This is a genomic window from Cohnella sp. SGD-V74, from assembly GCF_003001675.1.
Lineage (GTDB): Bacteria > Bacillota > Bacilli > Paenibacillales > Paenibacillaceae > Cohnella.
The window spans coordinates 1-57,671 of the sequence record NZ_PVYW01000018.1 but is presented as its reverse complement, the minus strand read 5'-3'; the positions used below and the strand labels follow the sequence as shown (position 1 = coordinate 57,671).

Annotated in this window: 57 protein-coding genes and 5 pseudogenes (1 of these 62 running past the window's edge); 48 read left to right on the top strand and 14 right to left on the bottom strand. The window is 42.9% G+C overall.

What is annotated here, in order from left to right; translation table 11 throughout:
• Nucleotides 1-251, top strand: the final stretch of a protein-coding gene (locus tag B0G52_RS24615) for an urease accessory protein UreH domain-containing protein (protein WP_094048194.1). Its footprint begins 496 nt before the window's first position; only the last 251 of its 747 coding nucleotides appear in the window; the start codon falls outside the window, past its left edge; it ends in the stop codon at nt 249-251.
• Between the two features lie 50 nt (nt 252-301).
• Entirely contained in the window at nt 302-2,422 is a 2,121-nt protein-coding gene (locus B0G52_RS24610; RefSeq protein ID WP_369827126.1) for a copper-translocating P-type ATPase, read from the top strand.
• 106 nt (nt 2,423-2,528) lie between these two features.
• Here the strand turns inward: B0G52_RS24610 and B0G52_RS24605 are convergent, their stop codons facing one another.
• Both B0G52_RS24605 and B0G52_RS24600 read right to left on the bottom strand, forming a co-directional pair.
• Entirely contained in the window at nt 2,529-2,771 is a 243-nt protein-coding gene (locus B0G52_RS24605) for an SHOCT domain-containing protein (protein WP_094048191.1), read from the bottom strand.
• 96 nt (nt 2,772-2,867) lie between these two features.
• Nucleotides 2,868-3,497 carry a TraX family protein gene (locus B0G52_RS24600; protein ID WP_158223850.1) on the bottom strand — a complete coding sequence of 210 codons (630 nt, stop codon included), beginning with the start codon at nt 3,495-3,497 and terminating at the stop codon, nt 2,868-2,870.
• An 87-nt stretch (nt 3,498-3,584) separates the two neighbouring features.
• Between B0G52_RS24600 and B0G52_RS24595 the strand changes: the two genes are divergently transcribed.
• On the top strand, nt 3,585-3,755 hold the full coding sequence (locus tag B0G52_RS24595) for a DUF2933 domain-containing protein (RefSeq protein WP_094048187.1): 171 nt from the start codon (nt 3,585-3,587) through the stop codon (nt 3,753-3,755).
• A 63-nt stretch (nt 3,756-3,818) separates the two neighbouring features.
• Here B0G52_RS24595 and B0G52_RS24590 read toward each other — a convergent pair whose 3' ends face one another.
• Nucleotides 3,819-4,313 (bottom strand): C40 family peptidase, encoded by a 495-nt coding sequence (locus tag B0G52_RS24590; protein ID WP_369827131.1) that lies wholly within the window; start codon nt 4,311-4,313, stop codon nt 3,819-3,821.
• Nucleotides 4,314-4,629: 316 nt separating this feature from the next.
• Here B0G52_RS24590 and asnB point away from each other — a divergent pair, with 316 nt between their 5' ends.
• Nucleotides 4,630-6,534 (top strand): asparagine synthase (glutamine-hydrolyzing), encoded by a 1,905-nt coding sequence (gene asnB, locus B0G52_RS24585; protein ID WP_094048183.1) that lies wholly within the window; start codon nt 4,630-4,632, stop codon nt 6,532-6,534.
• Here the strand turns inward: asnB and B0G52_RS24580 are convergent.
• Both B0G52_RS24580 and B0G52_RS24575 read right to left on the bottom strand, forming a co-directional pair.
• Nucleotides 6,510-7,949, bottom strand: coding sequence for a sensor histidine kinase (locus B0G52_RS24580; RefSeq protein ID WP_094048181.1), 1,440 nt, complete (start codon nt 7,947-7,949; stop codon nt 6,510-6,512). The two genes, asnB and B0G52_RS24580, sit on opposite strands and share 25 nt — an antisense overlap.
• Nucleotides 7,936-8,676 (bottom strand): response regulator transcription factor, encoded by a 741-nt coding sequence (locus B0G52_RS24575; RefSeq protein ID WP_094048179.1) that lies wholly within the window; start codon nt 8,674-8,676, stop codon nt 7,936-7,938. The genes B0G52_RS24580 and B0G52_RS24575 overlap by 14 nt, the downstream gene beginning before the upstream one ends.
• A 91-nt stretch (nt 8,677-8,767) precedes the next feature.
• Between B0G52_RS24575 and B0G52_RS24570 the strand changes: the two genes are divergently transcribed.
• The 3 genes from B0G52_RS24570 to B0G52_RS24560 all read left to right on the top strand — a co-directional run bounded on the left by B0G52_RS24570 (nt 8,768) and on the right by B0G52_RS24560 (nt 13,703).
• Complete coding sequence (locus tag B0G52_RS24570) at nt 8,768-10,069, top strand: D-alanyl-D-alanine carboxypeptidase family protein (RefSeq protein WP_094048177.1); 1,302 nt, start codon at nt 8,768-8,770, stop codon at nt 10,067-10,069.
• Between the two features lie 111 nt (nt 10,070-10,180).
• Nucleotides 10,181-11,425 (top strand): multicopper oxidase family protein, encoded by a 1,245-nt coding sequence (locus B0G52_RS24565; RefSeq protein ID WP_094048175.1) that lies wholly within the window; start codon nt 10,181-10,183, stop codon nt 11,423-11,425.
• Nucleotides 11,426-11,468: 43 nt separating this feature from the next.
• A complete protein-coding gene (locus tag B0G52_RS24560) occupies nt 11,469-13,703 on the top strand; it encodes a spermidine synthase family protein (RefSeq protein ID WP_143762629.1) in 2,235 nt (744 codons plus the stop codon).
• A 562-nt stretch (nt 13,704-14,265) separates the two neighbouring features.
• On the opposite strand, the gene B0G52_RS36705 is transcribed toward B0G52_RS24560, so the two are convergent.
• Both B0G52_RS36705 and B0G52_RS36700 read right to left on the bottom strand, forming a co-directional pair.
• Complete coding sequence (locus B0G52_RS36705) at nt 14,266-14,502, bottom strand: methyl-accepting chemotaxis protein (protein WP_198960719.1); 237 nt, start codon at nt 14,500-14,502, stop codon at nt 14,266-14,268.
• Entirely contained in the window at nt 14,483-14,554 is a 72-nt protein-coding gene (locus tag B0G52_RS36700) for a hypothetical protein (RefSeq protein ID WP_369827130.1), read from the bottom strand. The genes B0G52_RS36705 and B0G52_RS36700 overlap by 20 nt, the downstream gene beginning before the upstream one ends.
• Before the next feature lie 287 nt (nt 14,555-14,841).
• On the opposite strand from B0G52_RS36700, the gene B0G52_RS24550 reads away from it, so the two are divergent.
• From B0G52_RS24550 to B0G52_RS24530, 5 genes are all read left to right on the top strand, one after another.
• Nucleotides 14,842-15,279 carry a rhodanese-like domain-containing protein gene (locus tag B0G52_RS24550; protein WP_094048168.1) on the top strand — a complete coding sequence of 146 codons (438 nt, stop codon included), beginning with the start codon at nt 14,842-14,844 and terminating at the stop codon, nt 15,277-15,279.
• An 83-nt stretch (nt 15,280-15,362) separates the two neighbouring features.
• Complete coding sequence (locus B0G52_RS24545; protein WP_094048166.1) at nt 15,363-15,764, top strand: D-alanyl-D-alanine carboxypeptidase family protein; 402 nt, start codon at nt 15,363-15,365, stop codon at nt 15,762-15,764.
• Between the two features lie 158 nt (nt 15,765-15,922).
• Entirely contained in the window at nt 15,923-17,119 is a 1,197-nt protein-coding gene (locus B0G52_RS24540; protein ID WP_094048164.1) for a murein hydrolase activator EnvC family protein, read from the top strand.
• Between the two features lie 93 nt (nt 17,120-17,212).
• Complete coding sequence (locus B0G52_RS24535) at nt 17,213-17,449, top strand: spore germination protein (RefSeq protein ID WP_094048162.1); 237 nt, start codon at nt 17,213-17,215, stop codon at nt 17,447-17,449.
• 39 nt (nt 17,450-17,488) lie between these two features.
• A complete protein-coding gene (locus B0G52_RS24530; RefSeq protein WP_233163015.1) occupies nt 17,489-17,857 on the top strand; it encodes a DUF1259 domain-containing protein in 369 nt (122 codons plus the stop codon).
• A gap of 84 nt (nt 17,858-17,941) precedes the next feature.
• Here the strand turns inward: B0G52_RS24530 and B0G52_RS24525 are convergent, their stop codons facing one another.
• Nucleotides 17,942-18,496, bottom strand: coding sequence for a YdhK family protein (locus tag B0G52_RS24525; protein WP_094048158.1), 555 nt, complete (start codon nt 18,494-18,496; stop codon nt 17,942-17,944).
• A 215-nt stretch (nt 18,497-18,711) separates the two neighbouring features.
• On the opposite strand from B0G52_RS24525, the pseudogene B0G52_RS24520 reads away from it, so the two are divergent.
• The 16 genes and pseudogenes from B0G52_RS24520 to B0G52_RS24440 all read left to right on the top strand — a co-directional run bounded on the left by B0G52_RS24520 (nt 18,712) and on the right by B0G52_RS24440 (nt 36,677).
• A pseudogene (locus B0G52_RS24520) lies at nt 18,712-19,034 on the top strand (metal-sensitive transcriptional regulator).
• 33 nt (nt 19,035-19,067) lie between these two features.
• On the top strand, nt 19,068-19,268 hold the full coding sequence (locus B0G52_RS24515; protein WP_094048156.1) for a cation transporter: 201 nt from the start codon (nt 19,068-19,070) through the stop codon (nt 19,266-19,268).
• Between the two features lie 30 nt (nt 19,269-19,298).
• Nucleotides 19,299-21,728: a heavy metal translocating P-type ATPase gene (locus tag B0G52_RS24510; RefSeq protein ID WP_094048154.1), complete on the top strand. Its 2,430-nt coding sequence runs from the start codon at nt 19,299-19,301 to the stop codon at nt 21,726-21,728.
• Nucleotides 21,729-21,763: 35 nt separating this feature from the next.
• A complete protein-coding gene (locus B0G52_RS24505) occupies nt 21,764-22,381 on the top strand; it encodes an NAD(P)/FAD-dependent oxidoreductase (protein ID WP_094048152.1) in 618 nt (205 codons plus the stop codon).
• Nucleotides 22,382-22,570: 189 nt separating this feature from the next.
• On the top strand, nt 22,571-22,936 hold the full coding sequence (locus B0G52_RS24500; protein WP_094048150.1) for an MBL fold metallo-hydrolase: 366 nt from the start codon (nt 22,571-22,573) through the stop codon (nt 22,934-22,936).
• A 1,334-nt stretch (nt 22,937-24,270) separates the two neighbouring features.
• Nucleotides 24,271-24,807 (top strand): redoxin domain-containing protein, encoded by a 537-nt coding sequence (locus tag B0G52_RS24490; protein WP_094048146.1) that lies wholly within the window; start codon nt 24,271-24,273, stop codon nt 24,805-24,807.
• A gap of 237 nt (nt 24,808-25,044) precedes the next feature.
• Entirely contained in the window at nt 25,045-25,401 is a 357-nt protein-coding gene (locus tag B0G52_RS24485) for an ArsR/SmtB family transcription factor (protein ID WP_094048144.1), read from the top strand.
• Nucleotides 25,398-27,881 carry a heavy metal translocating P-type ATPase gene (locus tag B0G52_RS24480; protein ID WP_094048142.1) on the top strand — a complete coding sequence of 828 codons (2,484 nt, stop codon included), beginning with the start codon at nt 25,398-25,400 and terminating at the stop codon, nt 27,879-27,881. The genes B0G52_RS24485 and B0G52_RS24480 overlap by 4 nt, the downstream gene beginning before the upstream one ends.
• Before the next feature lie 27 nt (nt 27,882-27,908).
• Nucleotides 27,909-28,976: a flavin-containing monooxygenase gene (locus B0G52_RS24475; protein ID WP_094048140.1), complete on the top strand. Its 1,068-nt coding sequence runs from the start codon at nt 27,909-27,911 to the stop codon at nt 28,974-28,976.
• Between the two features lie 237 nt (nt 28,977-29,213).
• Nucleotides 29,214-30,260, top strand: a complete 1,047-nt coding sequence (locus B0G52_RS24470; RefSeq protein WP_094048138.1) for a multicopper oxidase domain-containing protein — start codon at nt 29,214-29,216, stop codon at nt 30,258-30,260.
• A gap of 14 nt (nt 30,261-30,274) precedes the next feature.
• The gene (locus tag B0G52_RS24465) at nt 30,275-31,468 is read left to right on the top strand and encodes a ZIP family metal transporter (protein WP_094048136.1); all 1,194 of its coding nucleotides are present in this window, start codon (nt 30,275-30,277) and stop codon (nt 31,466-31,468) included.
• A 24-nt stretch (nt 31,469-31,492) separates the two neighbouring features.
• Nucleotides 31,493-31,678: a twin-arginine translocase TatA/TatE family subunit gene (gene tatA / locus B0G52_RS24460; protein ID WP_094048134.1), complete on the top strand. Its 186-nt coding sequence runs from the start codon at nt 31,493-31,495 to the stop codon at nt 31,676-31,678.
• A gap of 168 nt (nt 31,679-31,846) precedes the next feature.
• Nucleotides 31,847-32,017, top strand: coding sequence for a hypothetical protein (locus tag B0G52_RS36295; RefSeq protein WP_233163013.1), 171 nt, complete (start codon nt 31,847-31,849; stop codon nt 32,015-32,017).
• A gap of 844 nt (nt 32,018-32,861) precedes the next feature.
• A complete protein-coding gene (locus tag B0G52_RS24450) occupies nt 32,862-34,751 on the top strand; it encodes a copper resistance CopC/CopD family protein (RefSeq protein WP_094048130.1) in 1,890 nt (629 codons plus the stop codon).
• Nucleotides 34,752-35,069: 318 nt separating this feature from the next.
• Nucleotides 35,070-35,984, top strand: a complete 915-nt coding sequence (locus B0G52_RS24445) for a cation diffusion facilitator family transporter (protein WP_094048128.1) — start codon at nt 35,070-35,072, stop codon at nt 35,982-35,984.
• A 363-nt stretch (nt 35,985-36,347) separates the two neighbouring features.
• The gene (locus tag B0G52_RS24440; RefSeq protein ID WP_094048126.1) at nt 36,348-36,677 is read left to right on the top strand and encodes a four-helix bundle copper-binding protein; all 330 of its coding nucleotides are present in this window, start codon (nt 36,348-36,350) and stop codon (nt 36,675-36,677) included.
• A gap of 507 nt (nt 36,678-37,184) precedes the next feature.
• Here the strand turns inward: B0G52_RS24440 and B0G52_RS36695 are convergent.
• From B0G52_RS36695 to B0G52_RS24425, 3 genes are all read right to left on the bottom strand, one after another.
• Nucleotides 37,185-37,499 carry a class I SAM-dependent methyltransferase gene (locus B0G52_RS36695; RefSeq protein WP_369827122.1) on the bottom strand — a complete coding sequence of 105 codons (315 nt, stop codon included), beginning with the start codon at nt 37,497-37,499 and terminating at the stop codon, nt 37,185-37,187.
• Nucleotides 37,500-37,663: 164 nt separating this feature from the next.
• A complete protein-coding gene (locus tag B0G52_RS24430) occupies nt 37,664-39,793 on the bottom strand; it encodes a heavy metal translocating P-type ATPase (protein ID WP_094048124.1) in 2,130 nt (709 codons plus the stop codon).
• Nucleotides 39,777-40,160, bottom strand: a complete 384-nt coding sequence (locus B0G52_RS24425; RefSeq protein WP_094048122.1) for an ArsR/SmtB family transcription factor — start codon at nt 40,158-40,160, stop codon at nt 39,777-39,779. Before B0G52_RS24425 ends, B0G52_RS24430 begins: the two co-directional genes overlap by 17 nt.
• A 206-nt stretch (nt 40,161-40,366) precedes the next feature.
• On the opposite strand from B0G52_RS24425, the gene B0G52_RS24420 reads away from it, so the two are divergent.
• From B0G52_RS24420 to B0G52_RS24360, 15 genes and pseudogenes are all read left to right on the top strand, one after another.
• The gene (locus B0G52_RS24420; RefSeq protein ID WP_094048120.1) at nt 40,367-40,609 is read left to right on the top strand and encodes an SHOCT domain-containing protein; all 243 of its coding nucleotides are present in this window, start codon (nt 40,367-40,369) and stop codon (nt 40,607-40,609) included.
• A gap of 188 nt (nt 40,610-40,797) precedes the next feature.
• Nucleotides 40,798-41,040, top strand: a pseudogene (locus tag B0G52_RS24415) (ArsI/CadI family heavy metal resistance metalloenzyme); the annotation flags it as partial.
• A gap of 76 nt (nt 41,041-41,116) precedes the next feature.
• Nucleotides 41,117-41,479 (top strand): protein-tyrosine phosphatase family protein, encoded by a 363-nt coding sequence (locus B0G52_RS35675; protein ID WP_483296163.1) that lies wholly within the window; start codon nt 41,117-41,119, stop codon nt 41,477-41,479.
• Nucleotides 41,373-41,952, top strand: a pseudogene (locus tag B0G52_RS24410) (NAD(P)-binding domain-containing protein); the annotation flags it as partial. The gene B0G52_RS35675 and the pseudogene B0G52_RS24410, both read left to right, overlap by 107 nt.
• A gap of 467 nt (nt 41,953-42,419) precedes the next feature.
• On the top strand, nt 42,420-42,578 hold the full coding sequence (locus tag B0G52_RS36690; RefSeq protein WP_143762649.1) for a hypothetical protein: 159 nt from the start codon (nt 42,420-42,422) through the stop codon (nt 42,576-42,578).
• Between the two features lie 448 nt (nt 42,579-43,026).
• On the top strand, nt 43,027-43,509 hold the full coding sequence (locus tag B0G52_RS35350) for a hypothetical protein (RefSeq protein ID WP_143762627.1): 483 nt from the start codon (nt 43,027-43,029) through the stop codon (nt 43,507-43,509).
• A gap of 14 nt (nt 43,510-43,523) precedes the next feature.
• Nucleotides 43,524-43,988 carry a signal peptidase II gene (gene lspA, locus B0G52_RS24400; RefSeq protein WP_369827121.1) on the top strand — a complete coding sequence of 155 codons (465 nt, stop codon included), beginning with the start codon at nt 43,524-43,526 and terminating at the stop codon, nt 43,986-43,988.
• Nucleotides 43,981-44,511, top strand: a complete 531-nt coding sequence (locus tag B0G52_RS24395; RefSeq protein ID WP_094048116.1) for a redoxin domain-containing protein — start codon at nt 43,981-43,983, stop codon at nt 44,509-44,511. Before lspA ends, B0G52_RS24395 begins: the two co-directional genes overlap by 8 nt.
• Before the next feature lie 26 nt (nt 44,512-44,537).
• Nucleotides 44,538-45,242: a DsbA family protein gene (locus B0G52_RS24390; protein ID WP_094048114.1), complete on the top strand. Its 705-nt coding sequence runs from the start codon at nt 44,538-44,540 to the stop codon at nt 45,240-45,242.
• A 2-nt stretch (nt 45,243-45,244) separates the two neighbouring features.
• On the top strand, nt 45,245-45,676 hold the full coding sequence (locus B0G52_RS24385; protein ID WP_094048112.1) for a disulfide oxidoreductase: 432 nt from the start codon (nt 45,245-45,247) through the stop codon (nt 45,674-45,676).
• A 731-nt stretch (nt 45,677-46,407) separates the two neighbouring features.
• A complete protein-coding gene (locus B0G52_RS24380) occupies nt 46,408-46,833 on the top strand; it encodes a BlaI/MecI/CopY family transcriptional regulator (protein WP_094048110.1) in 426 nt (141 codons plus the stop codon).
• Nucleotides 46,834-46,850: 17 nt separating this feature from the next.
• Nucleotides 46,851-47,702, top strand: coding sequence for a M56 family metallopeptidase (locus B0G52_RS24375; protein WP_158223848.1), 852 nt, complete (start codon nt 46,851-46,853; stop codon nt 47,700-47,702).
• Nucleotides 47,703-47,794: 92 nt separating this feature from the next.
• Nucleotides 47,795-48,277, top strand: a complete 483-nt coding sequence (locus B0G52_RS24370) for a hypothetical protein (protein WP_143762626.1) — start codon at nt 47,795-47,797, stop codon at nt 48,275-48,277.
• A gap of 150 nt (nt 48,278-48,427) precedes the next feature.
• On the top strand, nt 48,428-48,898 hold the full coding sequence (locus B0G52_RS24365) for a C40 family peptidase (RefSeq protein ID WP_094048104.1): 471 nt from the start codon (nt 48,428-48,430) through the stop codon (nt 48,896-48,898).
• Between the two features lie 116 nt (nt 48,899-49,014).
• Entirely contained in the window at nt 49,015-50,421 is a 1,407-nt protein-coding gene (locus B0G52_RS24360) for a M23 family metallopeptidase (RefSeq protein WP_158223847.1), read from the top strand.
• Between the two features lie 230 nt (nt 50,422-50,651).
• Here B0G52_RS24360 and B0G52_RS24355 read toward each other — a convergent pair whose 3' ends face one another.
• The gene (locus tag B0G52_RS24355; RefSeq protein WP_143762625.1) at nt 50,652-51,911 is read right to left on the bottom strand and encodes an Nramp family divalent metal transporter; all 1,260 of its coding nucleotides are present in this window, start codon (nt 51,909-51,911) and stop codon (nt 50,652-50,654) included.
• A 276-nt stretch (nt 51,912-52,187) separates the two neighbouring features.
• Here B0G52_RS24355 and B0G52_RS24350 point away from each other — a divergent pair, with 276 nt between their 5' ends.
• From B0G52_RS24350 to qoxD, 5 genes are all read left to right on the top strand, one after another.
• Nucleotides 52,188-52,916 (top strand): response regulator transcription factor, encoded by a 729-nt coding sequence (locus B0G52_RS24350; protein WP_094048098.1) that lies wholly within the window; start codon nt 52,188-52,190, stop codon nt 52,914-52,916.
• A 120-nt stretch (nt 52,917-53,036) separates the two neighbouring features.
• On the top strand, nt 53,037-53,996 hold the full coding sequence (gene qoxA / locus B0G52_RS24345; protein ID WP_094048096.1) for a cytochrome aa3 quinol oxidase subunit II: 960 nt from the start codon (nt 53,037-53,039) through the stop codon (nt 53,994-53,996).
• Nucleotides 53,997-54,013: 17 nt separating this feature from the next.
• On the top strand, nt 54,014-55,975 hold the full coding sequence (gene qoxB / locus B0G52_RS24340) for a cytochrome aa3 quinol oxidase subunit I (protein WP_094048094.1): 1,962 nt from the start codon (nt 54,014-54,016) through the stop codon (nt 55,973-55,975).
• 4 nt (nt 55,976-55,979) lie between these two features.
• On the top strand, nt 55,980-56,594 hold the full coding sequence (gene qoxC / locus B0G52_RS24335) for a cytochrome aa3 quinol oxidase subunit III (RefSeq protein ID WP_094048092.1): 615 nt from the start codon (nt 55,980-55,982) through the stop codon (nt 56,592-56,594).
• Complete coding sequence (gene qoxD, locus B0G52_RS24330) at nt 56,591-56,890, top strand: cytochrome aa3 quinol oxidase subunit IV (protein ID WP_369827120.1); 300 nt, start codon at nt 56,591-56,593, stop codon at nt 56,888-56,890. Before qoxC ends, qoxD begins: the two co-directional genes overlap by 4 nt.
• Nucleotides 56,891-56,933: 43 nt before the next feature.
• On the opposite strand, the pseudogene B0G52_RS36840 reads toward qoxD, so the two are convergent.
• Nucleotides 56,934-57,040, bottom strand: a pseudogene (locus tag B0G52_RS36840) (transposase); the annotation flags it as partial.
• Nucleotides 57,041-57,455: 415 nt separating this feature from the next.
• Nucleotides 57,456-57,671: pseudogene (locus tag B0G52_RS35670) on the bottom strand (IS110 family RNA-guided transposase); the annotation flags it as partial.

The window sequence follows — 57,671 nt, the reverse complement described above, 5'->3', positions numbered from 1 at the left end:
TGGTTTTGCTGTTTTTCGGCTGGTTGATGCCCGTTGCGATTCAGTCCTCCTATGGGATGATCTTGCCTTCGGTTTTTGCGATTGGCACTGCTTTCCCGCTTTTGCTCTTTTTCGCGATTGTGATTGGTTTAGGATTAGACCGATCACTGTTTAAGCATGCGAAGAAATGGGGTAATGTGATTTACAAGCTTTCCGGGCTTCTTCTCATCGTTCTTGGCATCAGCGATACGGTCACGTATTGGGAATTATAAATCGTTCATTAGATTGCGCTTCGTGGAGTAGATGCATAAATTTCTTTTGAATGAGAAAGCTTCCTACAAAGAGCCGAAGGAGAGTTGAGTTCGTGATAAAACATGACCATCAGGAACATCAAAAACAGCAAAACCTATTCGTTCATTCCTCTTCAAAACCAATGGGCCACCACGATCACCATAAAACGAGCGCACACGAAGGGCATGAATCCCATGGAGTAGACAAACATGCCGGTCATCATGTGGAAGATTTTCGTAACCGTTTTATTATTTGCGTAGTATTCACCGTTCCCATCCTCTTGCTCTCGCCGATGATCCAGATGTTTATGGGCGTGAACTGGCGGTTCCCTTATGATTCTGTGATCCTGTTCCTGCTCTCTTCTTTCGTCTTTTTTTACGGGGGAGTCCCGTTTCTTACGGGGGCTTACCGTGAACTCAAACAAAAATTGCCGGGCATGATGACCCTGATTGCACTTGCGATCGTTGTTGCTTACGGCTATAGTTCGCTGATAGTGCTCGGTATCACGGAAGTCGATTTTTTCTGGGAGCTGGCGACGCTCATCGATATTATGCTTCTGGGCCATTGGCTAGAAATGAGATCGATTATGGGCGCCTCAAATGCGCTCGAGAAGTTGGTCCAATTAATCCCCTCCGAGGCTCATCTGATCACCGCAAGCGGCGATACGAAGGACGTTGCGGTGAGCACGTTGAAACCGGAACATATGATCTTGATCAAGCCGGGCGAGCGGATTCCGGTCGATGGCCTCATCCAATCCGGTCAATCCTCGGTGGACGAGGCTATGTTAACCGGAGAATCGGTTCCCGTGGTCAAACAACCCGGGGATCGTGTAATCGGCGGTGCGATGAATGGAGAAGGCGCACTCCGCGTAACCGTCCAGAACGCCGGAGAAACCGGTTACTTGTCCCAAGTTATCCAACTGGTCAAGGAAGCCCAAGAATCAAAATCCAAAGCGCAGAACCTTTCCGATAAGGCAGCGAAATGGCTGTTCTATGTTGCCCTGGCAGCGGGGTTAGTCACACTGGCGACGTGGTTGATTTTGGGTTATAGCTTCGATTTCGCCATGCAACGAATGGTTACCGTCATGATTATCGCATGCCCGCACGCCTTAGGTCTTGCTGTGCCGTTGGTGGTCTCCACATCCACTGCCATTGCTGCCGAAAAGGGCTTATTGATTCGCAACCGTACCCCTTTTGAAGAAGCACGACAATTAAACGCGGTTGTATTTGATAAAACGGGAACGTTAACGAAAGGGAAATTTGGCATCACCGATATTATGCTTGAGAAAAGTCAATACGATGAAGCATCCTTACTTTCACTTGTAGGCGCGTTGGAATCCCAATCCGAACACCCTATCTCCAAGGGGATCATGGATGAAGTAAAAAAGCGTGGACTCAATATCGAGCAACCAGAATCTTTTCAGGCACTCACGGGAAAAGGGCTTCAGGGAACGGTTGATGGAAAAAACATTCAAGTGGTGAGCCCTGGATATATGAAAGAAAACGATATCGGCTACCCGCATGAAGCGTATCAGCAGCTTACAGAACAAGGGAAGACGGTTGTTTTTGCCGTCGTAGACGGGCGATATGCCGGGATGCTAGCTCTGGCGGACCAGGTTAGAGAAAGCGGTAAGGTGGCGATTGAGAAATTAAGAGCACTTGGGGTCGAATCTATGATGCTGACCGGAGATAACCATCAAGTAGCCAAACTAGTCGGAGGCAAGCTAGGGTTAAATGAAATTTATGCCGAAGTGCTTCCGCACGAGAAAGCAAGTAAAATCGCCGAAATTCAGAATAAAGGTTATCGAGTAGCGATGACGGGGGATGGAGTGAACGATGCGCCGGCTTTGGCTAAAGCCGATCTTGGAGTCGCCGTGGGTGCCGGAACGGATGTGGCGATCGAGACTGCGGATGTCGTTCTCGTCCGAAGCGATCCGGAAGATGTTGTTTCCATTCTTGCACTATCACGCAGAACCTATGCCAAGATGGTTCAAAATTTATGGTGGGCAACCGGATATAATATCGTGGCCATTCCGTTAGCGGCAGGTGTGTTGTACGGGATGGGCATCTTGCTAAGTCCTGCATTAGGAGCAGTTCTGATGTCGTTAAGCACAATCGTAGTGGCTGTGAATGCAAAATTGTTAAAGATATAGGGTTGTACTGCGAGGTAAATAACCCTCAAGGAGCCTCCTGCTTGGGAAATGTAACCGCGTATTCGCGAAGTTTGAACTAATGAAAAGTGAAAGAATTTTTTTCTGATCACTTCACGTCACTGATAACTTTTCGCATTCGAAAATATTCATCATCATTAATTTCACCTCTGACGTACCGTTCTCTCAGCATAATCAAGGGACGATCCACTACACGACACTTCTTCATCAGTAATCGAACAACAACGTAAATGGTTGCTCCAACAAGCAGAATAACGATGATCGCACCGATGAACATCATGGTGCACATCATGACCATCATCGAACGATCCATAATCATGCCATCCATCATTTATGGACACCTCCCTAGCTTAGGATTCTAAAATCTTGAACGTTTATTCGTTCTTATGTCATTTGCGAATCCATTGAGATAGACAAGGAGACATGATTATAAAAATTGAAGTCGTTGAATAACCCAAAGGACAAGTAAATGCGCAGGGTAGAATGTACGGTAAATCCATTTATTTAGGGTCTTCCGAGGCCGAACCGACATCGTCATCCAGATAAGGATCGTACCGAAAATACTGAACAGTTGAACCCAATAGCCTAAGCCGTAAATCAAAAAAAATAGTCCATTGAGCAGTAGATGGAAGCCGATCATTTCCCACCTACCTTCCACATAGCGGAAAATGAATATTATCAAGACGCCATAAATCCCGTAATCCATCGGTATGATAAGGGAGGTGCTCAACACAACAACGGTAGTCAGAACTTTAAGATCTTCAGAAACTAAGTCAACTGCCCATAAAGCTAAAAGCGAGTAAAGTAATGTAAAAATAACGTTTAATTCGAACTTCTCCAGAGCCAGGGTAAAGGGGGCCTGAGAGATAAGGGCAAGCACGAACAACCTTAGCATATAGGTTCGCCGGTTCCTCGTAAGCAAGTAACCTTTTACCAGGAAACAAGCGTATAGGGGAAAAGCGATGCGTCCAATGAGGCGAAAGATCGTTTGATCTTGGAAAAACATCAGGCCTATATGGTCGATCAGCATCGTCATCATGGCCAGCCCTTGTAACATTGTTGCCACCCCGGTATCACTCGAAATTCTTTGTAATCTTATCATCATTCTACTACAATGTGTAGTCATAAAGCGAGGTGAACCAATGTGGAGTGGACATGGCTGATTGTATTAATCTGTCCGATCATGATGCTATTTATGATGAAAGGCATGCACGGGAAACATCAAAAGAACACAAAATCGGAGGACAATGAACTTAAAGAACTGCGTCAGCAAGTAAAAGAACTAAATCTAAAAGTAGACGAGCGAAAAGGGTAAATCCAAGTAATACAGAGAAGGGAGTTTGCGAAGATTGCGCAAACTCCTCTTTGATTTTAAGGTTTAGATGACACGACGTGCAGTTACGAAGTTCCTTTCCCAAGAGCTACCCTTAAAGTTGGAAATGGTGACGCCGACCCCTACTTTGTAGGTGTGAATGACCTTTCCATTCCCCATGTAGATACCAACGTGATTAATGATTCCATCTCTGTTCGTATCCGAGAAAACCAAATCGCCAGCTCGAATCTGACTTTTCGGCACATAAGAACCTACTTTTGCTTGCTGTCTAGAAGTACGTGGGAGCTTGATGCCATTTTTCTTGAACACGTATTGTGTAAAGGAAGAACAATCAAACACGTCTGTTCGCCCTGCAGGTGCGCCAAATTGATAGCGAACGCCCATATATTTTTTCCCTGTTGAAATCACGTTATCTGCAACCGACGACTTGCTTACTGTAGCCGCTGAAACGGGCTGAGCAGACGTCAGCAAAACTGCCGAAAATGCGATAGATAGACTGAGCGTAATGCCGACAAACGATTTAACGATTCTGTTTTTCATGTTGTTCATCTTGAACCTCCAGTTTAATTGAGTTAATGGGGTGGTGGTGTATGGCCTGCTAACAACATAACAGATTTAAAAATTCCATGATTTATCAATGATAGAGAAAACCCAGTAGCCATGCGCAATTTTCGCAATCATTTAAAATTGGTGAGAGTTTGTTCATTTTATAACTACGATTCGTAGTAGTTTCTAATCCATCGTGAAGAATCCGTGAAGAAAAGCAAGTAGAGTTGTCATATTTCCATCACAAAACTTATTGAAAGCCTCATTAGAATGGTAGAAGAGATAAAAGGAGAGGTAGGAGAAATCTAGGATGTGTGGTTTAGTTGCCGTGTATAATTACAATCGTGTTCCCGTAAATGCGGAAATGCTTCAGAACATGACGAATATGATTTCTCATCGAGGGCCGGATGATGAAGGTTTGCAAATTGATGGACATGTTGGTTTGGGATTTCGGAGATTGAGCATTCTGGATTTGAATAAGGGCGCTCAACCCATGGTCAATGACAATGGAAGCATCCGCCTTGTTTTTAACGGGGAAATCTACAACTACCGCGAGCTTCGTTCCTGGCTAAGAGGAAAGGGACATGAATTTCGTACCGATTCGGATACGGAAGTCCTCTTACGCTTGTATGAAGAAACTGGGCAAGAATGTGTGAAACATTTGAGGGGCATGTTTGGATTTGTCGTCTGGGACAATAGATTAGAAGAAGTTTTTGCTGCCCGGGATCCGTTTGGGATTAAACCGATCTATTACTGTGAAACGCCTTATGGGTATATGGTCGCTTCAGAGATCAAGTCCTTACTGGCTTCAGGCAAAGTCGACCGGGAAGTGGACGGGCAATCGTTTTATGACTATCTTACTTTTCAATACGTACCGGAGCCGGCGACCATGTTTAGGTCCATTTGCAAGCTAATGGCTGGGCATACGTTAACCATTAAACGCGGGATATTGACGACGAGATCTTACTACGAGGTGAAGTTTATTCCCGAACAAACCCGATCATTTGACGACATGGCTGAAGAAGCGCGAGCCGTGCTTGAAGGTTCCGTCTACTTGCACCGCAACAGCGATGTAGCCAGAGGCGCCTTTCTTTCCGGGGGGATCGATTCGAGCAGTTTGGTGGGCATGCTCCAACGATGGGAACCGACAAAAACATTTTCCGTTGGCTTTGAATCGGAAGGATACAGCGAATTAGCATTGGCGAGAAAAACCGCTTCCTACCTCGGGACTGACCATCATGAAATCATGGTCAATGCCCACTCTTATCTCAGTTCGCTGCCTAAAATCATTTGGCACATGGACGAACCCGTCGCAGACCCTTCAACCGCAGGCATCTTTTTTGTTTCACAATTGGCGAGTCGACACGTGAAAGTCGTGTTCTCAGGTGAGGGGGCGGATGAGTTTTTTGGCGGATACAACATTTACCGGGAGCCTCTTTCGTTACGGTTGTTCGAGCAAATGCCAATGGGCATGCGAAATTTGATGGGGAAAGTAGCGCGGTTCATGCCAACCGGCATGAAAGGCAAAAGTTATTTCGAACGGGGGAGTCGGCCGCTGCAAGAGCGGTTTTATGGAAATGCCAAAATCTTCGAAGAAGCGGAGAAAGGAAATGTATTGAACTTACTTGCGCATCAAGTTGTAGATTATTCCGCTGCACAGGATATCACTTACCCTTTATACGAGAAAGCCAAGTCTTATGACGATGTTTCGAAAATGCAATACATCGACATTCACACTTGGCTGAGGGGAAATATTCTGATGAAAGCGGATAAAATGTCCATGGCGCATTCATTGGAGTTGAGGGTACCTTTTGTGGATCCCGTTGTGTTTAAATTCGCAAGCACCATTCCGACTAAATTCAAAGTTTCTCATTATGGAACAACCAAACGGTTATTGCGCGAAGCGATGAAAGACTTCATCCCGCCTGAAGTCAAAACACGCAAAAAACTGGGCTTTCCCGTTCCGATACGCGTTTGGCTTAAAAACGAGTGGTACGGTTGGGCCAGAGAGGTGCTGCACGCTTCCCCGGATGTCCCTTGGATCAATAAAAAATATGCACTGCAACTGTTGAGTGATCATCGAGAGGGTAAAGTGGATGCGAGCCGAAAGCTGTGGACGATACTTATCTTTATCCTTTGGCACCAGATGTACATCGAACAGTTCATCTCCTCCCCGTCATTAAAAGGCGGCTATTTACAGTCGGCATCCGTTTGAATCTCTTCTGTGGTGTCTTGGAATATTGGAATGCGGATAAAGAAGGTTGTCCCTTTGCCTTCCGTACTCTCTACCTGTATGATTCCCTGATGCAACGTGACGATTTCCTTGCAGATAGACAGGCCGATCCCTGTTCCGCCCGTTGCGCGGGAGCGTGACCGATCAACACGATAAAGCCTGTCCCATATATGAGGGAGATCTTCAGCGGGTATGCCGATCCCGGTATCCGAGATGATTAAGACACCGAAAGTTTCTTCCTTTAAGGTGGAAACGGTGATGGAGCCGCCTATTAGCGTATATTTACGTGCATTATCCAGCACATTGATGACGACCTGCTGCAACCGCTTGGCATCGCCATGAACATAAAGCGGGGTCAAGGAAGGGTTATAGTTTAATGCAATGCCGGATTTCTCGATGGAATCCGCCATCATGCCTAAGGCATTTTGCATCACCTTGTCCAACGATGTCTTACTCAATTCAAAGGAATAAGTTCCTTCTTCAAGTTTGGCAAGCTCGAATAAATCCTCGATCAGATGCTGAAGTTGATTGCTTTGATCATAAATGAGCGTTAAGTATTTCTTTCGGCTTTCCTCCGACCCTTCAAGATTATGGATGAGAACTTCCGAGTAGCCTTTCATATACGTGATCGGTGTCCGTAGTTCATGGGAAATATCAGCCAAAAATTGTTTGCGTTGCTGTTTATAAAATTCGATGTTTTGCGACATGCGATTGATGGCATGTGATAGTTGGGCAATTTCGTCGTTTCCAACGGCCGAAATCGCCGTTACTTGCTTCCCCTGAGAGATTTGTTGCGTGATTTTGATCATCCGAAGAAGCGGTTGCACAACCTGACGTGTAACCAGCAAAATCATCGCGGCCCCTAGAAATAAAACAATGAAAGCAACGCCAAAAAATGTGTTTTTCAAGGTTTGAGCTGCAGATCTGATCGGATCGGTCGGGCTAAACATCAATACTCTGCCTAAGGGTTGTCCTATTGCTGCAATAGAGGCTTCGGTCACAAAAAAAGGTTCGCTCTTCCAATTTGACTTTAAGACAGGACCCCCATGATCCAGCGAACCATGTTCCTTGATTTGTTGAAGTTCTTGAGGAGGCAGATCCGTGAAGCCTTCGGATTGGCCTCGAATGTTTCCGGTTTGATCCAAGATGAGCAAAAGATGATCCGTTCCGCTCTCGACAAGAAGAAGATGCTGAATAGTCGGTTGATCGAAGTGATCGCTTAATACTTCGGCATAACGCTGGGTACGTTGAATTTGCTCGTTGAGGACATCATCTGTATAAAAGCGAATAAAAAGCATGTAAAGTACGGCTTGGATCGAAATAATAAGCACCATGAACAACAAGATAAAAATCACACCGAGCTTGACGGCAATACTGTTGGGTCTAAGTATCTTCATGACAAATAAATCCCGTTCCCCATATGGTTTTGATGACTTGTTGGCCGGGGATGCCGGCTTGAGTCAACTTATCTCTTAAATTTTTGATATGCGTATCAACGGTTCGGTCATCGTTAATCGAACGGTTTTTCCATAACAGTTCAAGAATATCTTCGCGTTGAAAGATTCTCCCTTTATTCGATAAGAACAGCTTAAGAATGGCATATTCTTTTGGCGTGAGAAGGAGTTCGCGATCCCGATAAAAAACTTGATGGTTTTGCATATTGAGGTGCAGCGCCTCATACGACAACACCGCTTTGCGATTTGGATACTCCGGCGTCTCATTCCTTAGTTTGAGATTCCCTCTTCTAAAGAGGGAATGAATACGTGCCATCAATTCCGCTCGGTCGAAAGGTTTAGTCAAATAATCATCGGCCCCAATCTTGAGTCCGACAACTTTGTCAATGGTTTCATCTCGGGCGGTTAACATGATGATCGGGACGGTCGACACTTGGCGAATCCATTTGCACACGTCTAATCCATCCATTTTCGGCATCATGAGATCAAGCAGTACTAAGTCATAGGAGTTCGCTTCTAAACGTCTAATGGCTTCTTCACCATCAATTGCCGAATCCGTCGCAAAACCTTCTGCAGTCAAATAGAGCTGCAACAATTCACGCATCGGCTCCTCGTCGTCTACGATCAAGATCTTCTTGTTTGTAGGATAAGAAAAAAAATCTACGGTCATTTCGAAGAACCTCCTCTAATACGTATTGTAACCGAAGATTTCAAAGAAACGGTGAAGAAAAGCAGTCGCAAATTTAACTAGGAGTGAATACATGATGTTGCAGAAAAGATGGAGTTATCTCTTCCTCGCGTGGTGTACCGTATTTACGTTATTCCCTCTCGCGGCGATGGCAGAAGAAAACGAACAAGTTGGAAAAGTACCCCTGGAACTTATGCTGGAAGCCAAGTCGGCTATTTTGCTTGATGTGAGCACGGGTCAGATTCTCTATCAATCCAATGCCGATATCGCTTATCCACCCGCCAGTATGTCCAAAATGATGACAGAATTTATCGTGATGGAAGAAATAAAAAGCGGAAGATTAAGCTGGGAAGATACCGTCGTCGTGTCTCAAAATGCACAGGATACGGTGGGGTCTAAAGTGTTTTTAGCCGCCGGAGACATTCATACCGTTAAAGAACTTTTTATCGCCATGGCAGTAGGTTCGGCAAATGATGCAACGGTAGCGTTGGCTGAACAAATCGCCGGAACGGAAGAAGCGTTTGCGATCAGAATGAATGAAACGGCTAAAAAACTCCAACTGGATAAAGCCCACTTTATTAACGCAACGGGTTTAGGCCGAGTCGATATGAAGGAAGGGCCGCAATCGATTGAAGGCGAAACGGTCATGTCCGCTCGCGACGCAGCTTTATTGGCCCTTGCCATACAAAGGGAACATCCCGACTTTTTGGACATCTCCAGCTTGTCTTCGTATCAATTCAGGGAACGGGATGAAAAACCGATCATTAATTACAATTGGATGCTTGAAGGCAATAAAGAAGTTCCGGCGTTAAAGAGCTTTGCGTATGAAGGGTTGGATGGCATGAAGACAGGGTTCACCGATGAAGCCGGCTATTGTTTTACCGGAACGGCCGAACGTGAAGGTACTCGGCTGATCAGCGTCGTGATGGGCACAGCCTCGGAATCCCAACGTTTTACGGAAACGAAAAAATTGTTGGATTACGGGTTCGGACGCTTTGAATCAAAAATGGTGCTGCCGGCAAAATCCAAGCTTAAAGGTTTCGAGACGGCGAAAGTCTATAAGGGAAAACAAAAAACAATCGATATCGTGACGAATACGGATATGCGGTTTATGGTGGCAAAAGGTGAAGAACTGCAATTGGAGATTCAAGCGGAGATCGTGGATAAGAGCCAGCTCGTCGCGCCGATCAAACAAGGGACCGTTTTGGGTACTGCGACGATCACCTATTCGTTGAACGGTCAACCGTATATCCGTACCGTGGATTTAATCGCCAACGAAGACGTCGAAAAGTCAGGTTGGTTTCGCTTACTCCTGCAAGCGATCGGCAACTTTTTCTCATCCCTGTTCAAGTCCATTGTGGGTTTATTCTCCTGATTTCATGCAAGCTGTAGGGTGGGCACGGAAATGAAATGGATTTTGTTGGCATAACTTCATCAGTATCTATCCATACTACCGTCCATACGACAGTAGAAGGAGGATATAGCGATGAAGCCTGTCTGGATTACAATTTCAACGTTTTTTGCTTTATTGATCTTGGTTAGCTGCAGCTCCGTAAACCAAGGCTCTGCAATTGAATCATCAAAAGTCAAACAACAACAATTCCATGATCGGGAATATGTGAGGCCGTTGGCCGAGTCGGAAAGCAAAGACAGCTCTGATTCGATTTTGACAACCAAGAAATTAAGAAGCTTATCTGCTTTATCTGAAACCGACTCGATCCAACCTACAGGGCAACTACGGGAATTTAAGCTCGAAGCCAAAATTTCGAAATGGGAGCTCGTTTCAGGCGTGAAGGCAGATGCCTATACGTTTAACGCCACCGTACCAGGTCCAATCATTCGAGCGAAAGAGGGAGACACGATTCGGGTCATCCTTAAAAACAGTCTGCCGGAAGAGACCTCAATTCACTGGCATGGGCTGCATGTACCGAACAAGATGGATGGCGTGCCTTCCTTCACGCAACACGCGATTAAGCCCGGAGAAACATTTGCGTATGAGTTTGTCGCCAATCATGCAGGGACGTACATGTATCATTCACACTTTAACAGCATCCAACAAATCGACAAAGGGTTGTACGGACTGCTGATAATCGATCCACAGAATGAAAAGCTAAAACACGATCGAGAATACACCTTTATGTTTGGCGGATGGAATGTTGCGAAAGAAGCAGGCGGGCAAGGGAAAGAGGAAATGCCAAACATGAGCGATGACGACATGGCTGGAATGTCCAAAGGACAAAATATGCCTTTTAAGAAAAAAGGGAACATCAAAACCATGATGGACAAAGGGCTTCAAACCAAAAGCAGCCCAAATCATCCGCATGCCCAAATGGAAATGCCCTCTAAACCTACTGACGATAAGACTGGAAGTACGGTAATGGGCATGGATTATAATTATTGGACCATTAACGGAAAATCGTTTCCGGATACGCAGCCCATTGAAGTCAAAAATGGCGAGCTTGTTCGTTTTCGTCTAGCCAATATCAGCAATGGCGTACATCCCATGCATTTGCACGGTCACGATTTTCGGGTTATTGCAAAAGACGGACATCCCTTGACTAACCCTCAGATTATGAATACCGTCACCGTCAATCCGGGAGAAACGTACGACATTGATTTCATTGCCGACAATCCTGGCGAATGGGTATTTCATTGTCATGAATTACATCACACGACCAATGCGGATGTAGAGCCAGGCGGCTTGATGGCGCTCGTGAAGTACTTAAAATAAGCATTATCCCTAACCGAAGCCTCTTGGGCTTCGGTTAGTTGGAATGAGCATGAAAGAAGGGATGGATGAGATGGGAGCCTCCATTCGGAAAGATATGAGCTTAACCTTTGGAGCAGCATACGCCCTCATCGTATATGAGGTTTGTTTATCCCGCTTTTTTTCAGCGTTATTTGAAAATCATGCGGTATTTATAGCAATTACCTTAGCGACGCTCGGTATTGGGATAGGCGGCTATTTGTCGAGCCGAACACCAGGAGACTTGTATAGACTGCGCAGCGAATGGCTGGGAGGCTTTTCGCTCGTGCTGGTCGTAGTCGTTTTGATCATGTATGGTATGCCGTATTTCGGTATTTGGTATTATTCGGCTATGGCCATTCTGCCTTTTCTTGTTGGCGGGATGCTTATTTCCTGTGTGATGCAGAATCGACATCTGGAAGTCAGCGTACTTTATTTTTCGGATTTGGCAGGTGCAGGTCTTGGCGCTGTGAGTGCCATCCCACTGATGAACTTAACCAGCCCTTTACAAACCATCTTTCTATTGTCCGCGAGCTTATTTGCCATGAGCTTATTTACACGTGCAAATAAATCGTCATTCCGTAAAAGCGCGGTTTATTTCTTGCTCCTGTTTTTCCTCCTGTATAACGCAATTCTTCCAATAACCGAACAGTTGCCCTTTCGATCTTATCGAACGAGTCCGAGCAACGTCTTTATGGCAGAGAAAAATATCCGAATCGTATTCTCCGATTGGAATGCCTTCTCAAAGACGGACGTATATGATGCCGGAGATGGCCAATTGCTATACATCACGATTGACGGCGGAGCGATGTCTCCCATTTCGAAATACTCAGGCGACTTGAATCTCGTTGATTATTTAAAAAATACGACAAGCTATTTAGCTTTTCAGCTCTTTTCCAAAGAACGGGCCTTGATTATTGGCGCAGGCGGAGGACAAGAAGTGCTGGCTGCCCAATTGGCTGGATTTCAAAAGATTGAAGCCGTCGACATTAATTCCGGGAGTTTTAATGCAGTTAAGGAGTTGTCCGCTTTTTCCGGAGATGTATTTCATCAACCTAACGTACGTGCAGTCATTTCTGATGGTCGAAGTTATATTCGACAATCGAGGCAACAATACGATGTCATTTACTTATCTCTTGTGAAGAAGAAGTCCGAAAATGGATTTGGCATTGCGTTATCAGAAAATTATTTGTTTACCCAGGAAGCCATCACTGCTTATTTGGCGAAATTAAACCCGGGCGGAAAGCTTGCTTTTCTGCTTCACAATGAGAAAGAGTTAGCAAAAGTAAAGAAGGCAACCGAAAACGCGCTTCTTTCTCAAGGAATACCATCAACGCAAATGCAAAACCATTTGGCCGTCATTGGCACTTATCAACATTTGGGGCATGTCGTATGGGGGATGGGAGGAAGTCTGATTACGCGTCCGCTGGTACTGATTGGTACAGAGCCATTTACGACATCAGATGCGCATCGATTAAAGGATGAGGCAAAACACATTCAGCAAATCCCGGTTCATATCCCGTATGTTCAGGACCGCTATCGTTTACTGACAAATACGTTGGAAGAACACCAATTGAATAAAATCTCAAGCCGAGACGATAAACCATATTTCTATCTCATGTCATCCGGAGTTCCGCAAGCTTTTGTATGGCTTCTCCTTGCAATCCTCTCGATGGTTACGATGATCGTACGGAAAACAAACTACGCCCATGGTCGTGCCGTTTATTTTTCAGGAATTGCGATCGGGTTTATCCTCATCGAAACGACGCTAATACAACGATTGATTTTGACTTTAGGCCACCCTACTTATGCTTTTGTACTGGTATTGGGCATTTTGCTGGTTTCTGGCGGAATCGGCAGCTTCGTTTCTGGAAAATGGCGAAAGGGGACCACTCGAAGATTTCATTCGCTCATCTGCATAGCGATTTATGCCCTTGGCGTAAATTCGGCAATCACCTGGTACAATGATCAATTGATTAGTTTGCCCATGCCAGTTCGACTTATTGTTGTAGGGATCCTTTTAGTGCCATTAGGTTTCTTTATGGGCATGCCTTTTCCTATTGGATTAAGCCGAATTCCACCTCGTATCATTGCCATAAGCTGGGCGATTAATGGACTCATGACCGTAGTCGGTTCATTGTTGACGGTCATGATTTCAATGACGATCGGTTTTTCTGCAACGTTGGCGATCGGTGCGGCTATTTATGGGCTGTTGTATGGGATTCAACCTCAACTAGGCATGCAAAATCCTGAAACAGGGTGACCAACCCGTATTCTTGAGAAAGACATCCTTTCCCTTAAACAGAAAAAGACTCGAATACCTATTTCGTATTCAAGTCCCATCATAACCTTTATTCTTGGATTATTGTTCCATATCCATTGTACTGTGATCCATTGTACTCATGCTGCCGTCGGAATTGCTCGGAGTGGGGGGAGTGTTACTCTTACTGCATCCAGCCGCCACCACTAAGGATAAACATAAAACAATAAGCACAATGAATCGATTTGATCTCATGAATAATTACACCTCCAGTGATTGTAAGATGACTCGATAAAATACTACATCACGTAGTTAATAATGGCAAGCTCTCAATTTCTTAAAATGTGAGACAGAGTCCGATAAGCCCTTGGCCATATTATTTAGTGTCTCAGCAGAGTTCAGCATGTCTTTCAAAGAGGCAAGTTGATGTTCCGAAGCTTGCATGACGATTCTGCAGTGCGTATTGAAATGGGCTGCAGATTGAGCCAGATCCTCCATGGTAAACGTAATCTGGTCGACAGCGGTAGAAAGCTGTTCCGATATGGCCGAGACTTCATGGATTTGCTCAGCTACTTGCCCAATAGATTGTAAAATGCGATGCTTCAGTGACCATATGCTTGCCGGATTGCACCTCTGTCGTGTTCTTATCTATGGCTTGCTTAGCTAAAAACGTATTTGCTTGTATGCTTTGAACGATGATATGAATTTGTCGGGCAGAGTCCTCTGATTCTGCAGCTAATTTTCTTACTTCCTTGGCAACAACCGTGAACCCTTGTCCCGATTCACCTGCATGAGGCTTCAATTGCAGCGTTGATCGCTAAGAGTTTCGTTTGAGACGTGATTTGCGTAATCAAGTTCAAGATCCTTTGAATATCATTGGAATGCTGTATTGATACATAGAGGCAATTGACATTAAGACAATTAAAAAAATCCTAATCCCATTTTCAACCGTATACTCATCTTGAATGAATCCCTCTCCCTAAATACGTATTATTGTTTGTGGACTTGATTGTGAGGAAACATTGTGTGGATATTGTGAAGACCACTTGTGTAAAGTCACTATCCTGTTGACCCAACTCCTCATTAACACTACAATACGTAGTAGTAAGGTGTGACATTTTCATGTTGGAGGTCGGGGAACATGATGAAAAAATATGTATTGGGTATTTTATTAGGTCTTAATATTGTCATTGTAGCAATTATCTTGGTATGGAGTTTGAAAGATATGAAAGAAGAAAAATCGTTGCAATTGGTCGATACCCTAAAACTGACAGCCATGATAAAGTCGCAAGAAAATATGGTTATTATCGATTTGCGGGAACCTGATCTATATGGAACGGGTAGAGTACCAGGTTCGATTAACATTCCGTTTGAACAGATTGAAAACCGATTTCAAGAACTTCCGAAAAACAAAAAAATCGTTTTTGTGTGTCATACCGGTCGAATGGGAACGGAGAGCGGTAATCTTTTGTTAAGCAACGATTATTCTCAAGTTTTTAATTTGGAAGGCGGAATGGCGAAATGGTCAGGGGAATTAGAAAATAATCGTTCACTTGAAACAGCTCTCATCGGAGAATAAAACCTGAAAGAGTCCTTCAAGATCAAATCCTTCCGGAAAAAGATAATGAAACCCCTCCATAAAAGTTAGGGGATGCTCAAGTCGTGGCCGATCCCGAAAGCATTACTGTACTCATGAACAAGACATTAATTTTGCCGAAGAATTATAGACCGAAGGAATTGGATTATCCGAATATTCCAAGCAAGATGAAATTTATTTGGCAGGGGTTTCTACGTGTCGTTTTTAAGCAACCCAATCAGCCGTTTTTATATCATTTCGTCAAGCAGGATGGAATAGAAAAGGTGCCAACCTTTAGTGCACTTCCAGGTTCAAGTGCGCATGAGACAGGTTTAGCGATTGATATCTCTGGAATTGATGGAAAGAGCGCCGCTTTGGATTGCTTTGCAGGGAATAAAGCAGCGAAATCGCTTGATCTGCATGCAAACGAATACGTATTTATTATCCGATACCCGTGGGAGCCGACGTCTCCGAGGAAATGGCTTTAAGTGAGAATACTTTTGAAGAATATTTACTGGGCATCTGATATATCTCGAATTAAATGTATTGAATGTGGTCTTGCTTACTAATGTAACCTTAGTTTTCTATGAATATTCTATGTGCACCTAGGGAAGGTAGAACTACATGACGTTCGGAGGTAGTCTTGTTGGCCAAAAAAAGATTTTTCATCGCGCTATTTTTCACTCTCTTCATTGTGACAGGATCAATCAGCTATGCCGTTGTAGGAAATGCGGATACGGAATTAGAACGGATTAATAACGAGCTTCGTAAGCTTGAGCAGCAGATCGAGCGGGAGAAGATGGAGACCCAGGAATCCGAACAAGAACTGAAAGCGGTTAATCAGGAAATTAAAACGACGGAACAAGAACTGAAACAAGTCATGAACAAAATGGAGAAGACAGGGAAGGAAATAGAAAAATTCGAACGAGAAAAAGAGAACTTGACGCTTCAACTTGAGCAGCTTTCTGTCAAGTTAGAAGCCACGCAATTTCGAATTAATCAACGGAGGGAGTTTATAGACGCACGCATCAGATCTATGTATACAGAGGGTCAAGTCTCGTATTTGAACGTTCTTCTGAGCTCAAATAGCATTTCCGATTTTCTCGGTCGAATGGATAACTTGGTTATGCTTGTAAAACAGGATCAAAGAATCGTTGAACAAAACAAGTCTGATCAAGATCAGGTGGGGCAACAAAAAGCGGAAATCGATAGTAAGTTAGCTCAGGCTATAACTTTGATTCGAAATACAGAACAATTGAAGTCGGATCTTAAGAAACAGGAGAACGAGAAGTCTATCATGATCTCGAGTTTAAGCGAGAGAAGCGAGGCGATCGCCGATATTTCCGAAGAGCAAGAAGAGACGCTCATTCGTTTGGCCAGCCAGCAGGCGAAACTGTTAAAACAAAGAGAAGAGGCATCCCAATCTAAGAAAGCGTTCGGAACGGGAGGGAATTTCGTCTGGCCGTTCGATAGAAAATACCCGATTACCTCCAATTACGGCTACCGAACACATCCTATCACTGGGGAAAAGGAATCGTTCCATAAGGGTATCGACATTGGCGCGCCTGGAGGTACCTCTATTCTTGCTGCCGGTTCAGGAAGTGTCATCATTGCCCAATGGATGAGCGGGTATGGCAATACCGTCATCATCGATCACGGGAAGGGGATATGGACGTTGTACGCTCATATTCGGATGAATGGAATCAAAGTCGAGAAGGGCGAACAGGTCAAGCAAGGACAAAAGATCGCTGAAGTTGGATCCACAGGGAATTCCACCGGAAACCATCTTCATTTCGAAGTACGTGAAAATGAAGAAGCTCAAGATCCTGTTAGTTATTTGTAGGTTGTCGGTCTCGCGAATTCGAGCATGCTTCTAGGCACGAATAGGCAACTTCCGGCATAAAATAGGCGGGAAAACAAGGAAAGGGTGAGAATTTTGCCAGCAATTGTAGGAACCTTCAAAATAGTAAGCATGGGCGGAAGTTCAATATTAATTAATGGTGACTCCATACAACTTGCACCGCAAAGTACAACCAAAACATTTGCTGGATCAGGATCTTTTTTAACAGGTGATCTAGCAAGAGCAAACAATGCGATTAGTGCAACAAATACAAATGATCCTGATTTCAGTGATTCTGATCAAAATACGGCGGGGAATGCAGGAGTAATCTAAACACAACGAATGAGATAGCATATCATGGAGGCGTTTTATTTGACGAATGTAGAAACTCTTTGTAAAAGAGGAGGAGAATGGTCAGTGAAACGCGGGGTATGTATGGTTGAAAAATCTCGACCTCAATTACAAGTGAAGATTGCCGGCAGACCTAGCCACTCAGAATTAGCGGGTCATTCTATGTGGTCTTTTGAAAACTTAGACGAACATGCCCAAGCATTAAATCTTGGAGAGACAACCTTGCTTGAAGATGAGGTTTATCCCTTTACGTGGAATTTACAAAAAGATGGGATTGTAATTAGTGCACTTCATAACCACTGGATAATGGATAGACCACGGCTCATGTATGCACATTATATGTCAATTGAAAACCCGATTGCATTTGCCAATAAAGTCGCAAATGCTTAATCAACTACTCAAATGATAATAAGATTTCATAAAGTTCATTTCAGTATGCAAGCTCAGAAAACGATGCTTGCATACTGAACATAATTACTTAACGGAAAGTTCACTTTCAGTTATCCATTTATGATTTTTCACAACTTCGCCACCTGTAGTTGGCGTGTAATCAACCATATAGACTGTTGTTTTTTCCGCCGAATCGATTGTTGCTTTGGCTCCCATCATTCCCTTCATGTGTTCCGCATTTAAGACGACTTCACTACCTGCTTCAAATGGCTTGTCACCCGCATCTTTGATATCCTTCTGGATTACCCATTTATGGTTAGTAACTTTGGGTCCACCCGTCGTTGGTGTATACGACACCGCATATACGGTCGTATCATACGCTCCGACAATTTTAGCTGTGGCACCGTTCATCCCTTCCATGTGATCAGCATGGATGATGGCTTGAGTTCCAACCTTAAACGTCGGGTTTGAAGCTTCTTTTAACCCCTTAGGAACTTCGCCTGAAGCGGAATGATCCATGTCTGCATGATTTGCCGGTTGGCTAGAAGTCGGCGTGTTATCTGGCGCCGATTGATTTGCACATCCGCTTAAAACAATCATTAACACGACGAACCCAGTCATCACAAATTGTTTTCTCATTACAAATTCTCCTTTATTTCGTTATTCAAGCTTCATCAAGAGTATACCCATTCTGACAATCAGAGACACAAAAGCAATTAGACAGCCCATAACGGCTGTCTTTCATATTAAACAGGAGCAGAACAATTCACGGCCGTTATAGGGAAAGGGGATAAATTTAAAAATTGTATTGACACAATATAGGTTAGGGGGGTATAGTAATGATCAAGGAGGTGATGACATTGTGCTTTATTGAAACGAACATCTATGATGCGTGCTGCTCGTCCAATGACGGCCGAAGAAGTCACCATTCATTCGCCTGTAAAGTCGGATTTGACCATTCGCTTAAATCGAATTGAAGGACAAGTTCGCGGTGTGAAAGGCCTGATTGATAAAGATACTTACTGCGATCAGGTGTTAAACCAAATCGCCGCCATCCAAGCTGCACTAAACAGCCTGCGGAAAGTTCTTCTAAGTGGACATATTAAAGAGTGTGTGGTGGATCGCATCCGAAGTTGTAGATGAGCTGCTGCAGACTATTCAAAAGCTGATGAAATAATTACCAATAAACAGTCAAAGGAGAAATAAATCCATGAAAAATGTAACGTTGAAAGTTGAAGGTATGTCTTGCGGACACTGCGTCAATTCGATTGAAGGGGCTTTGAAAACAATCGGGGCAAGCGGAAAAGTCGATCTCTCGGGAGGAACGGTAGTTGTTGCTTACGATGAAAGCCAATTGACGCTCTCTGCCATTAAGGAAGCTATTGAAGAACAAGGATACGACGTGGTGTAACGAAATCGGAAATGAAACGAGGTATTCGTGATGGAAACAGCTAGGCTGGAAAAGGAGCAAACGTCCCTGCAATTAACCGGTATGACATGCGCCGCTTGCGCAAACCGGATTGAGAAAGGACTGAGTAAACTCGAAGGCGTGACGGAAGCGAACGTGAACTTTGCCCTGGAACGGGCGACGGTTACGTACGATCCGAAAAAAGTAAATATCACGCAAATGGAACAAAGCATTCAGAAACTTGGCTACGGTACGGCCAAAGAAGTCGTCGATTTCAAACTGGAAGGCATGACCTGCGCGGCATGCGCGAATAAGATTGAGAAAGGCCTTGGCAAATTATCCGGCGTCACGAATGCTTCCGTTAACTTCGCGATGGAAACCGCACGGGTCGAATATAACGCAGCCGACGTATCTATCGCCGATATGCAACAGCGCGTGGAAAAGCTGGGCTATAAGGCCATACCGAAAAAAGACGAAGCCAATCCTTCGGAGCATCGAGAGAAAGCCATTTCAGAGCAAAAGCGAAAATTGCTCATCTCCGTCGTTCTTTCGCTGCCGCTTCTTTGGTCTATGGTCAGCCACTTTTCGTTTTTATCCTGGATCTGGATGCCGGAACTCTTCATGAATCCATGGTTCCAGTTGGCGCTGGCAACACCGGTTCAATTTTACATTGGAAAACAGTTCTATGTGGGTGCGTTCAAAGCTTTGCGCAATAAAAGCGCCAATATGGACGTACTCGTCTCGCTCGGAACGTCGGCCGCATATTTCTACAGCTTGTACTTAACCATTGAATGGGCCTCGATGGGCAGTATGGCTCACCACGGTCCTGCCATGTATTACGAGACGAGTGCAGTCCTTATTACACTCGTTATTCTCGGGAAGCTGTTCGAATCGCTGGCAAAAGGCCGAACATCCGAAGCGATCAAATCGTTGATGGGGCTGCAAGCGAAAACGGCACTGGTGGTTCGCGATGGGCAGGAAATGACGATCCCGGTCGAAGACGTTCTGGCGGGTGATATCGTATTGGTTAAACCCGGCGAAAAGATTCCGGTAGATGGGGAGGTACTGGACGGAAGCTCGTCAGTTGATGAGTCGATGCTAACGGGAGAAAGCCTCCCGGTTGAGAAAAAAGCTGGTGACCATGTTATTGGCGCAACGATCAACAAGAATGGCAAATTAAAAGTGAAAGCGACAAAAGTCGGCAAGGAAACTGCCCTTGCTCAAATTATCAAAGTCGTGGAGGAAGCACAAGGCTCGAAAGCGCCAATCCAACGGGTAGCAGATGTCATTTCCGGGATTTTCGTGCCGATAGTCGTTGGTATCGCGGTTGCAGCGTTTCTTGTGTGGTATTTCTGGGTTACGCCCGGAGATTTCGCGAATGCGTTGGAAAAGGGAATTGCGATTCTCGTTATCGCTTGCCCTTGTGCACTCGGGCTCGCAACGCCAACCTCCATTATGGCGGGATCGGGCCGTGCCGCTGAGCTTGGCGTGCTTTTCAAGGGCGGCGAGCATCTCGAAGCCACGCATAAGATCGATGCCATTATTCTTGATAAAACTGGTACCATAACGAAAGGTAAGCCGGAACTTACGGATGTTGTCGCACAACAAATGGCTGAAGGTGCATTTCTTCGCTTGGTTGGTGCAGCTGAGAAGGGCTCCGAGCATCCGCTTGCGGAAGCGATTGTTACCGGAATTATAGCTAAGGGTATCGATCTTCCGGCAACTGAACAATTCGAGGCGATTCCAGGGTTCGGAATTCGGGCGGTTGTTGAAGGAAGAGAAGTCCTAGCCGGAACGCGCAAGTTAATGGCGAAATATGAGGTTTCTACCGAGCAGGCTTTTGACCGCATGACTCGGTTGGAGGAAGATGGGAAAACAGCAATGCTGATCGCAATCGACCGCAAGTATGCAGGTCTAATCGCGGTGGCCGATACGATTAAAGAAACGTCGAAAGAAGCTGTAGCCCGGCTTAAACAGATGGGTATCGAAGTCATTATGATTACGGGGGATAACGAACGTACTGCTCAAGCGATTGCCAAACAAGTCGGCATCGATCATGTCCGTGCCGAAGTACTTCCGGAAGGCAAAGCCGATGAAGTGAAGAAACTGCAAGCACAAGGCAAAAAAGTGGCAATGGTCGGGGATGGCATTAATGACGCTCCAGCGTTAGCCATGGCGGATATCGGTATGGCCATCGGGACCGGAACTGATGTCGCGATGGAAGCAGCCGACGTAACACTAATGCGAGGCGATTTGAACAGTATCCCGGATTCGATCTACATGAGCCGTAAAACCATGAGCAATATCCGGCAAAACCTGTTTTGGGCGCTCGGCTACAATACGCTCGGCATCCCGATTGCAGCTATTGGATTGTTAGCTCCATGGGTCGCCGGGGCTGCGATGGCCTTAAGTTCGGTTTCGGTCGTACTGAACGCACTCCGTCTTCAGCGGATGAAAGTATAACGATACAAACAAATACAATCGGGAGAGTGGGAAGAGTGTCTGTGCAGAAGTTTGCCATTACACCTGGTTTTGAAGTTGGGGGAACCGTATTTCGCTCGGAACAACTGGAGATTTTAGGCCGAATAGTGGGCGAAGATGCAAAAATCGAATTGACAACGTTCAAACAATTGTATGTCGCAATGGATGAAACTCGATTGGAAGAAGTACAGAATGAACTACGAGGCGTTGGTTTGCAGATTCATCCTGCCGGATTTTACACGAAGAGCCTGATTGCTTGCAATTTTTGCAAAGGTGCCGTGGAAGCCGGACTGGATATCGCGAAAGAACTCGATGCGGCTATCGCCGGTCATGAGGTACCCAACCCCCTAAAAATTGGTTATGCAGGTTGCGCGCTTGGGACAAGCGAACCGTTACTCAAAGATATTGGTGTAGTTAAAATGAGGGATACATTCGATATTTACGTCGGAGGGGAAGCCAAAGGCTTAAAGGCTGGATTAGCTCAACTGTTAGTATCTGGTATAACAGCAGAACAACTGATTCCGATCATTAAACGACTTATTACGCTCTTTCAGGAGCAAGGCAAGAAGAAAGAAAACTACCGTAGATTTGTTGAAAGAATGACAATAGAAACATTTCGGGATAGCATTGCCTAACATTAGTTTAGATTAAACGGGATTGCACGAAAATTAATATATATAAAAACAGCCTACCTTAAAAAGGATTGGCTGTTTTCATTGTGGTCGACCTTTTGCCAGATACATGACTTAACATTAAATGACTTGTCATTTATATTGCTGATGTAGCCTGTCATTTCATTTACTTTGAAATTCAAAGATGTAGTCATGAAAATTCATGCGATTGAAGTTGGGCGTGTGCATGTTTGTAATGAACATATAGAAGGTTCCAATAACCGTTTATGGGTATTTAAATCGAAATCTTGGGCAAGGACAATACCCATTTATGCGTATCTTATCGAACATCCAAATGGATTAATTTTATTTGATACGGGGGAAAACCCCCGCTGCAACGAACCTACTTATTTTCCATGGTGGGCACTAAAAACAGTGAAATTTGAGGTGCATCAGGAGGATGCAGTTGATAAAAAGTTGCATGCAATCGGATTCCGAGCAGAAGAAATAAAGTACGTTATTCTAAGCCATCTACATAGCGATCACATTGGCGGAGTGCATTTTTTTCAAGAATGCTAGGTTCTTCGTTACAAATCGGGAATGGAAAGACGCTCATCGATTCGGAGCTTCCTTTTTCGGAGGCTATCATAAAAAGCATTTTGAATATCCAAACTTTTCATACGAACTGATTGATTTTACCCTAATGAGAGAAGCTGGAGCATTCCAAATCGGATACGACCTTTTTCGGGATCGAACTTTGATTTTGGTTCCGACTCCCGGTCATACAAGAGGCCATCAATCGCTTCTTATTTATGGCAATCAGCCGGTCTGTATCGCAGGGGATGCGGTGTTTAGTCAACATCATTTAACCGAAGGTATTGTAGACGGTATTGCCTCGCATCATAAATTGTCGATACAATCGATAAATAAATTGCGGGAATGGTCCAGAATGCACGACGCCCCTGTTTTGGGAGCACACGATCCGCATGCAAAATTAATTTTGGAAGAAAGGAAATTTATATGAAAGAGATCGAAGCCATTCGATATATGATATTTGCTATGGAGAGAGAAGGGGCTCGACAATTTCAAGACATTATTAAGACGACTGGAGTCACAGGATCACAAGCTGAGGCAATCCGCGTCATAGATGATTATGGCCCTCTTTCGCTTAAAGAGCTAGGGTCTCTATTATTATGTGAAGGCGGGGCCCTTCGAGACTGGTCGATAACCTTGTGAGAGAAGGGCTAATCCTTCGTTCAGCCTCTGAGGCCGATCGCAGAGCCGTTATTCTTTCATTAAGTGCAATAGGAAAGCATAAAGCAGTAGAAATTAAACATGCCGAAGAACTCATGTATCAAAACCTATCTAAGCAAATCCCGAACCAATTTATACATGAGCTTTATGAGTTATTTAAGCTGATTCTGGAACGGCATCCTATTGGCGAAAGATTAAAGAAACGCAACTTGTTGTAATCGGAGCTAAAAATATGATAAAGAATCGGGACTAGCGAATGCTACTCCCGATCTTAAAATATCCTCTTTGGTGCTGTCAGCAACACAAGTACATAACCAAGTGTCATTATATCGCCATATAGTACTACATATTGTAGTTATAAAAGAGTGTAGAATTATTGGTGAGAATATGAATCTAAATTCGTAAATAGATATTTCATTCCGGGAATTATTCTGAGTGACTCCCAAGTGGAGGTTCTCAAATGAACAAACAAGGGTTCGCATTTTAGTTGTTGAGGATAATGAATATATCCGTCGGCTTTGCGCCTCTATTTGACATATGAAGGATACACAGTCGAGGAAGCAGAAGATGGAGAGATCGCTAGCCGCTTCGATTATAACTGTATGGGGAATCGGATAAAAGCTTGAAGTTTTAGATTAAACTCGGTTTTGGAAGGAGACATGAATTTGAGCAAAAGGTCAACGAAAAAAATATGGCAGTATTTGATTCTACTAAGTGTGCTGATTATTGGCGGAATAGCTATTTTTAAATCATTTGAGCCAACGAGTGTCGTTCTTAAGAAAGGTGATACGCCTCCTGATTTTTCACTTCTAGGATTAGACGATAAAGTGTATAAATTGTCTGACTACAAAGGGAAGGCCGTTGTTATTAATTTTTGGGGAACATTTTGTCCGCCTTGCGTAAAGGAAATGCCTGAGTTCCAGCGTCAATCGGATAAATGGAAAGATGAACAATTTAAGATATTGGCAATTAATTTAAGCGAAGATAGTATTTCAGTCAGCAATTTTGTTGACCGATTAAATCTAGACTTTACGATTTTGAGAGATCAAAATCGTAAAGTTGAACGTCTATATAAACTTAAATCCTATCCAACGACTTTGTTTGTAAAACCTAATGGCAAGATTATGGATATATTTGTTGGCGGTATGACCGAAGAAGACATAGATGAACGCATACGAGAGCTATTAGGTAAATAATAAAATAATCTTTTGATGTTCAATTATTTTTTCTGGTGTTGTTCGTGCTGGAATCAACTTCAACTCGCGTTTCAATAGCGGGTTTTTCTGTTTTTGCGGAATAACACTTGTTAAAGATAAATAACCGATTGCCGCTTGTTGAATGATGGCTTGGATTAAGTTTGACACATTCATTAGTCGATGCTAATATGATGACACATTAACATCGACTAATGTATATGCAAGGGGGATAACCACATGCAACCTGTCAATAAAGAGGTCAAAGCCAAATTTCTACGTGGTTTTAGCGATAAAACAAGGCTGCAAATCCTTGAATGTATCAAAGGTAAAGAAAAAACGGTATCGCAAATCGTCGATGATCTTAAAGGCAATCAATCTAACATCTCACAGCATTTAGCTTGTCTTAAGGGCTGCGGCATCATCATCGGCAGACAAGAAGGGAAATATATGTATTACAGCTTAAGAAACGAACAAATCGTCGAATTGTTAAACGTCATGGATACCGTCTTTAATCAGGTCGAACTAGAAGTGGCGGCTTGCGAGAAAAACGACGAATTAGATTGTTGCTTCAAAAATGGGGAGAACGCCGAATGAACGAAAAAGAAGCGAATCCATCCTCTTGTTGTTCGGAAAATAAAGATGTCCCGGCGAAAAAACCGTCATTCAAGAAGAACCTAACCTTACTTAACCAAACGACATCTACCTGCGAAGACGACTGTTGCAAAAATGAGTCGACTTCCGAGATCAAACATGAAGTCGTCACAAAGGATCACGAGCAAAAAGGCGAGTATCTCGTTCACGGGATGGACTGTTCCGCTTGCGCCGTTACGCTTGAGAGAGCGTTAAGCCAACTAAACGGCGTATCCCGCGTTCAAGTCAATTACAGCACCGGCAAAATGCAAGTCGCGATAGCGGAAGCTTCGGCCTTTGATCTCCTGCCGGATACCGCCCAAAAATTAGGTTACTCCTTACAAGCGATTGATCGAGGGAATAAAGCGCGTACCTATCGGATCGAGGGCATGGATTGCGGCTCTTGCGCGTTAACGATCGAGAACCATTTCAAGAATCGGTCCGACGTCTCTAGCGTGAGCGTTAATTTTGCCTCTGGAAAGATGACCATCGAACACGATACCCCTGTCGACGAAATTATAAAAGAAGTTTCCAAAGCAGGATACAAAGCTACGTTGATCTCAAATAGGCGCCAGGCCGAAGAGAAGAAAAAAGACAAATCTACGAACTCCGTTGTCTTGTCCGGCGCGTTGCTGCTGCTGGGTTTTCTCGGATCTTTTTCCGATGTTTCGGACTGGATCATCACTTCGCTCTACGCGCTATCCATCGTAATCGGGGGATATAAGCCCGCGAGAAGCGCCTACTACGCGATCAAAAGCCGATCTTTGGATATGAACGTGCTCATGACGGCAGCCGTTATCGGCGCAGCGGCCATCGGCGAATGGTTCGAAGGGGCGACAGTAGTCTGGCTCTTTGCGTTAGGCAACGCGCTACAAACGAGGTCCATCGAGAAAACACGCAATTCGATTCGCGGTTTAATCGACCTTGCGCCTCCGGAAGCGAACGTGAAGCAGGGCAATTCGTTGATCCGAAAGCCAGTTGGAGAGATTTCCGTTGGAGAGTTCATCGTCGTCAAACCGGGAGACAAAATCCCCCTTGACGGCCGGGTCGTTCAAGGACATTCAAGCGTGAATCAGGCCCCGATTACCGGCGAATCCGTTCCGGTAGACAAGGAAGTCGGAGATGACGTTTATGCGGGCACGATTAATGAGCATGGCGTTCTAGAAATCTCCGTGACCAAGCTGTCCGAGGATACGACGCTTTCCAAAATCATTCACCTAGTGGAAGAAGCACAAGAGAAAAAAGCACCGACGGAAGCTTTCGTAGATCGATTTGCAAGGATTTATACGCCAATTGTATTCGTTCTAGCGCTTGCCGTCATGGTGATCCCGCCGATCTTCGGCGCCGGAACGTGGGCGGAATGGTTTTACAAAGGGCTGGAATTGCTTGTCGTCGCCTGCCCGTGCGCGTTAGTCATCTCCACGCCCGTCGCGATCGTATCGGCTATCGGAAACGCGGCTAAGAATGGAATCCTCATTAAAGGAGGAGCCTTCCTTGAAGTTGCTGGAACCATTTCCGCCATTGCGTTTGACAAAACAGGTACGTTAACGGAAGGGAAACCGAGAGTTTCCCGGATGATGGCGCTTGAGAATGAAGAAGGAGATTTACTCTCCATTGCATGCGCGCTGGAAAAATACTCGACTCATCCGATCGCAAAAGCCATCGTCGAATATGCCGAAGAAAGAGGGGTTACCTCTCTTCCCGCCGATCGGTTCAAAAATCTGGTCGGCCAGGGTGTAGCGGGATGGATCGGCGACAAGGAATACATCGCCGGTAATCTGAAGCTGTTTCAAGAACTAAAAGTTCCGTATGAAACCTTGGAACCGCAAATTCGAACTCTTCAGCAAGAAGGAAATACGGTCGTTATCGTCGGGACCAGAGATCGAATATTGGGAGTCATCGCAGTCGCGGATTCGATCCGCAAGGTTTCGGTCAATGCCGTTCGTGAGCTCCATGAAGTCGGATTGAAGCAAATCGTTATGTTAACCGGCGACAACGAAGGAACGGCGAAAAAAATCGCTTTGCACACCGGCGTGGACCGTTATTTTGCCGAATTGATGCCGGAGGACAAAGCATCCGCGATCAAGCAGCTTCAGGAGGAAGGACATAAGGTGGCGATGGTCGGCGACGGAATCAATGATGCGCCCGCTCTGGCCACGGCCGATCTTGGGATCGCCATGGGAGGCGCAGGTACGGATACCGCCATGGAGACGGCAGACATCGTGCTCATGGCCGACAACCTGGAAAAGCTGCCGCATACCGTTGAATTAAGCCGGAAAGCCCTTAAAATCATCAAGCAAAACATTTGGTTCTCCCTGATCGTGAAAGCGGCCGCTCTGATCTTGATTTTCCCAGACGTACTTACGTTATGGATCGCCGTCATGAGCGACACGGGGGCTGCCTTGATTGTGATTTTGAACAGTATGAGGCTCATGTCAAAGTAGACTAGCACAAGGATAGGAGAGCTTCGAATGCCTCAATATGACGTCATTGTGATCGGCGCAGGACAAGCAGGACTTGCCGTGGGATACTATTTATTGAAAACGGGGAAATCTTTCGTTCTACTAGACAAAGGTTCGGAAGTAGGGCACATATGGAAGAGCCGATATGACAGTTTGGTGCTCTTTACTCCCCGATTCTATAGTTCTTTGCCTGGAATGCCATTAGATGGAGATCCGAACGGATATGCGTCGAAAGACGAAATCGCGCGTTATTTGAAAGCTTACGCGAACCATTTCGAACTTCCGATACAGTTGGATGTTGAGGTGACCGCGCTTAAGAAATCGGGGAATGACTTTGAGCTTGAAACGAACCAAGGGCTATATAAGGCGACCAACGTAATCGTAGCGATTGGTCCGTTTCAAAAACCTTTGATTCCTCGACTGGCGGAGCAAGCGAATCCGAACATCGTTCAAGTTCACACCGCTTTTTATCGTAATCCGTCTTCGCTGCAGGATGGCCCTGTTTTAGTCGTCGGTGCCGGGAACTCCGGGGCGCAAATTGCCGTTGAGCTCGCCAAAGAAAGGGAAGTCTATCTTTCGGTCGGCCATCGAATGAAGTTTATGCCGCTGCATTTGATGAAAAAAAGCATTTTCTGGTGGTTTGCGAAGATCGGAATTCTTAAAGCCGATAATTTATCCGCAATTGGCAAGCGGTTGAGCAGACAACCTGATCCGATATTTGGATTTGAATTAAAAGAAGCCATAAGCAATGGGACAGTTCGATTAAAACCGCGAACGGTGCGAATTGTTCGCGATGTCATACTCTTTTCAGACCAAACATCATTAAAAGTCGATAATATCGTTTGGGCCACTGGTTTTTATCCGGATTACGGGTGGATACAAATCCCTCATAGTCTGAACGAGGAGGGGAAACCCCTTCATCAAAGAGGAGTAAGTACGATTGCCGGACTATATTTTGTCGGAATGCCCTGGCAGCATCGGCGTGGCTCCGCCTTGATCGGCGGAGTCGGTCAAGATGCCGAATATGTTGTACAGCAAATGCAATCCATTCAAATCACTTCTTCTTCGCCCGCGTAAATCGCGGGTTTTCTTTATTTTTCCTCTGCAAAAGCCCAAACCTCCGCCTCAATCAAACCTCCAGCGAAATAAAAATTTCTTATTTACAATTTCTTAAGAAAATCATATATTAGGCATGAAGATATTTTGCGTGTGGCAAACATTTTGTCTTAAAACCATAAATATTTGATTTAAACACTTTTTTTTCATGATAGAAATATAATTTCCTTTGGGAAAGAAAAATCGGAGGGTGATGGGATGGTATTCGATCCGAAAAGACCGGTATCACGGAGAGAAGTACTGAAGTGGGGAGCGATTGGAACGTTAAGCGTGATTGGGGGATCCTTGTTAAACCCGAGTTCATGGTTTGGCAAAACCGTTAAAGCCATGGATAAACATGAACTTCATTCCGCGCTGCAGAATCAGAAGCACCAGACCATGACCCATGGTTACGATCCCGGAACGAAGATGACCAACGGGCTGCAAGCGGCGATTAAGTCGCTGACCGAATTCAATTACGGCAAAACCAGTACCGGATCCGACGGACGTACGGTCAGGGAATACGAGCTTGTGGCCATGGACACCGAATTAGAAATCGCGGAAGGAATCAAATTCCCGGGATGGGCCTACAACGATTCGATTCCCGGCCCCACGATTCGATGCATGGAGGGTGATATTGTCCGAATAAAATTTTGGAACGGTTCGACGCATCCGCATTCCATTCATTTTCACGGCATTCATCCGACGGGAATGGATGGAATCGAGCCCGTACAATCCGGCACGGAGTTTATATACGAGTTCGAGGCCAAACCGGCAGGCATGCACGTCTACCATTGCCATATTCCGCCGCTTGCCAAGCACATTCACAAAGGTTTGTACGGAAATTTCATCGTTGACCCTAAGAAAGCAAGAAAACCCGCTCGCGAATTCAATATGGTGATGAACGGATTCGATTTGGACCTTGACGGAGCAAACGAAGTTTACACCGTTAACGGCTATGCATTCGCCTTTCAAGCCTGGCCAATCGAAGTTAAGGTGGGGGAGTTGGTTCGAATATATCTAAGCAATTTGACCGAATTCGATCTCCTCAATTCTTTTCATCTCCATGCGAACTTCTTTCATTATTACGAGGTCGGGGCGGATCCTGAAGCAAGGCCCGTGTATACGGATACGATCATGCAATGCCAAGGCCAAAGGGGAATATTGGAAGTGGTGTTCCCCGGACCTGGGAAGTATATGTTCCACGCACATCAGAGCGAATTCGCGGAGCTCGGGTGGATGGGCTTTTTTGAAGCCAAAGCATAGGGAGGGTAAACAAGATGCAGAGCGAAGTCGAAACTCTTCAATCGAAACCTCATAAAACAATGTGGATCTGGGGAATCTTGCCGCTAATCTTACTTGCTATGATCATTTACGCCCTATTCCACTTCGGGACTGGGGTCAAGGATGAGCCTGTTGCTCCGCTGGAAGTATTGGATATCGAGAAAATTACGCTCACGGACGAAGGCTTTACGGTTAAAGTTCTAAATACAGGTCCCGATTCCGTATCCATTGCGCAAGTCGTCATAAACGACGCCTTCTGGAACGCGACCTTTCGGCCGAGCGAGACGCTAAACCGACTTGATCAAACCGTGATAGACATTCCGTACGGTTGGGTAGAAGGCGATCCGTATACGATCAACCTGATTACGACAAATGGCCTGATCTTTTCGGGAGAGGTACCTATTGCCGCTAAAACACCCGTCGCCGATGCTAGCCGTTTCGCTCAATACGCCCTCATCGGCTTTTATGTCGGCGTAGTCCCCGTGGGACTGGGATTACTATGGTTTCCCTTTTTGCGGAGGTTTTCGGACAAAGGCGTGCAGGGGATACTGGCTTTGACGATAGGCTTATTGTTTTTTCTCGTTATCGATACCTTTAATGAAGGATTGGAAATCGGCGCAAAAGCACCAAGCCTATTTCAAGGAACGGGACTTGTTTGGTTCGGAGCTCTCTTGAGCTTTTTGTTCTTATTGGCGCTTGATCAAGGGAATCAACTAAAAGGCAAAACATCCGGGAAACAAATCGCTTATAAAATCGCTGGCGGCATCGGTCTTCACAATCTCGGGGAAGGGCTGGCGATCGGGGCTGCATTCGCTGCCGGTGAAGCCGCGCTCGGTACGTTCCTGATCATCGGATTCACGCTTCACAACGTCACGGAGGGAATGGGCATTGCTTCGCCTATGTTGAAAGAGCAACCTTCTTGGAAAACCTTCTTGGCGTTAGCAATCGTGGGAGGAGCCCCAGCGATTATCGGCACTTGGATAGGCGGATTTATGTATAATCCCACGTTCGCTTCTCTGTTCTTCGGAATAGGCGCCGGCGCAATCGCTCAAGTGATCTATTCGATCGGCCGAATGATTCTTAAAGAAGCCGCAAAGAAAAACATAGCTGCCGTCTCATGGACGAATTTAGCCGGATTGACGCTTGGCCTATTAATAATGTATGTTACAGCTCTATTCGTAAGCTCGTAAATAGGAAGAGAGGAGGAGAGACTATTGCCATTAAATATAGGTTGGACGGGAATATTATTATTAGTTCTTATTGCCTTGCTCATATTCGGACCTTCAAAACTGCCTCAACTCGGCAAAGCGATCGGTACCACCATCAGGGAGTTTAGATTGGGAACAAAGGAATTAATGGATGGAGAAGAAGATGAATCTATAAAGGGAAATATTAAATAAATGCAAAACCTATGAATAAGAACTGTCATAAGGGGTTCAGTTCTTGTCTTAAATCGATCAATAGCAGGAATTTGCATGAATTGCACGAATTATACTACGCTATGTAAATTAATGATGGAAGTTGTCGGATTTATGTATCTAGATATGATCATCGGTAGGTGGAGAACCATGATTAAGAAAACTAACAGTATTGTTTGCAGCAGTACTATTGACCAAGTCTTACCAAGGGCTAAGCAAATCATCGCAAGTGACAAAATTAACAGTGAAATCAGAGAGTTACAAGTCGAAATGAACAGAAAAGCAAAAGACAAGAAGGGGAAGCGAAAGGAATTGCTCTAGAGTTGACCGTAAGAAAGCAAGCAACAAAACAAGAAATTCAGATTTTAACTTCTCAGATCGAAACAGTAAGGCAAGAAATTCATTCAGACGGCAACGCAAATTCAAAGCATAGAAGAAAAGCTTATAGCAATTAGTCTCGAGCTTGACAATGCGATCGAACTGCAAAAAAATTAATGAAGTTTTGGATTCTCAAGTTAGACTCATGTATACAAACCGAAAGCGGAGTTAGAAAAAAAGGAAAGTGCGAAAGAAGTTATATTGGCCACCTTCGATGGACAAACATTAGTGAAGAATCCGAAAAGGAATTTATGGAATTAGCCTAGAAAATGACAAAACTCCAGGCAGAAAAAAACAATATTAAGGAGTATTACAAAGGCAGAAAGTTAGATCTCCCATTGAGATCAAGTTATCGTCTGACTTCTCCATTCGGATATCGAATTCACCCGGAACGGAAACTTCATGCTGGCTTAGATATGGCAGCTCCATCTGGAACCCCGATTTATGCAGCCGAATCAGGCGTAATTATTGTTTCGCGTGGAAAGGTTATGGAAATACTGTTATTATCGATCACGGTGGCGGATTATGGACGCTATATCCACATGTTAAACATGGTGTCTTCTTGTCAATAAAGGAGATGTAGTCGATAGAGTGGAGAAGATCGCGCTTATCGGTTCGGCGGGGCAATTCAACTTCATTTTGAGGTTCGCAAAAATTCAGAGCCCGTTGATCCTGCACCATATTTAAATTAAATGCTGTTTTCAAAAGGTGAAGGATTCATCGCCGCATTATATACTATGTCACATAGTTTTATTAATGTATAGGTAGAGTAGTGGAGGGATTTATTGTGCTAAAGCGTATACTTCTTTTGATTATTATTCTAATGCCAATCATTCCAATACTTTCGGTTAATGCACATTCGCCAATCGAAAGCAGAAGCCCGAATGTAAATGAGATTATGGAGTTTGTTCCGAATAAAATAGACTTGTATTTTAAGGACCCTGTACAGATTCATCGTAGCTCAGTTATTGTTCGCAATGAAAAACAAGATGAAGTTCAATATGGAAAGCCGCAAATTGATCCTAATGACAATCGACACTTATTTATTGCACTACAAGAAAATTTACCGTCAGGAAAGTATTCAGTAGATATCGATGTAGTTTCCTTGGATGGTCATGCGCTTAGAGAAAAATATCAGTTTGAAATTAAGCTTGCGCTTACCACGCCGGAAGAGAGATTTAAGGGATTATTATTAGAACGAACTTACCCAGAAGACGGAAGTATCGTTATGAAATCTCCTGATAGTATTGAATTATGGTATAACGAAACGGTTGAACTTGATTTGGCATTACTAAATGATAATGACCGTATGGTCGAAACCGCCTTGCCTACCTTGGATCAGACAACCCCCGGACACTATGTTCTCGAACTAAATGATGAATTGCCTCCGGGTACTTATACAATTTTGGCTTACCCACGAATAGGTAATAACGTTAAAGTGGATACAATTTATTTTGCTGTTGAAAAAATGACAGAAGTAACCTCAAAAAATACTTACTCTCGAGATACGTTGTGGAATCAAATTGGCAATTTGCAATTCACTCATTGGATTGTATATGCAGGACTCCTATCGCTACTAGGAGGAAATTGGTTCTTCAGAGTGATTGCCAAAAACAGAGGAGATCATAAACGTTGGAGCCTTGTGTCGGGTATTCTATATGTCATTAGTATAATCGGCATTATTTTAGAATTACTGCTTGCCCGACTAGAATATGCTGATGTCGTACTTCGTGATTTTCTTCGTTTCAATTTTGTAGAGGTAACGTTACTTCAAGTTGGCTTTGTGATTTTAAGTCTGATCGTAAGACCTTTACGATTGTATGGATTGTTATTTGCGGTTCTTTGCCTTGCATTCAATGGGCATTCAGTTGATCCAAGTTATGGGGGAGTTTGGTCAACAGTCTTGGATAGTATCCACCTGCTTGGTGCAACGATTTGGATTGGCGGGTTAATTGGATTAATTCTTATGATGCCGAAAGAAGAACCAATATCTTGGCTCGAAAAAGCAGGAAAATCATTTTCTAAATGGGCTTTAATCAGCTTCTTTATCCTTGCGCTTTCTGGAGTGGTTATGACTCTAATTTATGTTCCTTCTTTTAATTTATCTAGCTTAATAACGAGCTTTTGGGGACAGATGTTACTCGTTAAAATCATTTTATCTATCTTTATTTTGTTCCTAGCGAGCTGGCAAAGAGCGATATTAAAGAGAAGGCTAGAGAAAGTAGTATTATTCTTCCAAAGAAATTTAAGAATTGAATTATTGATTGGAATGATCATTCTATTGGCAGCAGGGATACTCGTTGATTTTGCTCCGAGAGAAGCTGTTCGCGGTATTTCCCCGAAAACACAAACAAGTAGTGGTTTGACAGCAAATTTAGAAGTGAAACCAATTATAGCCGGCGGTAATGTCATCACGATTCGAATAAACGAGGATAGCCAAATTCAAAAGGTTAGAGCTCGTATTGTTACTTCTCTTGGCGGGGCAGAGGCGAATACTGCATTTAAAATCGAGAAGGGAGTCTACAAGTTAACCGGGAACCTGTTCCATACCGCTGGCGAGTATAAAATAGAAGTTCAAGCCATAATGAAGAATGGAAGTGAAATAACCTTTGCTCCATTCACAATTAAAGTTCCAGGAATCATGCCAAATGAAATAGAGTTTGAAAAAGAAGGCTGAAACGAAGAACGTTTTATCATTCTATGTAGAAAATAATTCCACTACTCAACTTCGGGGTGCATAGCACCTCATTTTTTTGAACAAAAATGATAGCCCAAACGTTGTCATGAGAACGCGAAGGAAGTGCTTCTTAAGTAAATTTGGAATTATGAGTTCTTTGGGGATTTACGAACTGCCGATACTCATATAAAACGTCTAAGACAGAAGGGCTCAGTAAATCGAAATCGGGTCTAAAGTTGTTGATGTAAAGTATAGATTATCGGTTACTGGGAAGAAAAGTATCATAGGTAGTGAATCAATTGTTAAGGATGATGACTTTTGAGCTTGGGACATGATCACAACAAATCGACACATGCTCATACCCGCTCTACCAATCGAAAAAACTTAACCATTGCACTCTTCATCACGACAGGATTCATGATTGCGGAAATCATCGGCGGCATTTGGGCGAATAGCCTTGCTCTTTTGTCGGATGCCGGTCATATGTTTAGCGATGCTTTCTCGCAAGGGCTCAGTTTAATTGCGTTTTCTCTCGCCGCCAAGCCAGTCACGCCCCAACGAACTTACGGTTTTTATCGAGTAGAAATCATTGCTGCTTTTATAAACGGATTAACATTGGCTGTCATCGCTGCGTATATTTTTTACGAGGGATACAAGCGTATTATTAACCCGCCTGAAGTGCAAAGCAATATCATGTTAGTCATCGCTTTTTTGGGTCTAGTGGTAAATATCGTTGCTGCATGGGTGCTTTCCAGAGGTGAAGGATCTAAAAGCAACTTAAACATGAGAAGCGCATTTCTTCATGTCCTAGGCGATTTGCTGGGATCTGCGGGCGCAATCGTGGCGGGATTACTTATCCTGTTTTTTGGATGGTACTTAGCCGATCCCCTAATCAGCATTTTTATTGCAGTACTTGTTCTGTTCAGCGGTTGGCGAGTAACCAGAGAATCCATAAATATTTTAATTGGTTCAACGCCCAAGCACATAGATGTTAGTGAAATAAGTAAAATGATGCTCGAAGTCGAAGGAGTAATCAGTATCCATGATCTGCATATATGGACCCTAACGTCCGGCATGGAGCTGCTGACTTGCCATATAGTCGTTGAAACGGAAAAAAATATGCAACAAACCCTTCTTAAGATACGTAAAGTCGTTTATGAAAAGTTTGGGATAGAACATGTCACTCTGCAAATGGAAACCGAGGATTTAAAGGAAAGTGAACCGGATATTTAAGTTGCGTGAACCCGAACACAAAAATAACCCTTGGTTATCCCGAATTGAATATAACCAAGGGCTATTATTAATGAATAATGCAAATATCTGGTCTGACTAAACTGACTTTTTATCGGCGTGTTCAGGAGTATGAAGCTGCAGAAAAAATATAGGAACCGATTATACATCTTTTTTGAGTCTCCGTTAGTAAGTGCAACATACTGTGTAATATCGGATGTAAGAGAGCGTTAGATTTGTCAATCAAACGCAAGCGCTGTCCTATTTCCGAGTTCGTTTCGTCGGTGCTTCCTGTTTCCATGAATCGGATCAACCTCGTTGGGGTAAACCATTTAAGGTACATCATTTGGAATAGGAGGTATAACTGTGTCACATGAACAATTTCAACATTGTATCGATGAATGTCTAAAGTGTATGCTGGAATGCAATCACTGTTATGACGCTTGTTTGAATGAAGAGAACCTTACGATGATGAAACAATGTATCCGACTGGATCGAGAGTGCGCCGACATTTGTGCATTTGCTGCGCAAGCGATGTCCCATAACAGTTCCTACGCAAAGGAACTTTGCCGGATTTGCGCCGATGTTTGCGAAGCATGCGGGAATGAGTGCAAAAAGCATGAACATGAGCACTGTCAGCGTTGTGCCGAAGCTTGTTTTTCTTGCGCGAAGGCTTGCAGGGCTATGGCGAGCTAATTACATCGATACGAAATCAGCCTATCCGCCAACTTCCGGGGGATAGGCTGATTTTACATATATTTCTTCACTTTCATTATTTCAAATTTCGTAAATACGCGGTAACATTACCCAAGCAGCAGATAAATGAAGCTTTTAGCAAAGACTTTAGAGTAATGAGAAGTACGCTTTTACCTTTCTCGCGCATGAAGGACAATTGATTTTGGCAGGTTCCACAATGCTGGATTGTGCGCAGCAATCCATATAAAATGCACTCCTAAACCTGATTCAGGGAGGTTCCAGAAACCTTTTCCTCTTTTTACTTGATACCCAGATACCTTACCTTTACCAAATGAAGGCCAATAAGGTTGGCCCGGCCATTTGGCTATGAGTTTAACCATGCCATTTTACGAAGTAAGATTTTTCGATACATACCATTAAATTAGGCTGGTACATCTTCCTCCACTCGAATATGGCTCTCATAGGGTTTTATGATTTGTTCAAAATGACGGCCAATGTCCGTTCCCATCATTGATAAGACGGGACGAAGGATTTTCTTAATTGCGGACATTCCTGAGAGGAAGGGGCAAATTTATCAAAGATTATTATACGTCCCCCAGTTCGAGTTACCCGAATCATTTCTTGAAAACATTGGTCCGGATCGTGAACGACGGATAGAATCTGATACCCAATGACCATATCGAACGATTCCGGTGAATAGGTCAAAGTTTGCGCATCCATTTCCATGAACGTAAAGTTCGGTGAATCATTTTTTTTCTTGGCTTTGTCAAGCATTTCGGGTGATAAGTCGATTGCAGTAACAGAAACATCTTCCCCTATCATAAACCGTAAGTCTGCGCAAGTCCCGACGCCCACAAAAAGGATTTGGCTGTAAGCCTTAATGTCGAGGTTCGAAAAAATCTTTTTCCGGGCCTGGAGAAAAGGCCCGGAATTAAAGAGAGCATCATAGAAGGGTGCCCAGAATCGATAAACCTTTATTCCAAGAGTTATTCATAGCCGATTTTTTTGCCTTTGATTTTAAGCAAACGAAGGCTGTTCAACGTAACAATCAGGGTCGCTCCCATGTCTGCGAAAATTGCCATCCATAACGTGAGCCATCCAGGGACAATCAAAGCCAAAGCGACCAGTTTAATCCCGAGTGAGAACGTAATGTTTTGCTTAATAATCGCAAGGGTTTTTCGGCTTAAACGAATGGTATAGGGCAGTTTCCTTAAATCGTCCGCCATCAAAGCAATGTCTGCGGTTTCGAGAGCTGTATCCGTTCCGGCACCGCCCATTGCGATACCAACGGTTGAGGCCGCGAGGGCAGGGGCATCGTTCACACCATCGCCGATCATAGCTACCTTACCGTAATCTTGCCGAAGCTGCTTAATGTAATCTAATTTATCTTGTGGCAACAATTCGGCTTTTACTTCTGCGACATTTAGTTGTTTTCCAATTGCGTTCGCCGTAGCTTGGTTGTCGCCTGTAAGCATGATGGTTTTCTTAATACCGATCCCGTGAAGTTCTTTAATAACGTTTTTGCTTGAATCCCGGACATCATCCGCGACGGCAATAAGTGCAAGGATTTGTTGGTCTGTGCCTAAGACCATTACGGTTTTCCCTTGCTTTTGTAATTCCTCGATTTTACTCGCAGTATCTTGATTGACGCTGCCATGCAGTTCGTTAAAAAGTTTCGGATTCCCAATGTAGTACAACTCACCTTTTACTTTCGCTTTTACGCCTTTTCCTGTAATGGATTGGAATTCTGTAACATCGAGCGACAAATTCGCACCATCTTGCTCTGCTTTCCGGATAATCGCTGACGCAAGCGGATGCTGGGAACCTTTTTCGATGACCGCCGCGATGGATAGCAGTTCGTTTTCATTTTTGCCGAAAGAAATGAAATTTGTAACCTCTGGAAACCCTTTTGTTAGCGTGCCTGTTTTATCAAACGCAATGGCCGCTAATCTGCCGGCTTCTTCAAGGTGAATGCCCCCTTTGATGAGAACACCGTTTTTCGCCGCATTGCCGATAGCCGTAACAATGGAAACCGGTGTTGAAATAACCAATGCGCACGGGCAGCCGACAACGAGTAATGCCAGCCCTCTATAAATCCAATCGCCCCAATCGGCTCCTGCAAAAAGAGGAGGGACAACAGCGATCCCTAGCGCCAAGATCATGATGGCAGGCGTATAATATTTCGCAAACCGATCAACAAAAGCTTGAGACGGTGCGCGTTCCGCTTGTGCTTCTTCCACAAGGTGAATGATCTTGGAAATCGTCGTATCTTCGACTCGCTTCGTTACTTTAACTTCAAGCAATCCTTCTTCGTTCAATGTACCGGCAAATACTTCATCGTCAATCGTTTTCGTTACAGGAACCGATTCGCCCGTAATTGCAGCCTGGTTAATCGTTGATGTCCCTTTCAGGACAACGCCGTCCATCGCAAGCTTCTGCCCTGGCTTTACAATCATGACATCGCCAACTTGTATATCATCAACATTTACCATTATTTCTTCAGAACCACGCCGGATCAGCGCTTCCTTCGGCGCAATATCCATAAGGGAGCGAATGGATTGCCGTGCTTTTTCCATAGAGTAACGTTCCAGAACTTCGCTGATCGCAAACAAAATAACTACAGTTGCGCCTTCGCCCCATTCGCCGATCGCCGCAGCACCGATAATGGCAACCGTCATAAGGGTGTTCATATCGAACTGAAGCCGGAAAAGATTTTTAAGCCCTTTTTTGAATAGCTCGTAACCGCCGATGATGATAGAGGCTGCAAAAGTAACATCGGCCAAGATGCTTCCCTCGCCTAGAACGTAACCTGCGACGAGCAATACCACAGAAAGCACTACGTTCCAATGTTCATGCAAAAACGGCTTTTTCTTTTCAATGGTCCGTTGTTTTTCAGGGGTAACTTTCAGGCTTTCAAATGCTCCTGCTTTTTCCAAATCTTCAACTGTAGTATTCCCGTAGACGGTAATCTTCGCTGCCCCGAAATTGACCTGCACTTCTCGAACGCCAGGCAAATTTTTTACGTTTTTCTCGAAAATACCTGCGCAATTCGTACAAGTAAAGCCTTGTACTCTGTAGACGTTTTTTTCTTCGGTTTGTTCAAGTTGTTTTTCCATTAGTGACCAACTCCCGTGAATGAGTAGAAGCAAGCTGTACCAGTTGACGAACATGATCGTCTTCCAGCGAATAAAAAACTAATTTACCTTCCTTGCGGTATTTCGCTAAGCCAAGCTGTTTTAACGTCCGGAGATGATGAGAAGCGGTTGCCATCGAAGAACCGATGATGTTGGCCACGTCACAGACACATAGTTCATCTTCTTCGCAAAGGGAGAAAGCGATTTTCATTCTTGTTTCATCAGCCAGTACCTTGAACAGCTTTACCATACCTTGAATATTTTGTCCTTCAATTGCAACTTGTACTTTTCGGACTTTATGTTCGTCATAACAATAAATTTCACAGGAGTCCTTTGCTTTTTCAATCATATCCTCACCCCTACAATCAAATGATCATTTGATTGCTATCATACAACAAACCCTTCGGTTATTCAAATGCATATTTGATTATTCCTCAACAGGAGAAAAATATTCAAGTTCCGGATAGGTAGTACTAACAACATTATTGGAGGAAGCCACTTGAACGAATAAATGTTTAAGGAGGTTGAAATCTTATAGTATAGGGGGTATTTACAATGATGGATGGCATGATGATGGATAGTTCTATGATGTTCATGATGTGTATGATGATGGGGATCGGGGCGCTGATCTTTATCGTTATTCTTGGGGCAACGGTTTATGTTGTCATTCGATCATTGATGATGAAGAGTCGAATTGTGGATCGCCCTTTGATGATATTAAAAGAACGTTATGTGAAGGGCGAATTGAGCGATGAAGAATATAGTCGAATGAGAAAAACTATCGTTGATTTGAAGTAAATAAAAATGTCTGTGCATAGATGAATTGTTCTACTGATTGAACTTGTTACTCAATAAAAAATCGAGGAATCGCTTCAAACTGGCGCAGTATGAAGGCAGTCAATCAAATCAGTAGCTCCTTCACCGGAAGCTGCTTTTTTCTTTTCAACGTTAATATTGCGATTCATTTGACATGTAAGATCAAACCCATGGGGGAGAGGCTTCGTCAAAGCGGACTGCTGCTGATCGATGAGATGAATACCACATGCTGCTATGCGGTACAGGATAAAGTTTGGGTGTACGATCCGAACGGCAACGCTTGGGAGATTTTCTACACCAAAGAAGATTCCGAATTCGAATCGGCCGGAGAAGCCAGAGATCTGTCCATGTGCTGCGCACCGCCAGCAGCCCCGGTTCCGATTGAGTTTGTATCGTTTAAAAAAGGAGTATAGTCCATGTCGTCTGAAAAAACCTACCTTGCTTTGATTCCGCATAAGATTTTCATGGGCGCGGCCATTGACGTAGTCAATGGTGAAGAATGAAGGTATCGAAGTGATCGTGGATCTGCGCGGCGAAGCGGCCGAATGCGCCTATCCAGCGGCGAATGCGAAATGGATTCAAATTCCGTTAGCGGATAATGCCGCCATGCCGCAAGAAAAAGCCTTTGAGCAAGCGATTCAGGCCGTCACACAAGCTTATCACCAAAACAAGATAGTGGCTTTTCATTATGGCGGAGGAAAAGGATGGACCGGTACGGTAGCCGCTGGCACCTTGCTTGTCTTAATTGCCGGTCCGAACCAATCAACGCGTAGCATCGATCGAAAGGGATGGAAAAGGGTTTACGTTTCGTACGATGGTAGGGGATACGTTTCGGGCTCGCACTATAATTAATGCGACCGGCTCATTTCGCAATCCCTATACGCCAGTTTTGCCGGGGCAGGAGGCGTTTCAAGGCCGCACACTTCATTCCTCCGAATACCGGAATCCAGAGCCATTTCACAATCAACGAGTAGTGGTGGTCGGACGCGGAAATTCTGCCGTACAGATCGGTGTTGAGCTGGCCGAGGTGAGCAAACGTCTTTAGCGGTACTCCGGCCGTACGGGACAAAAGAGCCGGTGGATACGGTGATCTTTGCGACAGGATACCGGCCGTATCTTCCTTACCTTCAAGCGATTGGCGCGCTGGATGCGGAAGGAAGGCCCTTATATCAAGCAGGCATAAGCGACGTTCCGGGGCTTTATTTTGTGGGGCTGGAAGGGCAGCGTTCCTTTGCTTCTGCTACCTTAAGGGGGGGCCGGACGCGCAGTTTGTTGTTAAAAAGCTTTTGCATCATCTTAAACAACTGAATGCTTACATTTTTTGATAAAAGGATGGGAACTTCTGCCGAAATGCTCATGAAACAACGCCAAAGGGAAATCGAACGATCTGCTAGAGAAGCGTGGAAATGATGATCCATTACTTACATAACGGAAAACACCCTGGAAACACTCAATTTAAGAGTGTCTATTTTTTTTCATTACATATGAACAATTGAAGAAATGATTACAGAAAGATTGACCCATTCTGTTTTCTCATATTAAACTATTATTTGTAGTAAATATGTCGGAATGGGAGGGGTTTACTTGTTTGAGTTGATTGTTTTTTTCATTGCGATTGCCATTGTTGGATTAATTTTTGTTATTGTAATTCCGAAAATATCAAACCAATCGACTCATAAAAACGTTGATGAAGAATAACTTTTGGTCTCCACTCATTAAACTATTTCTTACGGTCTTCCTCTTCTTTACCTGGGCTAATTCCGGTTCAGCGCGTATGGATCAGTAACCGTCAATTCGTGGAGGTGCTGCAATCCTGATCGATTCGAAAACAAGCTATAAGAAAAATATAAATAAACGCATATTTCCAGCTAGTATCACTAAAATAGTGACTGGCGTTATAGCCATGGAATCCTCAGCTATTAATGATGTCCTGAAGGTAAGCCCGATATGAAGAGGGAACACGTGTATATTTAGCCGAAGGGGTAGAAGTTTCAATGGAAAAACTCCTCTATGGACTTCATGTCAATTCTCGGCAACGATGCCGCTACGGCTATTCCGGAATATAGTGACGGGTCCAAGGCCCAATTCGCGAATTGAATGAACAATTTCATTAAAGATAAGCTAAGTTTAACGCAAAACTTTACTAACCCTCATGGACTCCCAAATTCGAATCATTATACTACGGCAAGCAAATATAGCTAAAATCGCGAAATATGCGATGGAAAACGAAACGTTCCGAAAGATAGTGTCAACTCAAAAAAACCGTGGGTGGGGGAAGATTGGGAATCGGAGCATAACAAGCTCCTTTGGAGTTACGAAGGCGCAAATGGAATTAAAAATGGATATACGAATGCAGCCGGTTTACGTTGGTTTCCTCCGCACGACGTGGCGACACAGAATTGATCGGCGTAATCTTAAAATCGTCAACCAGTGAAGAATTGTATGAAGATATGACCGCATTATTAAATTACGGATTTGAAGCTGTGGAAACGAAAAAGGTCATGAGTGCTGGAGAAACAAAGTCATTTCCTATTAACGGCGAACAACAGCCTTATTTTTCGGACGAAGAAATCTGGATAACTACAAGCAAAGGTGTAGCGTCCGAACTTAGCATAGATAGTTTTGGCAATTTGTTTGCACTTAATAGTCCATTTTACAAACCGGATCAACCGCTTACCGTATTAAAACCGCTAAACCTTAATAATGCCCCGGCCTGGAACGAACCTGAAGTAAAAGTTCAAACAATACCTACTGTTGATCGCAAGTCTCCTTGGTCGATCGCATTGACCATTTTATGGTTTTTACAAATTGTATTCATGTTTTTTGTGTTGCTTGCAAAGCAAAGGAAAAGAAAACAGCAAGGACTAAAAGGACGTTCCTAATAGGAGGGTATTTATTGCTGTACTTGTATTTGATATCACTTTGCGCGTTAATGATAGATCAGTTCGTAAAATGGTTTGTCGTAAGAGAAATGGTTATTGGTGAATCCTCAGTTCTAATTGATGGCATCCTTTCATTGACTTCACATCGAAATAAAGGCGCTGCGTTTGGGATTTTGCAGAACCAAATATGGTTTTTAATTATTGTCACAGTCATAATCCTTGCCTTCATTGTGTATTTCCTCCATAAAACCTATATGAACAATAAGTTAAAAAGTGTAGCGTTAGCATTTGTGTTAGGTGGTGCATTAGGCAACTTCTCCGATCGAATCTTTAGGGGAGAAGTCGTTGATATGGTTGAAATTACCTTTATCAATTACCCCATATTCAACATTGCTGACTGTTTTATCGTTTGTGGAACTATTCTCCTCTTCATAAGCTCATGGAGCAGGATAAAGAGAGAAGGAGAAGGAAATGAATAATCGAACAGCGAAAAGAAAATGGCAGTATGCGATTTTACTGTGCGTGCTTGTTATTGGCGGAATAACTATCGGAAGATCATTCGAGTCTTCAAGCGTGGTCTTGAAGAAGGGAGATGTGCCGCCTGAATTTTCGCTCATGGGAGTAGACGATAAAGAATATAAATTGTCCGACTATAAAGGGAAAGCAATCGTTATTAATTTTTGGGGTACCTTTTGTCCACCTTGCGTTAAGGAAATGCCGGAATTTCAACGCCAATCAGAAAAATGGAAAGATGAACCTTTTAAAATATTGGCGATTAATCTAAGCGAAGACATGATAGCCGTCAGCAATTTTGTCAGTCGCTACAATTTGGATTTTACGATTCTGCGAGATCAAAATCGTAAAATAGAACGTCTTTATAAGCTTAAATCCTATCCAACGACTTTTTTCGTAAAACCGGACGGGAAGATCATGGATATATTTGTTGGCGGCATGACCGAAGAGGACATAGATGTACGCATAAGAAAACTATTAGGTAAATAAAAGTCAGATCATAAGGGGATTATGAGATGTCCATGAAGAAAAAGAAAACAGGTACGACGAAGAAAAATCCTGCAAAAACCCTAGTCCTATATACCACTGCGATTATTATTCTATTGCTTGCATTGTTCTTCATTAACCAAGCAACTACGGATAAGGCGCAAGACCTCACTCGAGTCGATGAACAACCTAGCATTGTGAATCAACCCGTGATTGGCAAAGAGGAGGCAAAAGTTACTCTAATTGAGTTCGGAGATTATAAATGTCCTTCTTGCAAAAAATGGAGTCAAGATATTTACCCCCTACTAAAAGCAGAATATATCGATACGGGGAAAATGAAGCTCGTTTTCGTGAATACCCTTTTCCACGGCGATGAATCCAAACTGGGGGCCTTAGCGGGAGAGGCGATTTTTTCACAAAGCAAGGACTCCTTTTGGGAATATAATGAAGCCATGTTCAAAGCTCAGCCAACGGAAAACCATGATGGACTCTGGATCACGGAAAAGAAAATCCTAGATCTCTCGCAAAACATCTCTCCGCAAATCGATGTACAAAAGTTAAAGGAAGATTTGAGTAAAGGAACGACATTACCGCAGGTTGAGGTCGATAATGCTCTTGTTGAAAAGTATGGGATCACTCAAACGCCAACCATTATGATTAATGGGATTAAGATTTCAAATCCTTTTGATATCGAGACGATTAAATCCGTAATCGATAAGGAGTTGGGAGCATAAAGATGGGCCCTAAAAAAACGATCTCCGCTCATTATCTTTTGTATTTCGCATGGATCATTTCGGTTATCGCAACACTAGGAAGTTTGTATTTTAGCGAAATTCGCCACTATATTCCTTGCGAGCTCTGCTGGTTTCAACGAATTTTTATGTATCCTCTTAGCATTTTACTCGGCATAGCTGCTTATCATAGTGATACATCGATGAAAAAATATATTCTGCCGTTATCTATAATCGGCGGATCCATTTCCATCTATCATTACATGCTTCAGAAAGTACCTGGATTTGAAGGGGTTAAGCCCTGTACGAACGGAGTCCCATGCAATGTAGATTATATCAACTGGTTAGGTTTTATTACGATCCCCTTCTTGGCTTTAGTTGCTTTCGTACTCATCACAATAAGCTTGATTCTAGTCAAGCCTTCAGTAAATAATTAATACTTAAAATCGCTACACAGACCATTTTGGAGTAAGTGTAGCGATTTTTTCATTAACCTATAAGAAAGAGGACGAAAAAGGCGCCTATCGCGCTCAATGCGATTGAAATTACGATATTGATGAATAATCCTTTGAAATGAAATACGTAATTTTTATATTCCTTCATACCATCAGTTCCAGGTAGTACAAGGCAATTGGGGGTGAAATAACTAAAGAATCGCCAATCCACGAGGAGGAGAACTACTAAATTTAAATTGTAAAAATGATAAATAAATGAAATGCTGAATCCCAATAATTGAGGTTATCTTGATTTTAAATAAGAAGGTTAAAAATCAATAAGGAAAGAAGCGGAAGATTGAATAGTAAGAAATTCTCTATTTAAGTCTTTTGTGGCACCTGCTATTGAACGGGCACAGGGTATCGCTGTAACAACAAGCACGGGTTAATTATATAAGCTCCTAAAATGATACGTGCGAGGGTAAGAGATATGCCAATGCCTAAAATAACAGCGAAGTAAACGTACATACTTGACTTACTCCTCCTAACTTGATTAAAAGGTGAACGGTAAATGACATTTGAACAATTATACTATAAATAATAGTTTTATGCGTTTATAATTTAGATTAGTCTTTCAGTTCAGGCTGCTTACCCTTGGCACGGTTACTGGTTTTATATTTTCTTAAAGACATTGATGGTAAAATAGATAAACGAGTGTAAAGGGGGTACCACCATTGAAAGTAAAAAAAATTAATCTAAACGAAGAAGGACTTCATCGGTTCTTCGGATCTCTGGAAGTTAAAATTATGGAAGTGCTGTGGGAAAAAAACAAACTGACGATCAAACAGGTGCATGAAATTTTGAATCGTGAGGAACCTATATCCTTGAATGCGGTTATGACGGTCATGATTCGGTTAGCCGACAAGGGTCATTTACTAAAAGAATCTACGGGAAACAGCCGAAATAGAATTACATTCTTTTCTCCCATTCAGAATAAAGAACAATTTATTAGGGAACAGACGAAGGTTGTGACCGATTGTCTTATAGAGGACTTTGGTTCGCTCATGGTAAGTCATCTTATCGATAATCTGGATAAAGCGGATGCCAATCTGATTGAACGATTAGAACAGAAACTGAATGAAATGAAAAACAAACCATGAGAGCAGCAGGGTTAATCATGCCGAGACAACCTATGATGGCATTAATCTGGATTATTCTTATTGGGTTATGGGCAACCGTGCAGATGACCTACATTCTTGTTCATCAGCTCAGTGATATCACGTTGGAACTGAACTTGTTCCTTGTTATTAGATCCATTATTATCGATACGTTTTCAAATCACGTTCTCTGGGAGCTATTGTTAAATCTATCCGTGCTCTTTTCTTGTCTGATTTTCTGCAAGCAGTTGATTCAACAAGCCAAATTATATCGCCAATGGGAAAGATACATTAAGACAAATAAAAACGATGAAATGAGCAAGCAATTAAGAGAGTTACTTAAATGTGAATCTATTCGAATTGAAGTGATCACTGAACAAAAAATGATGGCCATGACCATTGGATTTTTGAGACCTAGGATCGTTCTTTCCAGCCGTATGTTGGAGCGCTTTAGCAAAGATGAGCTCATTTCGATTGTCTATCATGAATTATACCATTATCAATTTCGCCACCCGTTACAACGCTTTGTCTTAACTATTATTGCAGAATGTTTTGCTTTTCTTCCGATCGTTAAAGGTTTGGTTCAATATTATAAAGTTTGGATGGAATTGTTAGCTGATCGATATGCCATTTACCGTGCAGGAAGCGAGTTTCACTTGGCACAAGTCTTACTCAAGATTATAAAGAGTGAACAAAGTCATCCTCATGCTTACGGAGTGCATCTTGCCGATGAATCCGTTAATTATCGACTACAACAATTAATCGATCCCAAATCGGAACTCAACATGCCCATATTCGAATGGAAGGCCTTTTTGCCTTCAACGTTCATTCTGAGTGTCATGACTATCGTTATTTTACTGGGTTGCATTTGAAACAATGAAGATGGACGATTTTAGGTTCATCTTCATTGCAATTCATTTTATACTATTTTAGGTAGTATTAATTAGGCGGGGTGATCATTTTGGTGTGGCGGAAATGGATCGAGGGCAAGAAGCCAATGAAACTCATGATTGCTTCTTTTGTCCTGATCGTTGTGATATTCATCATTTCAGCGATGGTAAGCCGAAATAACAAGACGGTGACCTTTGATACCATCAGTTGGCACAAAATGGGTGAGAAAGCACATATGTCATTCCGAATAAAGGCAGATCCGAAGGATCAGAAATTCCGCTTGGATGTATGGCTACCCACAAATACAGGGAAGCCTGTTCAAGTTTCTGTTCAGTTAAAGGAGCTGAAAGATAATGCTTCTCATATTGAAATACCGATGACATTTCTAAGTGGCGGTGCGGATCCGTATGGGTTTGAAGGCTTTGACAAGTACTCCTTTACAGCGAATGATAACTTAATCAAGGAGTTCGGGGAATGGAGCATCAATATCTCGTTCACGGATGCTGGAGGAATGGTTTATAAATACGAAAAAGCATTCTTAATATCGAAGAAATAAAGTAATGAAAGAATTCTAATCTTCGTATAGCAGGACATAGGAAATGAAAATCGAATTAGACTACAATGAGTAATCTAATATCTTATTTTGCCGATTTGCGTTTAAACTCACAAACTATCTTTGCAGGTCTGAAGGAGCGAAAATAGTAAGATGAAAAAAATTGTTGTTTTAATATCAGGCTTAGTTTTATTATTTTCAGGCGTTGGAAGTGCTTTTGCAAGTAATACAAAATTGAATGTTGCAATTGACGAAGTTATGGGAACCCCGTATAAGTATGGGGGAACAACAACTGAAGGATTCGACTGTTCAGGATTTATCCTGCATATTTTTGATCAATTTAGCACAAAACTTCCACGCACCTCAAAAGATCAATCTGAAACAGGGATTAAAGTAACTAAATCAGAACTTATTCCCGGGGATCTTGTTTTCTTCAATACAAATGGAAAGGGGATTTCGCACGCTGGTATCTACATTGGTGACGGAAAATTTGCGCACTCGGCTAGTAGTAAGGGAGTTAGTATTAGTAAACTATCCGATACTTATTACGAAAAGCGATATGTAACGGCAAGGAGAATTACAACTGTAGAGAATGCCGAAGAAATGATGGAGGAAGCTCATTAAGCTTGGGAATACGCTGAGTACGAATTGAAATTCAACTGATTTTATCAATAGTTGATTGAAAATAAACTACTATTCATAGTTTTAATAACGATTCAATCTTGATGCAGGAGGTTCAGATGCGCAAGACGATACCGATTGGATCCTTTCGATTTATTAATAAAGTTTGGTTAGCTGTGGTGTTCTTTATAATAGTCATAACTATTGGTCTTGGACTGTGGGTAAGCATTCAAACAAAAGAAATCTTTAATATTTCAATAAATGACGAATACCTTGGTTCTACCAGCACGCCTGATATTGTTAAAAATTGGGTCGACGCAGAAAAGCTTGAATTTGAAATGCAATTCCCCGATGTTCAGTACAGTTCAAGTAAGATTGAAATTACCCCACAACGAAAATTTATGGGTAAAATCAATGACGATAAAGTATTAAAAGAAATAGCAGAGCTATTTTCCATAGAGGCCTCAGGATATAAATTACTCGTAGAAGGAAAAGTAGTAGGTACTGTTAAAAACAAGCAAATTGCTCAAAAAGCACTTACAACAATCGAGTCTATGTACGATCCAAAGAATCTAAAACAGGAAGTAATGACATTATCTTATAAAAACAAACAAGAAAGTAAAACAGAACTCAAATCCATAAAAATTGTTGAATCGATTGCCTTCGAAAAAGTTACCGTCGATCCTTCGGAATTGTTAACAGAGAATCAACTCCTACGAGTACTAAGGGGAAGTAACGAAAAAAACATTATATATCAAGTAAAGGCAGGGGACTGTATCTCATGCTTGGCACAGAAATTTAATATATCTCAAAAGGATATTTTGGCCAATAATCCTTGGATTAAAAATGATTTCATTGGTATCGGCGATGAACTCGATTTAACTGTAAATCGTGCGCTGCTATCCGTAAGAACCGAGGAAATTTCAAATGAAACAGTCTCTATTCCAAATGGAGTGCAAGTAACCTACGATGAAAGTATGCGTAGAGGAACAAGTAAAGTGATTAATCCTGGCAAGCCGGGATTAAAAAAAATAACCATAAATACCATAAAAGTAAACGGAGAACTGGTTGATGAAGTATTAGTGGGTGCAGAGGTTATAATTAAACCAATTGAGAAACAAATCGTACAAGGTTCCAAGGTAATTCCAGGCATTGGCACAGGATCGTTTGGGTGGCCAATTGTTAAACCACAGATAACAAGTGAATATGGCAAGAGATGGGGCAGACAGCACGAGGGGATTGACACGGTTTCAACTAATCGAAATATATTTGCGGCTGACAGTGGTAAGGTCATTTATGCTGCTAAGAATTCAGGTTATGGGAATCATATCATCATCGATCATCAGAATGGTTACCAGACTTTGTATGCGCATTTGAGCAAAATCAATGTAAAACGAGGCGACCTAATAGAAAAAGGGGATGTTATCGGTATTATGGGAAACACAGGAAGATCGACAGGCGTTCACTTGCATTTTGAAGTCGAGAAAAACAATAAACAACAAAATCCTATGAAGTTCTTGGATTAATGAGATCTTAAGGAGTTAGGACTAGTATGAGTAATTCGATTCCCCTTCGAGCGAACAACGGTGTTGAAGCCCCAGCTATTTTCTATTTCATAACAGGTATAGCCCTTTTGTTTCTTATCGTACTAATCGGTAAATTTCTCGTCCGTAAAAGAAAGTAATGAAGCTCTCGACAAGTTAGCCCAAAGGAACAAAAACAAGACGCAAAGTTTGAGCGTCTTGTTTTTGTTATTCTATATGTTGCTGAATGTTTGGATCACGAGGATGACATTTAACAAAATGATGATCATTGCGATTGCAATGGCCAGAATGTTTGTGATCCGACGATTAGCAAGATTGCCCATAATCTGTTTATTGCTAGTAAATACTATTAGGGGGATTAGGGCAAAGGGGATGCCGAACGACAGAATGATTTGGCTGATCACCAGAGCAGTAGTCGGATTGACCCCGATTGCAATAATCAAAATTGGCGGCAGCACAGTAATAGCCCGTCTAAGGTAGAGAGAGATTCGACGCCTTATAAACCCTTGCATAATAATATCACCTGACATGGTCCCAACGGCTGAGCTGGCCAGGCCCGACGACAATAGACCAATACCGAACAGTATCGCAGAGAATGTCCCGACAACTTCGCCAAACTGTTGGAATGCAACATCCAAGTCCTGAACATTTAGTCCGTTTTTATGAAAGAGAGCTGCCGCGACGATGAGCATACATGCATTTACAACCCCTGCAATTGACATAGCAATCAAGATATCAATAAACTCGAAACGAAATATCCTTTTTCGTTCCACATCGTTTCTCCCAATAATCCTTTTTTGAGTTAATGCGGAATGAAGATATATGGCATGTGGCATTACGGTTGCCCCTAATATCCCCGCTGCCATCATTACACTATCTACACCTTTGAACTGTGGCGTAAAAAATCCTTGAAGCACCTCGGAATAGTTCGGTTGCGCAAAGATCACCTGAATCACAAACGCGATAACCACAATAAAAACCATTCCGGCAATTACGGCTTCTATAGGGCGAAATCCTCTGCGCTGCAGCTCTAGTATGGCGTAGGAGCCCACTGCAGCAATAAGAGCAGCAGGTAACAAAGGAATGCCAAACAATAAATACAAACCTAAGGCTGCACCGATAAATTCAGCAAGATCAGTGGCCATGACTACAAGCTCCCCTTGAATCCAAAGACCGAACGAAACTGATTTGGGCAAGTTCTCACGAGCTACTTCTGGCAGATTCTTGCCTGTCGCTATTCCAAGCTTTGCCGACAAAATTTGAATAAGTATGGCCATTAAGTTTGACACAAGCACCACCCAAAGAAGCATATAGCCATATTGGGAACCTGAAGCAATGTTAGTGGCAAAATTCCCCGGGTCAATGTAGGCTACGCCTGCAATAAAGGCAGGGCCTAGGAACGGCAATAGACTTCTAATACTCTTAACGCGTCTTGTTGACGATAGCACTTGATTATTAGCTAGATCATTCATCTTGTACATCCCCATTCGCATTTAGCACGATGTTGATCGAATCAAATAAATTTTGCCGAAGGTCAAAATGTTTCCTTGGGTAAAAATATATGCTCAATTCAATGAAATAGCAACAAAAAGTTATTGATTTTTAGTGGAATCCTCGGCAATTCGAAGCGATGTCATGATAACGTCAAATAATACTATGCATTATAGTTTTATATGGGTGTAGTATTGTTTTAAGGCATTGTTTCTAACTAATTTTTATGTCACTCCTAGGGATGGAGAATTTTTATTATGAATGAGCAAACTAAACGAATATTGATCGTTGACGACGATGAACATATCCGTCGGCTTCTGCGACTGTATTTGACAAATGAAGGTTATACAGTAGATGAAGCAGAAGACGGTGAGACAGCACTTCGAAAAACAGCGAACTATCATTTTGATCTGATTACCCTTGACCTGATGTTACCCGGGCAAGGAGGAATTGATGTTTGCTCTCGTCTACGTCGAAAAAAAACGACCCCCATCATAATAGTGACAGGTAATACTGATGAGATGAATCGGATTCATGGATTTGATGTTGGGGCTGACGATTATATTACCAAGCCATTCAGCCCACGTGAAGTAGTGTTCCGCATCAGAGCAATTTTGAGGCGAACTTCTGGGGCGATCTTATTGAGCAATAATGTAAATAATAAAATTATTCTAAATGACTTAGTGATCAATCATAGTAATCGTACTATTACCGTTTGTGGGGTGGGGGTCAGTCTTACGCCAAAAGAGTACGACCTTTTACATTATTTAGCCAGTTCGCCGGATAAAGCATTCTCTAGAGAGACTCTTCTTAAGGATGTTTGGAACTTTGATTACTTCGGTGATTGGCGCACAGTGGATACACATATCAAGCGTTTGCGAAAGAAAATAAAATCCGTAAATGAACGAAGTGCTGATATCATTACAACCGTTCGAGGAATCGGTTATAAACTTGAGGTAACTGGACGGATTGTGATTAACTCGTGAACAGAGATTGAAGATCTGATGACATGTGCTCTTTTATACTACAAATAATAGTTTAAATGTTGTAGCATAGGCTTTGAGCTGCAGATCAGACCGATAGAAGGGAAGGTGAACTGAACGTATATGTTCAAAAATGTTCAGTCATGGGTGATTGGTTTAACAAGTTTATTTTCATTAATTGTACTAACTGCATTAGCCATTCGAAGCGACCTAATTATTTTGGATCCAAAAGGTCCGGTCGGTGCAATCCAAAAAGATCTAATTATTTATTCCATCTACTTCATGCTCGCTATTCTTATCGTTGTTTATGCTCTGTTTACATTCATAGTGACTAAATACCGCGATCGCAAAAACTTTGACAAGAACGAATATAAACCGGATATGCACGGAAGCACAAAGTTGGAAATTATCTGGACGCTGATTCCGATTATTATCGTAACCGCACTATCTATTCCCAATGCTAAAGCGCTCTATGAACTGAAGAAACCGCCAAAATCAACAGCCGATAAAGAGCCGATTGTGATTCATGCCACAGCCGTTGACTGGAAATGGATATTCAGTTATCCGGACAACAACATCGAAACCGTAAACTACGTAAACGTTCCTGAAGATTATCCCATTCTCTTCAAAGTTACTGCTGCTGATTCTATGGCTTCATTCTGGATTCCGCAACTAGGCGGCCAAATTTACGGGATGCCGGGAATGGTAAATGAATTATATCTGCAGGCAGATGATCCAGGGGTATATAAAGGCAGAAATTCTAATTTCACTGGAGTAGGCATGACGAACCAAATATTTAGATTTGTAGCATTAGCAGAAGAGGATTACCAAGATTGGTTGAAAAAAACGAAAAAAAACGCCCCCGAGCTAGATGTAGGAACCTATGAAAAGTTGATGTTACCCGAAACAGTCGGGGAAATGACCTTTTCTTCCACACATTTGGAATTTATAGATCATAGTAAAAACTCCGAATACGCATTGAACATTCGCGAGAAATACGGGGTTGAAGTAAAAGGGATAAGAGTAAAAGCTGATAGCAGTGAAGAAGACGAAAATGAAGCGACGATTTCGTCTCACCATTAAGAAGGGAGGGGCTCAAGATGATTGATTTTATAAAGGAAAATTTAATCTTAAATGATCCATTGATTGTTGGAGCGAATGTTTCCATTCTATTAACATTAATTGCAATCGTGTTTGTGCTTACTTATTTCAAAAAGTGGAAATGGCTTTGGACGGAGTGGGTAACCACTGTAGACCATAAAAAAATTGGAATTATGTATATCATTTCGGCACTATTGATGCTCTTCCGTGGCGGTGTGGATGCGCTATTAATGCGAGCGCAATTAACGGTTCCCAATAACGACTTCTTGTCGCCGCAGCATTACAATGAAATTTTTACGACGCACGGGACAATCATGATTTTATTTATGGCAATGCCGTTTCTACTCGGACTGATGAACTTCGTAGTTCCTCTTCAAATAGGAGCCAGGGATGTAGCGTATCCTTATTTGAATAATCTAAGTTTCTGGTCATTCTTCTTTGGGGCGATTCTTTTTAACGTATCATTCGTATTTGGCGGGTCTCCTGATGCAGGATGGACAAATTATGCTCCGTTGGCCATTGAAGGAAGTCCGGGACCGGGAATAAATTATTATCTGCTAGGATTACAAGTTTCGGGAATCGGGACACTTCTAACAGGGATTAATTTTATTGTAACGATTATTAAAATGCGCGCGCCTGGTATGAAATTATTACGCATGCCAATGTTCTCATGGACTACATTGATCACATCGTTTATTATCGTGTTTGCATTTCCGATATTAACCGTTACTTTGGCATTAATGACATTTGACAGATTATTCGGTACGCATTTCTTTACTTTAACCGATGGCGGAAATCCAATGCTCTGGTCAAACTTGTTCTGGTTGTGGGGACATCCAGAAGTATATATTGTTGTATTGCCCGCGTTCGGTATTTTTTCAGAAGTTATTGCAACGTTTGCTAAAAAAACATTGTTTGGCTATAAATCTATGATTATTTCTCTAGTTGTGATTTCATTCTTAAGTTTTCTTGTTTGGGTACACCATTTCTTCACGATGGGAGGCAGTGCTGCAATAAACAATGTTTTCTCGATAACCACGATGGCCATTGCAATTCCAACCGGCATAAAAATATTTAATTGGCTAGGGACGTTATACAAAAGCCGAATACAATTTACAACAGCAATGTTGTGGGCGCTTGGATTTATTCCGACGTTTGTTATTGGAGGCGTGACCGGTGTTATGCTGGGTATGGCAGCGGCAGATTTTCAATATCATAATAATTACTTCCTTGTTGCTCACTTTCACTATACTTTAATCGCCGGAGTTGTATTTGCTTGTTTTGCAGGATTTGTTTACTGGTATCCAAAAATGTTCGGTCATAAACTGGACGAACGGCTTGGAAAATTGTCGTTCTGGTTCTTTGCTATCGGATTTAATGTTTGTTTCTTGCCGCAGTTTTTATTGGGGTTTGCAGGCATGCCTAGACGTGTCTATACTTACGTCCCGGAAGACGGATGGACCGCTCTTAATGTTGTTTCCACCATCGGAGCCATTGGTATGGGAATTGGTTTTCTGATATTGGTGTACAACATTCATTATAGTATCCGCAATGCCAAAAAAGAAACAACGGGAGATGCATGGAACGGACGCACGTTGGAATGGGCAACTACGACGGCGATACCTCCGCATTATAATTTCGCCGATGTACCGGAAATTAAGGGAATAGATGCATTTTGGCAGATGAAACAGGAGAACGAAGAGAAAAAGAAAAAAACCATCACGTATCGGCCAATTCATATGCCTAATAACGCTTCTACGCCATTTGTTATGTCAGCCCTATTCTTTGTCGCAGGATTCGGACTGGTGTTTGAATTGTGGTGGTTGGCCGTAATTGGCGGGATCGGTATTATTGCTTGTTTGTTAATTCGTTCAATCCGTTCTCACAAAGAAGATGAAGGTTACTATGTCACAGTGGAAGAATTAAAAAAAATGGAACAACCGTTTCATAAGGAGGCGTGAACTCATGGCACAAATAAACACTACCAATAACCCTGACACGCCCTTGGAATATCAATCTGAAACGGGCAGATTGAACATCTTTGGATTTTGGATTTTTCTCGGCGCGGAAGTGGCTTTATTTGCAACTTTATTTGCAGCGTATTTTGCTCTTAAAGACGGCACAGCGGGTGGTCCGTTGCCCATTGACGTTTTTGATTTAAATAACACAATTATAATGACATTAATATTGCTAATCAGCAGTTTTACTTCTGGATTGGCGATTCATGAGATGAGAAGAAACAACGTTAAATCAATGATTGTGTGGCTAGTTATCACATTAATATTTGGTCTTGCCTTTCTTTATATGGAAATTGAAGAGTTTATTCATCTAGTGAACGAAGGTGCTAATCTGGGCACAAACGCTTACTGGTCTTCATTTTATCTCCTGACCGGAACGCATGGACTCCATGTAACGTTTGGAATCTGTTGGATTGTATTGATTATAACTCAAGTTCTTAGAAGAGGTCTAACACCAGAAACGGCTAAAAAGGTTTTTGTTTCAAGTTTATATTGGCACTTTCTAGACTTTGTATGGATCTTTGTCTTTACTGGCGTTTACTTATTAGGGATGGTGGGATGATGGACAGTAGAAAGAGCAATCCATTTCCATGGATGCAGGTCGTCGGCTTCCTCTTGTCAGTTGCTTTAACCTTTATGGCAGTGTGGATTGGCATGCGTGCAGGGCTGCCATATAACACCATTATTATCCTTGTGTTTGTCTTAGCATTTATCCAAGCTGCCATTCAACTTTTTATGTTCATGCACATAACTGAAGGAGCTCACGGGATTTGGCAAATTGGTAAGATGCTTTCCGCTGCTTTTATCGCAATCGTGATCGTTGCAGGAAGCGTATGGGTATTGAACTCCATGCACTAAAATATGATATTCATAACGAATAGAATAAGTTGATGTAAAAATTGATGTTGCTGACGGTGGTCGGAGAGTAGTGGCTACCAAACATGCTTTCGATGAAACGCGCGACGTCACGGGGCCCATGCCACTCTTGTACATTTGGATAACTGCCTCCTAGCCATTCAGCGCATGATGCATTCAAGATTGTCCTGTACGAAACAAGATTTTCAAATAGATGAGTGACTTGCGGCTTAGACAACCTCAAGGATACCCTATTGGTCAGCTAGAATTTCTGGTTGGCCTTTTTTTGTGGCTAGTTTATGATGGCAGTATCGGAGAGAACGATAACCTACTTGGGAACTTACTCTCGGTCTTGTTGCTTACATTGAACGTGAAGGCTATCGTCACTACATCGTGAACCCGTTGCAATCCAAATGTGCAAAAGCACAAAGTTGCGAAAAGTGAAGACGGATATAGTGGATTTCTGGCATCTTGCTGAGATTTTTTATCGCGGGGACGTCAAGCCGCACCGAATGCAGGCCGAGAAGTTGGCCGAGTTGCAGTCAAAACCTGTTTTCCACGCATGAGAGCCGCTAAGGTCGCCAGCTTCACCCAGAATACCGGCGACAGACAGGATACTCAGGCCCTTTATCTCCAGTAACGGCTTAGTAAACGGGATCTTGGCCAATGCAGCAGTCACTTCATTCTCAATTACCTGCAGCTGTTCCATAGCTAGATCATATTCAGCCAACAGTTGTTGAAGATGAAGCTTGTAAGCTTTCTCAGCATGCTTGGCACCAACTGA

Coding starts and splice junctions, on each gene's coding strand:
- B0G52_RS24610 (WP_369827126.1), top strand. CDS start 302: ATGAGAAAGCTTCCTACAAAGAGCCGAAGGAGAGTTGAGTTCGTGATA.
- B0G52_RS24605 (WP_094048191.1), bottom strand. CDS start 2,771: ATGATGGATGGCATGATTATGGATCGTTCGATGATGGTCATGATGTGC.
- B0G52_RS24600 (WP_158223850.1), bottom strand. CDS start 3,497: ATGTTACAAGGGCTGGCCATGATGACGATGCTGATCGACCATATAGGC.
- B0G52_RS24590 (WP_369827131.1), bottom strand. CDS start 4,313: ATGAAAAACAGAATCGTTAAATCGTTTGTCGGCATTACGCTCAGTCTA.
- asnB (WP_094048183.1), top strand. CDS start 4,630: ATGTGTGGTTTAGTTGCCGTGTATAATTACAATCGTGTTCCCGTAAAT.
- B0G52_RS24580 (WP_094048181.1), bottom strand. CDS start 7,949: ATGAAGATACTTAGACCCAACAGTATTGCCGTCAAGCTCGGTGTGATT.
- B0G52_RS24575 (WP_094048179.1), bottom strand. CDS start 8,676: ATGACCGTAGATTTTTTTTCTTATCCTACAAACAAGAAGATCTTGATC.
- B0G52_RS24570 (WP_094048177.1), top strand. CDS start 8,768: ATGATGTTGCAGAAAAGATGGAGTTATCTCTTCCTCGCGTGGTGTACC.
- B0G52_RS24565 (WP_094048175.1), top strand. CDS start 10,181: ATGAAGCCTGTCTGGATTACAATTTCAACGTTTTTTGCTTTATTGATC.
- B0G52_RS24560 (WP_143762629.1), top strand. CDS start 11,469: ATGAGCATGAAAGAAGGGATGGATGAGATGGGAGCCTCCATTCGGAAA.
- B0G52_RS24550 (WP_094048168.1), top strand. CDS start 14,842: ATGATGAAAAAATATGTATTGGGTATTTTATTAGGTCTTAATATTGTC.
- B0G52_RS24525 (WP_094048158.1), bottom strand. CDS start 18,496: ATGAGAAAACAATTTGTGATGACTGGGTTCGTCGTGTTAATGATTGTT.
- B0G52_RS24515 (WP_094048156.1), top strand. CDS start 19,068: ATGAAAAATGTAACGTTGAAAGTTGAAGGTATGTCTTGCGGACACTGC.
- B0G52_RS24510 (WP_094048154.1), top strand. CDS start 19,299: ATGGAAACAGCTAGGCTGGAAAAGGAGCAAACGTCCCTGCAATTAACC.
- B0G52_RS24500 (WP_094048150.1), top strand. CDS start 22,571: ATGAAAATTCATGCGATTGAAGTTGGGCGTGTGCATGTTTGTAATGAA.
- B0G52_RS24490 (WP_094048146.1), top strand. CDS start 24,271: ATGAATTTGAGCAAAAGGTCAACGAAAAAAATATGGCAGTATTTGATT.
- B0G52_RS24485 (WP_094048144.1), top strand. CDS start 25,045: ATGCAACCTGTCAATAAAGAGGTCAAAGCCAAATTTCTACGTGGTTTT.
- B0G52_RS24480 (WP_094048142.1), top strand. CDS start 25,398: ATGAACGAAAAAGAAGCGAATCCATCCTCTTGTTGTTCGGAAAATAAA.
- B0G52_RS24475 (WP_094048140.1), top strand. CDS start 27,909: ATGCCTCAATATGACGTCATTGTGATCGGCGCAGGACAAGCAGGACTT.
- B0G52_RS24470 (WP_094048138.1), top strand. CDS start 29,214: ATGGTATTCGATCCGAAAAGACCGGTATCACGGAGAGAAGTACTGAAG.
- B0G52_RS24465 (WP_094048136.1), top strand. CDS start 30,275: ATGCAGAGCGAAGTCGAAACTCTTCAATCGAAACCTCATAAAACAATG.
- B0G52_RS36295 (WP_233163013.1), top strand. CDS start 31,847: ATGATTAAGAAAACTAACAGTATTGTTTGCAGCAGTACTATTGACCAA.
- B0G52_RS36695 (WP_369827122.1), bottom strand. CDS start 37,499: ATGATAGGGGAAGATGTTTCTGTTACTGCAATCGACTTATCACCCGAA.
- B0G52_RS24430 (WP_094048124.1), bottom strand. CDS start 39,793: ATGGAAAAACAACTTGAACAAACCGAAGAAAAAAACGTCTACAGAGTA.
- B0G52_RS24425 (WP_094048122.1), bottom strand. CDS start 40,160: ATGATTGAAAAAGCAAAGGACTCCTGTGAAATTTATTGTTATGACGAA.
- B0G52_RS24420 (WP_094048120.1), top strand. CDS start 40,367: ATGATGGATGGCATGATGATGGATAGTTCTATGATGTTCATGATGTGT.
- B0G52_RS35675 (WP_483296163.1), top strand. CDS start 41,117: ATGGTGAAGAATGAAGGTATCGAAGTGATCGTGGATCTGCGCGGCGAA.
- B0G52_RS24395 (WP_094048116.1), top strand. CDS start 43,981: ATGAATAATCGAACAGCGAAAAGAAAATGGCAGTATGCGATTTTACTG.
- B0G52_RS24390 (WP_094048114.1), top strand. CDS start 44,538: ATGTCCATGAAGAAAAAGAAAACAGGTACGACGAAGAAAAATCCTGCA.
- B0G52_RS24385 (WP_094048112.1), top strand. CDS start 45,245: ATGGGCCCTAAAAAAACGATCTCCGCTCATTATCTTTTGTATTTCGCA.
- B0G52_RS24375 (WP_158223848.1), top strand. CDS start 46,851: ATGCCGAGACAACCTATGATGGCATTAATCTGGATTATTCTTATTGGG.
- B0G52_RS24365 (WP_094048104.1), top strand. CDS start 48,428: ATGAAAAAAATTGTTGTTTTAATATCAGGCTTAGTTTTATTATTTTCA.
- B0G52_RS24360 (WP_158223847.1), top strand. CDS start 49,015: ATGCGCAAGACGATACCGATTGGATCCTTTCGATTTATTAATAAAGTT.
- B0G52_RS24355 (WP_143762625.1), bottom strand. CDS start 51,911: ATGAATGATCTAGCTAATAATCAAGTGCTATCGTCAACAAGACGCGTT.
- B0G52_RS24350 (WP_094048098.1), top strand. CDS start 52,188: ATGAATGAGCAAACTAAACGAATATTGATCGTTGACGACGATGAACAT.
- qoxA (WP_094048096.1), top strand. CDS start 53,037: ATGTTCAAAAATGTTCAGTCATGGGTGATTGGTTTAACAAGTTTATTT.
- qoxB (WP_094048094.1), top strand. CDS start 54,014: ATGATTGATTTTATAAAGGAAAATTTAATCTTAAATGATCCATTGATT.
- qoxC (WP_094048092.1), top strand. CDS start 55,980: ATGGCACAAATAAACACTACCAATAACCCTGACACGCCCTTGGAATAT.
- qoxD (WP_369827120.1), top strand. CDS start 56,591: ATGATGGACAGTAGAAAGAGCAATCCATTTCCATGGATGCAGGTCGTC.